Genomic DNA, 57,671 nt, shown 5'->3' with positions numbered 1-57,671 from the left:
CCGATATTAGGTCTCACCTTCAGCTGGCGGGCAATACGGATAATCATTTTCAGTTCATGCAGCTTTTCAACCACAAGAAAAATTCTTCGCCCCATTTTCTGAGCCAGCAGAGCGAGTTCGATGTAAGCTTCATCCTTGTACCCATTACAGACAATCAGTGAGTCGCTGTCGGTATTGGTAGCAATAACAGCATGCAGTTCGGGTTTTGAGCCGGCCTCCAGGCCAATATTCACCTTCTTTCCATGCCCAACAATCTCTTCCACCACCGGGCGCATCTGATTTACCTTGATGGGGTAAATAATAAAATTCTGTCCCTTAAACTCATACTCATCACGAGCCTTTGTGAAACAGCTCTGCATTGTTTCGATACGACTGTCCAGAATATCCGGAAAACGAACCAGCATGGGAGCTTCCACATCTCTCAGTGTCAATTCATCCACCAGCTCTTTTAAATCAACTTCAACTCCCTCACCACGAGGTGTTGCCACAACATTTCCTTTCTCATTTACAGAAAAATAGTTGATTCCCCAGCCACTGATGTTATACAGTTCGACAGAATCTTCGGTACGCCATTTTCTCATTTCGACAGCGATATAGATTTTTATTGTTAATAATGTTTTCTGAGGTTAGAAGTTAGAAATTAGCGATTAGAAAATCTAAACTTTACCCCATTAAGAATGAACCTAAATTAAAATGAATAGCCCGCTCCCACTCTAAAGTTGATCCCCTGCATCGGGTAGCCGGACCACTGATAATACTTGGCTGCAAATATATTCTGAATTCTGGCAAAAAAATGCATTCTTTTATTTAATTGATAATTTCCGCCCAAATTAAAGTCGGCCACCGATTTAAGCATCTTCACTCCATTGACTTCATTGGGATCATATGCCTTTCGATCTCCGTATAAATTAAAGGCAGCATCCAATCTCAATTCTTCGTTAAACTGGTATCCGGCCCGCAAGCCTATTTCCATCTCCGGTTTGTGCCAGGCCTGAGCCAAAACATCCATCTCCCAGCCATAGTAAGCACCTTTAAGGACAATGTCAAGTTCTCGGACGGGTCGTACAAGCAACTCCCCACTTAGTGTAAGCAACGTAACATCGTCGTAAATCACATCAAACAGATTGCTCATCCCATAATTGGAGGCAGCATTCTGACTAAAAAATCTATTTACATAAAAATGCTCATTTTCAATAAATTCATAATCCAGACGAGCCGTAAAAGAGGTGGCACTGCTGAAGTTTCCTTTTACACCCGCAAATCCCCGAATATTGGAATGCGCAGTCTCCACCAGAACATCCGGGGACAAAAACGGATTTTCCTCCATCATATCGCGATAATACCCCGGCCGAACCTCGCCGGTCATCCCCAGAAAAGTAGATACAATTCCCTCAGCAATCACAAGGTCTCCCTTCACATGCGGTGAAAGAAAAAACTCTTCGGTTCCGGAGAATTCCCCTGTGGCATTTACGCCGACCTCCACACTCAATTTATCCCCGGGAATCACCATTTTAGGATTCAGGGTGAGAAAAATCTGTTCACGCTCCTCAAAAGTCCAAAGTGAAGGCATCTCATTCTCGCCCTTGGGTGCATTTACCTGATTGTAGGTAACATCGCCATCCAAATGCAGGGCAAGTCCGCCAAAAGGCAGTTTAACATCCCCCCACAGAGAGAAACGATTCTCCCCAACCCCGGTATAATTATCAAAGGCTCCGTAATCAAACCCAAGATGGTAGCGGGTATCGTCAACATCCGATTGTTGCCCCAGCAACCCCAAATGCAAATCAAAAGCAGTCTGCCGTTGTTTTCTGTCAGGAATCAAAGCATTTCCTCTTACCAGACTTCCATCCGGGGTTTCATAAAAAACCGTGGATCCCTCTGCAGCATCAATCGTGTGAAGCCCATAATATTCATAGGCTCTGCGATTAAAATCCATATCAAACTCAACCGTTTTATCATCAAAAAAATGGCGCAGATAAACCCCTCCATTGGTTTTGTGCAGTGGAGCATCCGAAGAGGTGCCATCTTCCAGTTCTATATCCCCCCAGGAAGACTCCTGCCCAAGTGCCAGAGCAAAAGCAAACTTCTCGTTGCGTGTGATGTTGTAAAGAACATCCCCAAACAGGGTTTCATAATTACCCAGACCGGCCCGGACATACGAGGGATAAAGCTCCCCTTTGCGCTGACGGGCCAGCCGGGCAGCACTCAAAGGTTCCACTTCCGGTGTCCCGGACAATGGTTGTCCCACCACCCGATAGTTAAACTGAGGGTTTATCTCCAGGGTGTCTTCCCTGTCAGGCATCCGATTGATTTTCATGGCATCCGACACAGTGGGGTCAAACTCACGCACTACTCTTACATCCTGACTCAATGGCTCCTGAGCCTTAACTCCGACAGCTATTAAAAGAATTGCAAACAGGGTAAAAATATTGATGGTCTTCATAAGTTCTTTGCTAAAATTCCTGAACAATTAATCATTTTTGCGTTACCTGAATTATTCTGACTGTGCTTTTTCAAGCTCATTCAACCGCTTATTGGCACGTTGGCGGATATCATCATCTGTCTCTTTGTAATTCTCCAGCAAACTTTCGATGTACTGACGAGCCTGGAAAAGCTCTCCACGATTTTCATAAATATCGGCCAATAACAGGAAGCAACGGGCAATCCAGTACTGATGAGGCGTTCCCACATTCACAAAATCGAAAATTTCTTCCTCCGCCTTATCAATATTGTTGCGTTGATATAAAATATCAGCCACCCGGTAACGGGCTTCAGCTCCTTCGGGTGAACTGGGATTGACCTTTAAACTCTGGAACTCCTCCAGCGCCAGATCCGTCTCACCCAACTCCAGGTGAGCATTGGCCTTAAGGTATCGAGCCTCCCTGGCAACTTCCGGTGATGTTTTGGCATCAGCAAGCACTCGCTCCGCCAATCGGGTAACATATCCCGGACGATCGTCCATTTTACCAAGGCAACGCATCTGACCTATCAAAGCTTCACGACGACTCTCCTCCTTCTCCGCTTCCATCTCAAGTCGTTCATAATATCCCAAAGCATCCTCGTAACGTTCCTGATGATAGCTTATCCGTGCCACGCCAATTAAGGCATCTTCCATGAAAATATTACCCGGGCGTGAAGCCACAAATTCAAATGACTGACGGGCATTTTCATAATCTTCATTACGGAACTGACAATCGGCTTTGTAGAAATGAGCATTCACAGCAAACCGTCCGTTGGGATATTTCCGCAAATAAGATTCAAACTGATTGATTGCCTGTAAGCACTTATTTTGCATATAGAGTTTCTCGGCGGTCACATACGAGAGGGAATCTTCCTGACGCTCATCGATACTGGCAAATCCGCCAACCTGACGGGAGTATGCAATAAAGCCATCCGCATCATTGCGGTCGAGATAAATATTTCTGATTCCCAGCAAGGCATCTTCTGCCTCAGGAGTTCCCGGAAACTCATTCACCACCCGCTTATAGAAAGCCAAAGATTGATCCAGATCATCACTGTTGTAATAAACCAGCCCCAGTTGCAACATTGCTTTCTTTGAAAAATTACTTCGCGGATATTGCTCCTTAATGGTTTTGTACATACGTATGGCGGAGGTAAGATCATTCAGTGCCACATAAGACCGCCCCATTTCATAGTAGGCATCATCCACATAAGACGATTCGGGATAGCGATCCACCAGTTCTTCCAATTGCTCGATTTTCCCACGGTGATTCTGATCGATGCCCATGGCAAAAGCTTTCTGATACATCGCATAATCAGCATTTGTTCCGGGCACATTCGTGGCCCGCTCATAATAACTGATGGCCCTGGAAAAGTCACGTTTCATAAAAAATGAATCTCCAATGCGGTTCAGCGCATCACCCAACATAGGATTCTGTCGGCTTCCCATCAGGTTTTCATATTTCCTGAACCAGGAAGCTGCCTGATCGTAATTCTTTTGTTTAAACCATGCATATCCGATGTTGTAATGGGCAGTATTGAACTCTTCCAGTCCGTAAGAACCAGGAGTTCGAATAAATATGTCAAAATTCTCAATCGCTTTATTATACCTGGCCTGTCGATAATAAGCCTCGCCCAGCCAGTAACGTGCCTTTACCTTCAGGTCACGATCGTACTCTCCGTATTGCAGACTGTATTGCAGCATATCAATCGCCTGATCGAACCTCAAATTGTTAAACAACTCCAGACCTCTGTGATAGGCGATTCTCTGCAATGCCCGATAATTATCCGCAGTTTTATTTTTTACCTGCTCCAATGCCTCCAGTGCCTGCTTATAATTTCGGCTGGTCAGCAATGCCTGCCCCAGATATTGCCAGGCTTCGTCGATATACCTGCTTTCAGGAAAACGATCAATAAAACCAGTAAAGCTGTCGATAATTTCATTAAACGGAGAAAAAGAGAGTTCATAATTCAACTTAATGTAATTAAACATGGCCTCTTCGGTAATGGCCAGGTCATACTCCATCTCAGAGGCAGCCTCAAAAGCAACCCTTGCCCGTTTTTTATCATTCAGCTTCAGGTGACAATCTCCCAAATGAAAGAAAGCATTTTGAGCCATCACATCTTTTTTGCCGGTAACCTGAGAAAAAGCTCCGGCTGCATTTTCATATTCTTTCAGATGATAAAAACTCATCCCCAGGTGATAGTAGTCCTGTCGGGGAGGTTCTTCCACCAGATCCACAGCCAGACTCAGATATTCAGCTGCCTTGTCATAGTCATTTACAGCATAATAAGCGTTGCCGACGGCCTGAGCCATATCGCCCTTTCGTGTTCCGCGGGCTTCCTTAACCAAAGGCACACCATATTCGATCGCTTTACGGTATTCCTCCTGCAGGTAATAAATCTGCGTAATATAAAATGGCACTTCTGCCCCAAAGCCCGGTTCATCCTTCAGCTTTTCAAAAATGGATAAGGCGGCATTGTAATTGCCTTGTTCGTACTGAATGTGTGCATAATAATAATTGGCAGCCCCCCACCATTCGGAATCCACATTTCTGATCTCTGAGAATGCAGACAGTGCCTGCTCATTTTCGCCCTCCACAAAGTGGCAGTAACCCGATTTGAATCGGAAATCGATGCGCGTTTCGCGATCCAGTTTCCGGGCATCTACATAACGATACTGACGTCCTGCCTGACGATATTTACCCTCTTCATACTCCATATCGCCCAGCCGTTTGTAAACATACGGACGCATACCGCTTTCGGGATAATCGATCAAAAAGGCTTCGAGCATATCCTCAGCATCCTCGTTTTCGAGCATGGAAGCCGACAAGGCCGCATAGTATGCTGACTCAGCTTTCAGATTGCTCTGCCCCGGGGCAAATTTTTGTTCCAGATTTTCAAACAATGATCGGGCCAGTCCGTAGCGCTCATTCCGATAATGCTCCAGGGCCTCATCAAAAAGCCGCTCAGGCTGCCGGACATCATATGATTCCTGTGCTGCAGAGAAGAAAACAGCAGCAAAAAACAAAATAAAAACCGAAAAGATGTATCGTTTTATCATGGTATCATTAAGATTATTCAAACCAATCCCTAACAGGAGTTTCCAGTATTGTTTTAAACAACGAAAATAGAGAAAATTTGGTGTATATCCTGATTGTTTTTTGATTTGTTTTGATTTTCCGGATTTCAGACCCGTAAATCCTTTTCTATTCTCAAAAACCTGTTTATATTTGCAACCACAAATCGGGGGTGCCCAATGAATGGCTGAGAACAGACCCTTTGAACCTGAGACGGATAATGCCGGCGCAGGGAGATGTTCCCTCCTTTTATAATCATTCCCGGTTGTTTTAGTTTTTGGTGAATAGGCAGTAGAGAATAGATGATTAAACTCATCTGTCTGAAGATTCTATTAACTACTGACTAAAAACTAATCACTAATAAAATGCTGTGTATCGAGTTAGCAGCAATTGTACAATTCTATGTGTTTGGTCAGAAAGTGCCAGTTGCAAAGCCTGCCCCGATTTTTTTTTTGGGGGCTTGCGATGACGCCAAAAACGGAGTCCCGAAGTAGCTTTTGTAAGGTTTTTTAAATAAAAAACCAACAAAAAGCACAATCGGGATGAGTATTTTGGCGGCAAGCGTAACGAAGCAAATGGTGCTTTATGGACTGACACTATTTTAACTACAATGGGGTGCCTGATATAAGGCTGAGATCATACCCTCTGAACCTGGCCGGGTAATGCCGGCAAGGGAATGTATGATATTTTCCTCATTGCAGTTCAGTTTTATTTTAAACTTTAACTGCTTTGTCATGCAAAAATTATTTTTGATTGTGGGTCTGATTTTCTTTTCGACCCAAATGTTTTCACAAAACCATTTAAGCGGTGTGGTATCCACTCCCGAAGGAGAATTACTGACGGGTGCTTCGGTGCTAGTAAATCCGGGAAATCATGGAGCCGTCACCAATCAAGAGGGGGAGTTTAAGCTCTCCAAGATCCAACAACAGCAAGTAACTCTAACTGTTTCTTTTCTAGGATTCGAGAGCCTTCGGCAAAGTATCAATCTTTCGGAAACCAGCTTCGTCAAAGTGACTTTGACACCCCGTTCACATCTGACCGAGGAGGTTGTGGTCACAGCCTACCGTGCCGGCAACAAAACACCGGTGGCTCATACCGACCTTGGACGAGAGGAGCTGCAAAAGGCAGGAGCCGGAAATGACATTCCCTCCCTGCTGAAGCTCACCCCCTCACTAATCACCACTTCGGAAAGTGGCACCGGCCTGGGATACACCGCTTTTCGCATTCGGGGAACCGATCCTACCCGAATCAATGTGACTATGAATGGTGTACCGGTAAATGACGCCGAAAGCCAAGGTGTTTTCTGGGCCAACATGCCCGATTTTGCCAACTCCGTTGAAAATGTTCAGATACAACGGGGGGTAGGTACATCCACCCAGGGTTCAGCAGCTTTTGGGGCAAGCGTCAACTTTCAGACCACCACCAGCGAGCCCCGTGCCTATGCCGAACTGTCCTCCACTGCAGGATCTTTCAACACGCTCAAAAACAGCCTGCGAATGGGAACCGGTATGATCAACGACAAATTCTCTTTCGAAGGCCGCTATTCCCGCCTGAAAAGCGACGGATACATCCACAATGCTTTTTCCGACCACCAGTCCCTTTACCTGAGTGGAACCATGCACTTCGATCACAGCTTCCTGAAGATGATCGTTCTTCATGGTGATCAGGAAACCGGAATCAGTTGGTGGGGTGTACCGCAGGAACTGCTCGAAACCAACCGCAAATACAATCCCGCGGGCGTTTACACCGACGAGTTTGGCAACGAGCAGTATTACGAAGACCAGACCGACAATTACAAACAAACACACTCACAGCTTTTTTACAGCGTGGCCCCCAGCGACCGGCTCCACTTTACTGCCGCCCTTCACTACACACGTGGCGATGGATATTACGAACAGTACAAAGAAGACGAGGCTTTTGCTGATTATGCCCTCCCCAATATCAACATCGGAGATGCCACCATTGAGAACACCGATCTGATACGCCGCAAATGGATGGGCAATGATTTCTATGGCGCCACCCTTTCGGGAAATGCGTCCCTCCTGCCCGGGCTGGATTTTACCTTCGGCGGAGGATGGAACCAATATGACGGAAATCACTTTGGTCGCCTGATCTGGATGCGCTATGCCGGGAACACCGAAAAAGAGCATACCTGGTACTACAACAACGGGCTAAAAACCGAATACAACCTGTTCTCCAAGCTCAACTGGCAGGTTTCTCCGGCTTTAAGAACATTTGTGGATGTACAGTATCGCGGTATCAACTACGAAATGTCGGGCGAGGATGATGACCTGATGTCCCTGACTCAGGAGCATGATTTCAGCTTCATAAATCCCAAAGCAGGATTTTACTTCACTCCCGATCAGCAAAACAGTCTCTACATCTTTGCTGGTATTTCGAACCGTGAACCCACCCGCACCAATTTTAAGGAGGCCAAGAACTTACCCAATGAAACTCCACAAGCTGAACGCTTGTATGACATAGAACTTGGACACTATTTTCAGTCTGCCACTTTTAGCAGCGGTATCAACTTTTACTACATGTTATATAACGACCAGCTGATCCCTACTGGCAAAAAAAACAATGTGGGCAATGATATCATGACCAATGTGGAGAACAGTTATCGTGCCGGATTGGAACTGATGACAGCCATACAACCAGCCTCCTGGCTGAACTGGGATCTCAACATCACCCTCAGCCGGAATATCATCAGTGACTATGTGGAAACGGCTGTAAATTATGATGAAAACTGGTCAGAAGAAATTATCACCAAAGACCATGGAGATACCCAGATTGCCTATTCTCCATCCATAACAGGAAGCAGCAACCTTACCATAGAGCCACTAAAAGATTTCAGCATCTCAGTATTAAGCAAATATGTAGGTGAACAATACTTTGACAACACCGAAAGCGAGGCAAGGAAACTGGATGCCTATTTTGTGAATGACCTGATGCTTGGCTGGTCGCTGTTCCCAAAATCCTTCAAACAACTGGATTTGCAATTCACCATCCACAACGCTCTGGATCATAAATACGAAAGCAATGCCTATGGCGGCAACTGGTACGAGCAGGGACAAGAACAGACCTGGGCCTATTACTATCCCATGGCCGGGAGGTATTTTATGGGACAGGTGGTGATGAAATTTTAAAGCTGGTAGCTCTTAGCTGTTGGCTCAAAAGTTCAAATTTGATGTCATTCTGAGCTTGTCGAAGAATCTTTCCCATTGAAAGACAAATGTTTCGACTGCGCTCAACATGACACACCTTTGGAATATTATACTTTTGAGACAGCCTCCTTGAAGCGAATACTGAAGTGATATTTCGGGATATCCACTTTCAGGCCTTGCTGGCGCAAGCATTGTTTACACAGGGGCTGCTGAAAATGTCAGCAGCCCAATTTTTAATCTATTTTCTACTGTTCATTTTAATTCTTTACGCTTTTCAATAGGTTGCGGCCATTATAGCTTGGTTGATCAGGAGACATAACACACTACGTCTTCACATTATGTATTCAATGAATCATCATGCCATTTTGTGGGATTGCGGATAATGTAATTTTTTATTCGCTGATATTCTGCATCATTTCGGATAATATGGTCGTGGAAACGTGATTGCCAGGCAAAATGAACATTGTTGTTCCGTTCATCCGTAATTTTCCATTCATAGAAACGCCTTTACCACCAAACTGGTCCCCCGTAGGTGCTGGTTCCCCTGAAAAGCATTGTGACAATACCATATCCCAAGCTATTTGCCCTAACAACAAAAAGCCATTAACTAAGAATTAAGCTATTGGCTTGTAGCTCATGGCTCAACGCGTCTCTCTCTGCACCAAGCCCCAAGCTCCATGCCTCTACTCCTCCACTTCCGGATTTATCAACAGCCGCGAAAACCAATACCACTGACCGTCACTGTCACGGGTGGTAATAGTAACCGGAGTACGTCGTCTGCCTGCCGGCACGCTGAAGGAAAAAGTTAGCTGATCTCCATCACGTCTGACGGCTTGGGGAGATGATTTCCCGCCTATAAAGCAATTAAACGGACCGCCCAAATTGTCACCGGTAAGCTCTATTGAATAATCTATTTGCTCTCCTGAAGCTACAATTAGAGGCAACTGTTCGGCTTTACCAACTCTAACCGGATGCATATTCACTTTGCTGATGAACTGCTCCATGGAAACATGACTGCCGGCCACCGGAAAGCGGGGTACGGCATAAGGATGAGATGCATTGTTCATTACTCCCGAATTTTGAGCGAAAGCAATAAGGTAATCATGGTCTTTTACCACCTCCACCATCTCGGCAGAAAATTCTCCATAAGGATAAACGTAAGTTTTGGGAATCATTCCCAAATGCTCCTCGAAAAGAGATTCCGCTTTCAGCAAATCTGCTTCAAAAATGTCGGCTCTTGAAGAATCGGGTTCATCCACAAAATAATTATGCCGATGCGAGTGACTACCTATCTCCACCCCTTTCTCCATGAGTTCCTTCAACTGGTCCCAACTAATGTAATCGCCCCACCCCACACTTTCGGTATTAACATATAACGTGGCTTTCATTTTGTATTTTCCCAACAGAGGAATGCCATTTTCATAAAAAGAAGCAAAACCATCATCAATCGTTATGAGCACCTTTTTTCTATCGTCAGCCAGCCCGGATGTATCATTCAGCAGCTCACTAACCGTGTAGGATTTGAATCCATTGTCGGATAGATACTTCAAATGTTTTTCAAAAACCGACACAGAAGTATTGGTGGAGGGATACCGGGCATCACCAAACCGATGATAAACCAGACTTACCACTTCAAAATCTTTGTTCACCAGTTGCCAAAGAGGTTCCCCGGGGTTATCGGCAGAACTGTTTCCTGATGTATTGCCAGCGCAAGCAGCAGTTAATGGCAAGAAAATGAAAATTATAAATCTATGAATCCAGCAATTTCTTCCAGTTTTCATCATTTCTATCAATTTTCTCCAACCGGTAATGGTCATATTGAATAAAATCATTGAATTCGATTATTGTTCTCAGAGATGAAACATACCCCAGACGTTTCTCGGAATAATTGCTTAAAAACCAGATCAACCGATACGGATTTTGAGATTTCCTTCGGATATTTCGAAAATCCCTATAGGCATGCCCCCTTGCTACCACCAGAAGATAATCATAAACCGATTCGAAAAGTGTGTCATAGCTTCTCAGAAAAATCGCGTCCTCCCCTCGCGACTCCCCCGCCACAATGCGCGGCTCATTACTGTTGTAGGACCAAATTCCAAAAGCGTTGTTGGCCTCTTTAAAAAACCTGGAACTACCCCATCCGCTCTCAATGGCAGCCTGTGCAAGGATAATACTTAAGGGGTGCGGATGCAGACGGTTGAGCAAATCCCGCTCGTTTTGGGCATTAAACTTCTCCAAAAAACGATTCAGCTTTACGCTGTCTTCGGAAGAAAAACCTTGCTCCTTCGCATTTTCAAGAAGTTGCTCAACCTGAATCCGTTCGACGGCTATTTTCTCTTGTGCCAGAAGAATTGCCGGCAGCATCAGATGAATAAATCGCTTCTTGCGGTCTTTGACAGACAGTTCTGATAAGTCAGGCACGTGTGAATAAAGGACCGGTTTCACCACACTGTCAGAATGGATCACAATAGAATCGGCAGTATTAATATCAGCAATTATGACAGGGCTGCCTGCATGGGGCACGAGAATTTTGAACAAGATATATGCAAAAAAGGCAACAATCAGCAAGCCACCCACAACCAACAGCCCATTACGCCACGATAGTTTTTCCTTAATTCTTTTCAACATTTAGTTGTTTTTATTTACTTTTCCAATGTCTCCAATATACTAAAACTTAGCCAAAGCATTGGTGCCTGTCCGTGGAGATCACCCGAAACAAACAAAGTGAGTTCGATAACGCCTTAAAAAAACATTTTGCTTTTATCAATCCTTGCAATAAAACGGATAAACTGGGCTAAATAACTGTTTTCCTGAAAAAAAGCGGCAGAGCCGAGCAACAGTTTTATTTAAAAACGGCGATGCCGTTTAATGAGGCAGTCTAAAAAGTCCATTTTTTCTCTGTGCGTCTCTGTGATAAACTCTGCGTGCTCTGTGTTAATTTTTGAAATACACACTTGCGTTAGCAAGGATGGTTTTCGGTTTTCTGAAACTTTAACTTTTTTGACATCCTCCAAAATTCGTAAAATTCGTGGACAAAAAAATAATTGCGTAACAATTATGTTACTTCTAAAACGCCAGCAAAAAGTTCTTAACACACTCGCCAACAGTTGCTGTATTGTATCCCCCTTCCTGACAAATTAATGTTGGTATATTGAGCAAACTAAACGCTTTTCCGATCTCAAAATAATCGTGGGTATGCAAATTAAATCCCCCGATGGGATCGTCTTCGTGTGTATCGAAACCGGCAGCAATAATCAAAAAAGCCGGTTGATAGGCTCTGATTTTCTCTACAATTCGCCCCACAGCCTTAAGATATTCGTGCAGTTCCGTCTTTTTGGGAAGCGGCTCGTTGTGATTGGTTCCCACAGCCTGTCCCTTCCCCTTTTCATCAGCATAACCCCAAAAATAAGGATATTCAATGGAAGGATCGCAATGAATAGAAGCAGTAAAAACAGATTTCACTTCCTGAAAGAATTCCTGAGTGCCGTTTCCATGATGAAAATCCAGATCGACAATGGCCACCGTCCCCGAGGGCAACAAATACTCAGCAGCTGTTGCTGCATTATTGAAGTAACAATAACCCCCAAACACCCGTGGTCCGGCATGATGGCCCGATGGCCGGCATAATGCATAAACCCGGTTTTGTTTGTGGTCGCGCAGCATCTCTGCCCCTGTCAGGGCTGTCTCTGCCGAAGCTCTGGCAACATCATAGGTTTTTTGAGTAATGGGCGTCACCGCATCGGTACACCAGATACCTCCCCACAGCGGGGAATCCACTACCTTGGGCAGATGTGCTCCTTCTCCCGGGAATAAATCGGGATAAAACTCCTCACCCTCCTTCATCGACGCTGCCGTTTTTTTGATGTAATCGTGATAGGGGTGAATTTTGGCAATGTACCGCTCGGGAAACTCCCTGGCAGTGACAAACTTAAAGCGTTTATCTTCCCGAAGTACTTTTTTTATTGCTTCCACCCGCATGGGGGTGTCCTTAATTTCGTAAGCCTCAGGTCCCAGCTGAAATTTCCAGTAGGGATTGTGAAGACTGTCGTTGTATTTTTCTATGACGATCATGAATTAGATGTTAGAGATTAGAAGTTAGAGATTTAAAATAAGATAATGAGTTTTAAGGCAGAAGTTTATTAAAAAAATCACGATTGTCTGCAATGACCCCACCACCCCTCAATATCCTGCAAAGGCTCGTCATTACGAACGTAGTGAAGCAATCTCAATTCACAAACCGGACACCAATGAAACAGGCAAGGCAACGATTGCCTCAAAAGAGAATGTAAACAATCAACCATGCGAGTTCCATCAGACCAATAACTTAGCATAGTTTATTCATAAATTATCTGTTACGATGTTCAACTGCCTGCTAAATTCAGGCGTCCTCGATAAAAGTGACTTGAAAATAGTTTACTATTTCCTTCATCAATTTTATCTGCGGTTGCCCTAATTTATTGGCATTTCAACATCTCACAACAAAAACTTACGAATAAACCAGGTTAGATAAATTATTTACTGATAAAAAAAATACTGAACATTAACCACCCAGAGATTCTTGACTACTTTACCTATTGCATTATCAGGTTTGGCGGATTCCGATCCGCCATTCTGTGTCCATTATCTGATCGGCGCTCAACTTAGCTGCTTTGCTTGCCAAAGAATCCGCCAAACCTGTTCAGAGAACAACCGATCCTAAAAATTCTATTTTTGAACACCTCTACTTGATTTAGCCCGATTTACCCATTTCCTTTATGCAGAATCTCGAGTACCCGATCGTGGGGAATGGCAGGACACCAGCGCTGCAGGCGACCGCTCATTCCGCCAGAACAAAATATGGCATTGAGCACTGCCTCTTCTGTGGCTTCCACCACCGCTTCATATACCAGATTGATGTGATAATCCGAAATACATTTCAGCGTAATAAAATTACTGCCTGAAGGCGATGGTCGCGGCTTTCGGTTTCCGGTACTGAAGGCCACGATAATCTCCCCACTGGTTGAAGCTGCATAACTACCTGTTCTCCCCAATCCCAGGGCAGCCCGTTTGGAAAGGCGGTTCAGCTGACTGCTGATTAACGGCACATCGGTGGCCACCACAACAATCACTGAACCCTCAGACATTTCGCGGCGGCCTGCATAATCAAATTCACTGTCCAGCTGTTTTCCCACTACAGCCCCGTCAATGGTCAGATTCCGCATCTTCCCAAAATTGGACAATACCAATACACCCACGGTAAATCCACCACCTTCGGGCATATCAATGATGCGAGAGGACGTTCCGATACCCCCAGCAAAATCAAAGCTGGTCATCCCCACGCCGGCCCCCACCGACCCCTGCAGACAACCTTTCTCGGTAGCTGCTTCCATGGCCCTTGTGGCGTCCTGAGCACTGCAACTCCCTACCCGTACATCGTTCAAAAATGAGTCATCGGCTTCTCCTACAACCGGCAGAACCACATCCGTTTCGGTTCCCAGGCTGGGATATTTCTTTATCATCTGATTGATTACTCCGGCATGTACACGTCCCACCGAATGTGAATTGGTAAGCATTACAGGCGTTTCGAGCCATCCGGTTTCGATAACCTGTGTCAATCCGGCCATTTCGCCCACCCCATTAAGAATAAAGCCGCCTGCCACCAAACGATTTGTATAAGCATGACCGGCAGGCAGGATCGCAGTGACACCGGTTCGCACACTGGTAGCTTCCATCTGCCCGGGAAGCTGAACATTATCCTCAATACGTGTAAAATGCCCCACGCGTACCCCCTTCACATCTGTAATGGCATTTTGGATGCCGGGTTGTAACCGCCCCACCTGAATGCCCAATTCTCTGGCAGTCGGTCTTTGTTCTCCTGACCGGTAATCACTTGTCACACTTTTCCGGGGCTGACGCAAAGGAATTCTGTACCGTCGGGCAGCAGACCGGATTATTAACCGGATAACTTCCCGGAACTCCAATCCCCGGGTGCCGGCTGCCATCATCAGTGATGCATCGGGATGCAGGCTGGGCAATGGGTTGAGTTCTATAAAATAGGGCTGACCATTGGAATGCAGACGGATATCCACACGCCCCAGGTCGGGACAGGTCATGATATCAAATACCTGCCGGGCCATTTCCAGAACTGCCTTTTCTTCCTGAGCATTGATACGGGCAGGACAAACAACATGCACGGAATCAGCGGCAGAAGTTCCCTGCTTTAATCCATAATCGTAAATGTTGTATTTCCCTCCTGTTTTGCTCAGGTCGAAGGTATGCTCAACAATATCGAGAATCTTCCCGGGATAATTTTCAAGAAACGGGACACTGAGTTCACGTCCGGTAATAAACTCCTCCACCACTAACCCTGCAGGATAATGGCTCAGCATCTCCCGGATGCGTTTTTTAGCTGCCTCGGGGGTCTCCACCACCGAATCCTGCGAAATACCGATGCTTGACCCTTCGGAATTTGGCTTAATGATAAGCGGATAATTAAGTCCATCGGGAAGAATATTATCCTTTGGAGTAAGCAAAACACCCTGTGGAACCCGAATTCCTCGTGAAGCGAGGACCGTTTTTGCCAAATGCTTATCCAGATTTAAGTGCAGCAACGAGGCATTTCCTCCGGTAAACGGCACCCCCATTTGTTCGTAAAGTCCGGGATAAAAAGCTTCCCGGGAACTTCCGATGGTTCCTTCGGCCAGATTAAAGATCAATTCCGGTTCACTATCCAGAAGCCGTTCAATGACCTCATTCGGTTTACCCGATACTTCCACAACAGTAACGGTGTGTTGCAGACTGCTGATGGTTTTGTAAATCCGGTCGATATCTTCGGCAGATATCAGCTCCGCAGTAGCTTCTGAATCGTCACTGCGCAGATTGTAGGCGATCGTGATACGCATAAGAAAGGCCATTTTGAGTTTAAATAGTTTCTGTCCATAAAGTCCCGTTTACTGCGTTACGCCATTAGCGGAAATTGCTCATTTACTCAAGTAAACTCCGCATTTCCGCTAATGGCAAGCCTTGTAAACGGAACTTTCTGAACAGAAACAGCGAACTTGAGAAACTTTGCTTAGTTTATAGACAGACTCTATTTAGTGCTTGTCCATAAACTAAGCAACTTCTGTTTTTAGAGCTGTTTCTGGTCAGAAAGTGCCAATTGCCAGGCTAGCGAAGCCGCCAAAAACGGAGTTTACTAATCGTAAATGAGTATTTTGGCGGCAAGCGTAACGACGCAAGTGGTACTTTATGGACAGAAACTTCTAATTAAAGCTAAGCCCTTTTTGAAGAAAAAGTCAATAAAATAAACTCAGAAACATCATCAGGAAACAAATTTCTGCCCCTTTCTCAAAACTCAAATTTCAGAAACAACAGGGGAGTGAAGGTTACCGCTTCAGCATCAATGTATGCCGTATATAGCTGGTCAAGAGGAATCTGCTCAAAACTAATGTACTTTACATTGTAGTGATTAAGTGCATTAAGCAACGAAATACCTGCCTGTGCTTTAACATTCCCTCGCATTAACCGGTAAAACAAAGCCACATCCAGACGGGAATAATCGGGTTCCGTATATTCTTCACTCAAATAGTTGGCATACAAGGGGAACCCGCTTCCATAAACATAAGCAGCAGAAAAATGGAAGCGCTTAAAAAACCTCATCAACCCTGCAATTTTCAGCTCGTGCCGCTGGTCGTGAGGGGCACGGCGATAGTCATCCTGCACAAAATAAGAAAACCGTTCTTTTGCCTGTGCAAGGGAGTAGGAAATCCAAATGGTATTCGCATTAAAATCTCTCTTCAAAAACACATCCACTCCAAGACTGTAGCCTTCTCCTTTGTACACACTCTCTTCCGACTGATTGAAGCGCACATAACGAGTCAGACCGTTCACCGTTTTGTAAAAGGCATCAACATTTGCTGTGAAATCATTCCTTTTCCAGGAAGCCCCCATCACCCAATGTTGCGCCTCCAGAACCGGAATATCCTCTCCATCAGCCAAAGTCCATACATATCTGAAGTTTCCCGTTTCATCATACAGCGAACTTTTAACAATAAACTGATGATATGCACCCCAGGCAGCACTGGCAGAAAAAGCTCCCTGGGACTCATAAATCAGCTCCAGGCGGGGATCCGGATATCCTGAAGAGGTATAAAAAGAATAATTGTATCTGAGTCCCGGTTGAAAAACAATCCTTGGCAGCAACGGTATTTTATCCTTTACAAATCCGGCAATCCGCATTGCCGAGTACTCTGAATCCAGAACTGTGAGATTGGAAGAATCTTCTTGAATAGACAAGGTGTTGCTTATGCCTTCAAGTCCAAATGAGATTCTTTGATTATCCAGCAATTGAAAACCATAATCAAATTTTAAGTTCCCCTCTCCCACATTGGTTTCAGTATTCTTGTCAATTCCGGAAAACTGACGATTGAAACGGTTATTGGAGATGTTACGCTCCACACCATAGGTGGAAAAAAGGCCGGACCAGGCGCCTTTGATCTGAAAATGGTCGCCATTTTTTCGGTTTTTGCCCCAATACACACTTCCTCCTATTTGATGATTCTCCTCCGAAGTGCTTTGATATATGGTATTTCGCTGTCGCTCCTGCTCTGCCGTGTAAGAAAAATCGTCATCTCCACCCAAAAGACTGATGTAGAACAAGCTTCCGTCATCCTGATGAGAAGCATATTTGGCATTAAAATCACGAAAACGATAATCAGGTTTTACCGCTATTCGATATTCCAGGTCACTGTTATCAACATCCTCTGCATCAAACAAATCATAATACGTTTGCCGATATGCCAACGTTAAAGATGATTTTTCAGACAAAGGTGTTTCCACCATTCCATTCAAAGTCTCGTTGTTGATAAAAAAATGAAAACCAGCCCGTTGCCTCTTGCCGGTTTTTCCTGCAATATTTACCAATCCACCTGCTACATCATCAAAAGAAGCATCAAAACCTCCCTTTAAAACCTCCACACTCTTTGTCATAAAAGGGTTGATGGCACTGATGTTGTCGTTAAAATTTTTCAGCCCCCAAATGGTCATTCCATCAAACTTAACCCGGCTGGTGCCCTCGTAACTACCCCAGATTATCAGATCACCGGCCTGCTCTCCGGCAGCTACAACTCCGGGCTGAAGACGCAACAGGTTAAAAACGGAATTGTCGCCATTCCCGGGCAAGTAATCAGCAATATAGGTATTCAGGCTGATGAGTCCGGGACGCTCACCCACCTGAACCGACCGGGCAACAATATTGTCCCTGACAATTACCTCAGGCAAATCGTAAGAAAAGGGTGTCAAAAAAATTTTGTGATTGCTCCCCGGTGCCAGAAGTATATCAACGACAAAACATCCCAGGTGGGATGCTTTCATACTAAAAACCGAATCCTCATCGGAAACAAAACTAAAAGATCCTTTAACATCGGTGACAAGACTATGATCGCCAATCTGAATATGTGAAAAAGCCAGGGGCTCACCTGTTCCTTTTTCAAGCACCTGGCCTGCAATTAAAAACCGGGAAGGCTGAATACCCTTAGCCCCCTGAAAGATAACATACACATTCCCCATTAACTCCCACTGAAGCGGTAACCCGGCCAACAGAGCATTCAGCAATTTATCCACCGAAGAAAAAGTTCCGGATACAGAAATAAAATACGCAGACAAATTACGGTCATCAAAGGAAAAACGAAGCGAATATTGCTGACGAAGTTCAATAAGAGCCCTGTTCAGCGGTTTTTCCGTGAACTCAACCCTGTATTCCTGCCCCTGAAGTTGAGACAAGCCAAGGTAAAACATTAATAAAAGAATCAACAACCCTCTTTTAACCGGCATTTTAGAGTCCGTCTATAAATTTTTAGTCATTCAGTTATTCGATATCCATTATCTGTTTTCTGATATATCAATCCATAAGGGCGACAAACCATTTTCAACACCCGGTCGATAGACTCCTTACGTGAGAAATTTCCTGAATAAAGATAATCCGGAAGGTCATCGAGCTTAATCTCAACTGCATACTGACGCTCTATTTCACCAAATACTTTTTCTATAGGCGTGGCAGTAAACATAAACATCTCATTTCTCCACGAAACCACTTCTTCCCTGTTCTTTAAAACCGATAGGCGCAAACCGCCCTCATTTGTGAGGGTTGCCTGCTCCAGCTGCGTTATTTCCAATAAATGTCCGCTTTTGGAGGCCTCCACCCGCACTTTACCCGAATAACAGGTCACCTGATAATCGTCATTCCGGGCATAAATATTAAAAGTTGTTCCCAGCACAGAAGTTGTTCCGTAAGAAGATTTCACACTAAATTTTCTCCCTTCTCTTACGTCAAAGAAAACCTCTCCTGTCATCTCCACCTCACGGTTCATAAACCACCAATAGGGCTGATAACTAACCCGGGAACCGGCATTTAATTCCACAGAGGAACCATCCGGCAGCTTTGCGGTAATATGTTCTCCATACGTAGCAACAACATCAGTAGTGTACAATTTCATAAACATTCCGGATCCAAGCAGTACCAAAATAACAGCAGCAACCCACCAGATTTGCTGTAAAAAAGGGGAAGATACCGGCTCCGGAGTGATTGTTCTATCCGATTGGATAACTTGGGACAATTCGCTCCAAACCTTATCCGCAGATCTTTCGTAGGATAGATCCAGTCCGGGAAGATCGTTGAATCTGTCGGATTTTTCAGAGCTTTTATGTAAGTTATGCTTTTGCATCTCTTTATTTTAAAAATCCATCAGTAGAAAAATCATAAAAGAGTCTCCTTTAGAAACTTAAGCGCCTTGGTCATCCTTTTCTCCACTGCTTTGACACTAACCCCAAGTCGCTCTGCTATTTCACGGTTCTTAAGTTCCTCTTCGCGACTCATAAGGAAAACCACCCTCAACTTATCTGACATTGATTGCAAGGCCCGCTGATATTTTGCTTCCAGTTCCTGGTATTGTAATTCGTCCTGTGGGGAATCTGACTCCTCCCGATGGTCATTGTTTTGAAAAGCAAAATTGGCAACAGTCTGAGCGTGTCGGTACTCACTAATAAAAATATCGTGTCCTATTTTAAAGAGGAGACCCTTTAATTTGGCAGGGTCTCCTTTTGGCTGTTTTTCCCAGATGCGGAGAAAACACTCCTGAGCAATATCGGTGGCGAGCTCTTTGTCTCCCGACCGGTAATAAAGATAATTGCGCAGTCCATTGAAATTCGCATCAAACAAGGATTTAAAATCTTCTCGTGTCACACCCGGAATTAAATTTACATTATTGTACTAACTAATTCTGACCACCTTTCCCGGCTTGTTCCCTGACACGTTTACCGACGGCAAATCGCTTTTGCTCTCTGGAAGCTGTCATTTCACAGGTATTGTCACAGGTACCATCACCATAATTCAGAGAACCAAAAGCCAGGCCATTTGCAGAATACATCACTTCACCCTCTGCAATATAGCGACAATCGCCCCTGAGCTGCAATGCCTGACGGATTTCACGACGGTATTCATTGCCATCAGAATCCTGGCAGTTGGCAAATCCGGTGATACTCATTTGATCATCACCAAAATTAAAGGGAGTACCCATCCCCTGATTCCAGGTACGCTCAAGATCTGCATAACATTCAACCTCAGTTCCGTCGGGCAAAGTCACCACAAGATCACGTACAATATGTACTACACGGCCGTCATCAAGACTAACAAGCTCTTTGGTAATGGTTCCGTTAATCACCAATGAATCAACGCTGAAACTGGTAAATGTCACGGTACGAGTTGCACCTTCAGTGTTCATTGGAGCAGAGATAACAATCTCCACCAACCCGCTGATAATTCTTCCGTTTTCCAGTTCTGTTTCCTCGCCATAATCCAGTGTTATGGTTTTCGGAAAATCACCATCATTCTGATCAACATTCACATCAGGAGCTTCGCCCAATCTGTAGCGATTCCGGTATTGATCTCCGGTTCCTGATTTCAAATCAGCACTTGTTCCGGCATCCGCACTCAGTCCTTCCAGAGTAGCAGCAGTTCCGGAAAAAAGATCCACTTCATAATCTACTGATTCGATAGCGTCCTGAATGGCAACATCAGTAGTAATCACTGACTCAACTGTCATTGAAAAATCAGGTGTTACAAAATCACTGGCCGGGATGATCTCATCATCCTCATTACAACCCGTAAAAATCATCGCGGATCCCAGCATCAAGCTAAATAATAACTTTTTCATGGCTTTAATTTTAAAATCGGTTTTTAACAATAGCTTTTATAGAGATACCGCATGAAAAAGATTTTACCCTACCTTTTTTTTCATTTTTTCTGTCACCGGGCAGGAATCGTAAAGAAAAAAGTACTGCCTTTACTCAATTCTGATTCAATTCTTATTTTGCCTCCGAGCATATCGATATAGGCCTTTGAAATAGACAAACCCAATCCGGCCCCTTCATAACCGCTTGAATACCCGGAATCAACCTGTATAAAGCGCTCCAGTACAGCCTGCTGATTCTCCTTGCTGATTCCGATACCTGTATCACACACAAAAAACTCAAAAAATTGACCTTTCTTTTGATAGCCAAATTTAATGCCTCCCTGATGGGTAAACTTAATAGAGTTCTTGATCATATTGGTCAGAATGGCATACAATTTTTCCTTATCGGTGGTTACAAAAACTTCAGAATCATCCATGGGACAATATTTTTCGAATTGCAGATTCTTTCCTTTAGCCTCTACCAAAAAGAATTTATACAAATAAGTCATCTGCTGATTGATGTTCACAGGCTCAGGTTTCAATTCCATCTGGCCCGATTCAATTTTAGAAATATTGATCAGGTCATTGATAATTCCCATTAACCGGTGTCCGCTTTTTCGAATAATTCCGACATATTCTTCTTTCTCCTCACCCGTCAGATGCGGATCTTTCAACAAATCGGCAAATCCCAGGATACCGTTCATAGGTGTTCTGATTTCATGACTCATGTTGGCCAGAAAAGCTGACTTCAGACGATCAGATTCTTCAGCCTTTTCTTTGGCCAGCAACAACTCCTGATCTGCTTTTTTCCGGTTGGTAATATCTACCCAGTAACCAATCATCTCAACAGGCTGACCTTCCTTATCATAAATGAGCCGGGTCTCGTCCAGCATCCAGATATAGTTTCCATTCTTGCAACGAAACCTATATTCCGTCACACAATGTCCCTTTTCAATACACTTCTCCAATAATGGAATCGCCTTTTCCTGATCATCCGGATGCAAATGATCTGTCCAAAAACTGTCATTTTGCAAAAAATCGGAAGGCTGAAATCCTGTAAGTGAAGTGACATTTTCGCTAATAAAAGTCCATTGAAACGGAGAATTAGCTTCGGAAGTATAAATAACAGCCGGATTGGAAGAGAGCATATGCCGCATCCGCTCACTGTTTTTCATCAGGCTTTCCTCTGCATTTATCCGGTGGGTAATATCTTCATGCATCAACACAATATATTCAAGATTACCGTCGGAAAGGAAAACCGGAAACATTACTGAACCAATACATCTGGGATTATCAGGATATCTATTATCCACCAGGTGTGCATTGTACCAAATAGGAGGAGTCTGAATCACCTTACCATTAAAAACCTTTGAGAGTTGTTCCTGCAATCCACCACCTCTAATCTGGGCATCCTTCAGAATCGACCATCCTTTGTCCGGTTCTGTCTTAAAAAGATCCATAAAGGCTTTATTGGATCGAATATGATACCCTTCATTATCCAGGATCTGAATACTATAAGGGTTATGCTCAATAATTCGGTTCAAAACATCAGACACCTTCTGAACCTCTTCCTCTGATTTGTGTATCTCGGTAATATCCTGTGTAATCCCCACCACCTCAATCACCTCTCCAGCATCATTTTCTTTCGAAGGCACCAACTTTACAGAATAATAACGATTATCATGTAAAAACCCCCTGTATTCCGTTGGGTCACCGTTAAATGCTTCATCATAATGTGGCTTTAACTGAAAATAAGCAACATCTCCCAGCAATGATCTCAGGGATTTTCCTCCAAGCTGGTGAGTCTGAAAATTGTATTTTCGGGCAATCCCTCCCTCACTGAACCGGGGATAATACTCACCGCTTTCCTTGATAATTCGATAAATATGACTGTCTAGTTTACTGATGATATTCAGAAGATCATATTCCCTGGCTTGTACCCCGGCAAGTTGCTTTTCAAGCCGGGCAATCTTATGTTGAGCCTGGTTTAATTCATCCCGGATGCTCATAAGTTAAGAATTTAAAAATCTAACTTGAATAAGTTACACAAAAAAACGGAGTTGTAAACACCCAAAATCCTAAAATCGCTGTAATCCTGTTTCCCACAAAGGTTTTTAAAGAGAAATATAAAGCCTTTCATTGGTGTCCGGTTAAAAATTTGAGATTGCTTCACTACGTTCGCAATGAACGGGACTTTAAAGGATATTTAGGGTTGGTAGGGATTGATTTTCGGTAAAGCCGAAAATCAATCCCTACCAACCCAGCTTAAAACATGAAAGACAGTGTCATTGCAAGCAAAGCGAAGCAATCTCCTTTCAAAAAACATGTTTCTCCGGCCACTAGTAAAAGCTTTTACAGAAATTAGAAAATACAAAAATTCAATCTTTAGAAAGGAAGTCCGGCCAACTTTAATATTTTTGTATAACGAGGAACTGAAAACAACGAAACATCATCGATCCGGCTTTAAATCTAAACCTTTAAAGTCATAACAATCAGTGAAATGAAAACAGCAATCATCTATACCTCAAAGCATGGAACAACCCGCAAAGTAGCAGAAGAGATAGCCGGTCTGCTTTCGCCAAATGAAGTAACACTTATAATGGCCGGACAGAAAGAAGAAACAGACCTCGAGTTATACGACAAAATAATCGTAGGTGGTTCCATCCATGCCGGAACCATCAGTAAATCATTGAGGAAATTTCTAAAATCACACCGAAACCTGCTGCTACGGAAACATCTGGGGTTGTTTCTTTGCTGCATGTTTGAAGAGGAAGCAGAGGAGCAAATGCACAGAGCCTTCCCCGAAGATTTACGCAACCACGCCAAAAGTTGTCATTTGGTTGGCGGGGAATATCTCTTCGAAGAGATGAATTTTATTGAAAAAGCGATGACACGAAAAATAGCCGGAGTAAGCGACTCCGTTTCAAGGCTAAAACATGACAAGATCAATCAACTGGTTCGGGAGTTGAGTTAACATCCACCTCACCCCTTCATCACATTCTCAAACTCCTGCCAAAGATTGTCATCCTTCGGCACAGGGGCTTCAATGGTAACAGGTTCCTGCTTTACAGGATGGATAAAATTAATCCGCCTTGCATGCAGGGAAATCCCGCCCCCTTTGTTGGAACGTGAAAACCCATATTTCAGGTCACCTTTGATGGGACAACCGATTTTGGCCAGCTGACTGCGAATTTGATGATGACGCCCCGTTTGAAGATCAACTTCCAGCAGGTGATAGTTCGAAGTACTGGAGATTAAGCGATACTTAAGGACTGCCTCTTTGGCCCCCAGCCTTTTTTTAGGAAATGCATAAGACTTATTATTATTACTGTCCTTAAGCATAAAGTGATGCAAAACATCCTCATCCTGAGGGGGCAGATTTTTTACCACCGCCCAATAAGTTTTTTTGACCTCTTTCTCCTGAAACATTTTATTCATGCGGCTCAGCGCTTTGCTGGTTCTGGCAAACAAAACCACGCCACTCACCGGCCGGTCGAGCCGGTGCACAACACCAAGAAACACATCCCCCGGCTTATTGTATTTCTTTTTCAGATAAGTTTTTACCTTATCACTAAGTGGTTCATCACCGGTTTCATCGCCCTGCACCAGGTCTGAACCGGTTTTATTTATAGCAATCAGGTGATTATCTTCGTAAAGTACTTCTAAGTCCATGGTGAAATTTTCTTTGTTATTCAATATCGCACAAAGCTATGCACGAAAAACAGGCTGATATCGGGCTAACAACCAACCTTTAATACTGCTCCCGCTCGTTGGGGAAATCACCCGACTTCACATCTTCTATATAATTCCGGACAGCCCCGGTAATTTCAGCAAACAGATTATGGTAACGGCGCAAGAACCTGGGTGAAAATGATTGATTTATGCCAAGCATATCATGTACCACCAGCACTTGTCCGTCCACCCCGTTTCCGGCACCGATGCCAATCACGGGAATTTTTAGCTCGGAAGCCACCTGGGCTGCCAGTTTTGCCGGAATCTTTTCCAAAACCAAAGCAAAACAACCGGCCTCCTCAAGCAAGTGAGCATCTTCAATAAGCTTTTTAGCCTCTTCCTCCTGACGTGCACGAACGGTATAGGTACCGAATTTATGGATAGACTGTGGGGTAAGTCCCAAATGTCCCATCACGGGAATCCCCGCAGAAAGAATACGTTTTACAGATTCCACGATTTCCACACCCCCCTCAAGCTTGATGGCATCTGCTGCTGTCTCTTTCATTATGCGAATAGCAGAGTGAAGTGCCTCACGACTATTACCCTGATAAGAACCAAAGGGAAGATCCACCACCACAAGTGCCGTCTTTACAGCTCTCACCACCGATGCTCCGTGATAAATCATCTGATCAAGAGTTATGGGAAGGGTAGTTTCCCATCCGGCCATCACATTGGAGGCCGAATCGCCTACCAATACCACATCAAGCCCTGCCTGATCAACGATGCTGGCCATAGAATAATCATAAGCGGTGAGCATGGAAATCTTCTCACCTTTCATCTTCATTTCACTCAAAACGTGTGTCGTCACCTTTCTGGGACGTTCATTTGCAACTGACATAATGAAATATTTTTTATCCAATCGGCAAAGTTACCACTTTAATTGAGAGAAATCCCAATTTTCTATTTATTAACACCTCCAAGACCCCATATACAAATCCTGAAAAGCATCTATCTCCTAAATTCTGAATAAATCGGATGTTTTACTACTTTTGTATAAGAATATCCTGAAAAACAGAATAATGGCAAAATCTTCAATTACAATCAATGATATCGCACGCGAATTAAATGTAGCACCTTCAACCGTTTCCCGCGCTCTGAACAACAGTCCCAAAATAAGTGATTTTACAAAACAAAAAATAATTGAGAAGGCCGAAAAGCTTGGATACAACCTGAACATGGTTGCCTCAAGTCTGTCACGAAGCCGTACCAATACCATTGGTGTAGTCATTCCTTTTCTCAACAATTTCTTTTACAGTGAAGTCATCAATGGCATTGAAGAAATCGCCTATAATAAAGGTTACCGGATTCTGGTTGCTCAGACAAAGGACTCTTTTGATAAAGAGAAAGAAATTCTACGCACCATGAGCGCTACCAGAGTGGACGGAGTAATCGCCTGCCTTTCAAGCGAAACCACCACCACGGATCACCTCCGAAGTTTCTCGGCGGGTGGCATACCGATGGTTTTGTTCGACCGGGTTCGCTTCGATTTTTCTTGCAGAAAGGTAGTCATAGACAACTACAGTGCTATGCAACAATCTGTTTCACATCTTGCACGTTCAGGGTATAAAAACATCGCTCACCTGGGAGGACCTTCCTCCTGCAATATTTACTCGGAACATGCCAAAGCTTTTAAAGATACCTTAAAAAAAGCAGGCCTCCCACTGCTTCCTCAGTTTCATTTATCTACAAATCTGACAGAGGAGGACATTGCTGAAGCGGTAGGAATATGGCTCAACGCTGAAATCAAACCGGACGCAATAATTACAGCAAACAGCCATGCCGCGTTGGTGGTCTCCAAATTGATCAGAGAACAAAAGCTTTCGATTCCTGAAGAAATAGCACTGACCTCCTTAACTTGTGAACCGGCTCTGCATTTTGTGGAACCTCAGATTACTTCAATTGAACTTCCGGGCGGGGACACAGGTAGAACTTCCATGACATACCTACTCAATGAAATTGAGCATGGAGAGCAAAAAAACGACACCACCATCAAACCCTTTCAGCTCATCATTCGAAACAGCTCGTTCAGAAATAAATAATGAACGGTCAATAGCCGCAAAACATACTAAGAAGTGTCTGTCCATAAAGGCCCGTTTACTGCGTTACGCCATTAGCAAAAATTGCTCATTTACTCAAGAATTGAGAGGTGAGCTCATGAGGGATGAGGGCAGAGAGATGAGGGCAGAGAGCATGGAGTAGATCTGTCAACAAACTGAAAATCTGAGCAACAAATTCCTTTTCTGCAAAAACACAATAAAACGTTAAATTTTTAGAAGTTAGAAAAATCATTTGACATTGACATTCTGAATTTACCACAGGACATCCATTTAAACTCAACCTGGATTATACATAAGACAGGTACGATGTAAACAGGCTGAAAGCCTGAGAGCAACAGCTCAGGGCAACGCCCTGGGGTTTGAGGCATTCCATTTCCCCCCCTCTCATTATTGGTCGCGATGCGACCAATAATGAGAGGGGGGAGGGTATTTCAATTTTCCTGGGCGTTGCCCCAGGCTATTGCTTATAGACCTTCGGCCTTAAAAGAACACCGCCTAAATAAATTGGAAAAATATAATGCAAACGCTTGCACATATAGTTTATTTTAATGATGTTTGTATAATATTAAACACTGTAATTCAACATATAAACAAAGGCAATTAAGGCAAAGCCCGTATCAACTGTGATACATAAAATGAATAAAAAGAAATCACTATTGTCCGGAAAAACTAAAATTCTTTACTGATGAAGAAAACAATTGGTATCATTCTTACCCTCACAGCAATGTCATCCATCTTTTTTTCCTCCTGCAATAAGAAAAAAGATATCGCCAAAGATGTTTACATCAACGAAAAGTGGGAACTCTTCCCTGCCTCTGATGATAACGACAGCGTCATTTCAACCGGTAGCTTTACCCCCAAGCAAGCGGAAATAATTAAGTTACCGGCTACAGTGCTCTCCGGCCTTCGCCAAAATGGCCATTACGAGGATCTCTACTTCAATATGGGCCTTAAAAAAACAGACAAAACCCCATTTAAGCAGCCCTGGTGGTACCGAAAAGAGCTGACCATTTCCAAATCCGAAATAAAACTAAACCATCAGCTGATTCTGGAAGGCATCAATTACAAGGCAGACCTGTGGATTAACGGAGAAAAAATCAGTAAATCCAACCAGATAGAGGGCGCTTTTGGCATTTATCAGTTCAATATTTCCCCCTTCCTCACCCCGGGAAAAAACATCATTGCCCTCAAAGTATCTCCTCCACAAAAAGGGGATCTCACGCTTGGATTTGTGGACTGGAATCCAGAAGCGCCCGACGCCAACATGGGGCTTTGGCGAGGGGTAAGACTTAAAACCTCAGGAAACATCTCCCTAAGCCACCCAAATGTTCGCTCATCAGTGAATACCGAAACGCTGGACAAAGCGGCAATCACTATATCAGTTTTCACGCAAAATCTGACGCCCGACACCCTGAATGGGCTTCTTAAAGCGGAACTTTTTAATCAAACCTTGTCAAAAGAAATAAAACTGGCTCCGGGAGAAGAAAAAGAAGTATTCTTTACCCCGGATGATTTCCCTTCTTTACAGATTACAAATCCGGAACTCTGGTGGCCCAACAACCTGGGAGATCAACCATTACATTCGCTGAAAGTCAACGTCACCGAAAACAATCAAATTTCTGACGCAGTCCAAATTCGTTTCGGAATACGCCAGATAGAGGACTATTTCACAGAAGAAGGCCACAGAGGCTTTAAAGTGAATGGCCAAAAATTTCTGGTAAAAGGAGGCGGATGGGTTGATGACATGCTGTTGGCCGATAGCGATGAAAAAGTAAAAGCTCAGATTGACTATGTAAAACACATGAATCTGAATACCATCAGACTTGAAGGATTCTGGGGCAACAACAACACCCTATACAACTATTGCGACGAACAGGGAATCATGCTTATGATCGGTTGGAGCTGCCAATGGGAATGGGAAAGCTACTGTGGCAGACCTGAAGGACCATATATGTCCATCTATCCCGAAGAGTACGAACGAGAATCCAACGCCTACCGCCAGAAGGTCTTAAGAACCCGTCATCATCCGGCCATGCTTTTATGGACTTATGGAAGTGACAGATTGCCACATCCCGATCTTGAGAAGATTCTCGATAAACACATGACAGAAGTTGCTCCCGATGCACCAGTTGTGACCACCTGCCGGGGAGTAGAGGTTGGTGGCCACCAAAACACCAGTGAAGTAAGTGGCCCGTCAGGGGTGAAAATGCTGGGACCTTACGACTGGGTACCACCGGTTTACTGGTACACCGATACGCTGTATGGCGGAGCCTATGGTTTTAATACAGAAACAGGACCTGGTCCTCAGATTCCACCCGTGGAAAGCATCCAAAAAATGTTGCCCGAAGAGCATCACTGGCCCATTGATTCCATGTGGCAATACCATTTTGGAAGAAATGAATTTCAGACTATAGACAGATACCTCAAAGCTTTTAACGCTCGTTACGGAGAAAGCCATTCTTTAAAAGAATTTACCTTCAAAAATCAGATCTCCAGCTACGAAGCAATACGTGGAATGTTTGAAGCTTTTGCAGTCAACAAGTACGAGGCAACAGGTGTTATCCAATGGATGCTGAACTCAGCCTGGCCGGAGATGTACTGGCAACTTTATGATTACTATCTGCGTCCCAACGGAGCTTTCTATGGCACAAAGAAGGCCGCAGCCCCACTGACACCTATCTACAACTACAAAGACAAAAATATTTATGTAAACAATGATTACCTGAATAGTTTTGGAGACTTGTCCCTGGAGATTAAAATTTTCTCATCAGATTCCGAAAATTTATTTTCAGCAGAACACGCTTTCTCCATCGGGGCCAACCAAACAGATATGGTTTTTGAACTACCTGAATTAAGCAACCTGTCCACTACCTGGTTTTTGGACCTGAGGATCAAGGATTACAGCGGCAAAGTGCTGGCCAATAACTTCTATTGGCTCTCCACCAAAGAAGATGTACCGGATTTCGAAGCCACCACCTGGGTGCACACCCCCACCTCTGAATTTGCAGATTTTTCTGCCATCAATGAGCTTGCTGCTCCGGAACTGACTCTTGACATAAGGAAAGAAGCAGAAGAGGGAAAAATATTATTTCATTGCACGCTGGAAAATTCTGAAAACAAACTGGCCTTCTTCAATGAATTGAAGGCCGTTGACAAACACTCGGGAGAAGTGATTCTCCCTGTGATTTGGGAAGACAATTACATTACACTTCTTCCGGGCGAAAAACGAACCATTTCGGGCAGTGTAGATCAAAACAACCTTGCACTGGAAGACGTCAAGATAGAATTAAGAAACCTGAACACAATCAAAAATACATCCGGGATTAGCAGAAAAGTCGGGAAATTTTCATCAATAAAATTTCCCGACTTCAATACAACAAAGAACGCAAAACAATAATGCAAAAAACAATCATAGGCGTAGATCTGGGCGGCACCAACATGAGAGCCGGCAGGGTAAATCAGGACAACATTGAGCAAATATCAAAGAATTTCGTTCCTAAAACGGAAGATCCCCAAATCGTGTACGAAGAATTACGGAGAACCATCAGGGATGTATGGAACCCTCAGGTTTCCGGGATCGGAATCGGAGTACCGGGCATTGTGGACTACAAGACAGGTGTAATTTTTGACATTCAGAATATCCCGTCCTGGCAGGAAATACCCTTAGGCCGGATGCTGAAGGAAGAATTCAACGTACCCGTTTACATCAACAATGACGCAAATTGCTTTGCGGCAGGTGAACGATTTTTTGGTGCCGGAAAAGATTTTGACGATTTCACGGGACTCATCATCGGAACAGGGCTGGGAGCCGGAATTATCAAAAACGGACATCTACTTCCGGACCAGAACTGTGGCTCCGGTGAATTTGGGATGATTCCTTATCTGGATAATAATTATGAACATTACTGCAGCGGCCAATATTTTGAGCACCAGGGCGGTTTGAAGGGAAAGGAAGCAGCCCTACTGGCAGAACAAAATGACCCGGAAGCTCTGAAGCTGTTCAGCAAATTCGGCCAACATCTGGGGAATGCCATCAAAACCATTATCTTTGCAGTGGATCCGGCAGCAATAATCCTGGGAGGTTCGGTTTCAGGCTCTTACCGTTTTTTTGAAGCTTCGCTTAAAGAAGAACTGGCAACGTTTCCATATGCCAAAAGTATCAGAAACCTGAAAATTATCCCCTCGGAAATACCCGATGTTGCAATTTTGGGAGCAGCAGGTCTCTATTACGAACAGGAACAATTCAGAAACCATAATCAATAAGGTCATGATAAAAGACTTAACCCGTCCGGATGAACCGGTTATAGGTGTTTTTTTAGAAGGGAAAGACCTCAAGGCCGGAAGGATTGTTAATGACAAAGTAGATGAATATCTGGAAGTTGAAATTGACAACACGGCCGAAGAAGAGGTTGTTTTAAGTCAGGTTATTGATGCAATTTCCAGACTCTACACACCCGATATTGCCGGAATCGGAATCGGAGTACCCAGCCTGGTTGATGTCCACAAAGGCATTGTCTATAATGTAGAGCACATTCCATCGTGGCGAACAGTGCATCTGGGAGAACTCCTGAAAGTGCATTTTAAAACCGGGATATACGTAAACAATGATGCCAACTGCCTGGCCATCGGGGAAAAATATTATGGAAAAGGTACCCGGTGCCGAAATATGGCAGCCATTGTTGGAGGAGTTGGTTTAGGTGCAGGAATTATAATGAACAATCGCCTGTACAGTGGTTCTAATTGTGGCGCAGGTGAATTTGGGTATATTCCCTACAAAGATCGGAACTTCGAATATTACTGCACCACAGGCTACTTCGACGTAAAATACGGTATAAAACCCAAAAATCTGTTGGAAAGAGCCCGGAAACAAGACAAAATTGCACTGGCCATTCTGGAGCAATTTGGTTTTGATTTTGCCAATTTCATCATGACTGTTATGTTTTCCGTTGATCCTGAACTCATTGTCATCAGCGGTCCCGTTGCAGATTTCTTCCCCTATTTTGAAGAATCACTTAGAAAAAACCTCAACAGTTTTCCTTTCGAAAAATCGGTGGAACATCTGAAAATCGAAGTCAGCTCAAACCCCAACATTGAGGTACTTGGGGCGGCAGCCCTCTATTTTGATGCTCAAAGAAACAATTAAACAGATAAAAACAAATCTTACTATATGGTTCAGATTGGTCAGTACAACAAGCTCAAAGTTGCAGAAATGTCTCAGTTCGGGGCTTTTCTTGACGGAGGAAATCTTGGCAACATACTTTTGCCTAACCGTTATGTCACGTCCGATCTGAAACCCGGACAGGAAATACAGGTCTTCATTTATCTGGATTCTGAAGACCGTCTGGTTGCCAGCACCGAACAACCGCTCATCACTGTCGGACAATTTGGTTATCTGAAAGTAAATGATGTATCCAATGTTGGTGCGTTCTTAGACTGGGGGCTCCCCAAAGACCTGCTGGTCCCGTTCAGGGAACAAAAAGTGAGGATGGTGGAAGGAAACAGCTATCTGGTATTTGTCTATCTTGATGATGAGACCAAGCGGATTGTAGCCTCTGCCAAAATTGAGAAATTTCTTGACAATGTCTCACACAATTATCAACCGGGAGACAAAGTGGACCTCATTATCGCGGGCGCCACGGAGTTAGGCTACAAAGCCATTATCAACCAAACACATCTGGGATTGATTTACAAAGATCAAACCCATGAACCTCCCGAAACAGGTCAAAAAGTACCAGGCTATATTGTCCGTATCCGTGAAGACGAAAAAATAGATCTCTCATTGTCCCCCATAGGTGCCGGAGGCATCGATGACAATGTGGAACAGTTGCGGGAAAAACTAACCCAAAACAATGGGTTCCTCCCTCTTACTGACAGCTCCTCACCCGAAGAGATAAGATTGTTACTGAAGATGAGTAAAAAAGCTTTCAAAAAAGCAGTAGGTTCTCTTTACAAGCAAAAGAAAATTGTTTTGGAAAAAGATGGCATCAGGGCACAGGAGGCCTGACAAGCTCCACATATACGGGCAGATGATCACTGAACCCGCCCTGGTATTCAAATCCGCGATAAGTCCGGTTAAGCATTTTGCCCGGATAAACAGGATCATCCTCCAGCAAAAAAGGAGCACTGATAATTTTCATCTTTTCCTCTTTAAGAGCCAATTTACCGGCACCGGGCAACAAATTTTCAGAAACCAAAATTTGATCAAAACAATCCCATTCGTGCCGGTATTTTATGGTTCCCGGCACATCTCCATCCGAATTCAGGGCAATATTCTCCAAACAGCACTTCAGGTTCCTGAGACTCTCATCTTCAGGCCCGTCATTAAAATCGCCCATGGCAATAATTGCAGCTGTCGGATTTTGGTTTAAAATAGTATCACACAAATTTTTAAGCACTGAAGAGGCCACCATCCGCTTATTACTTGTGGCCATTTCACCTCCCCACCGCGATGGCCAGTGATTCACCATTACATGCAGGGTGTCTCTGCCATCCAGAACGCCCTTCACATACAATATATCTCTGGTGGGACGATTATCCTCTTCAAAAATCACCTGGTGAGGTTCTGCTTCCAAAACTGAAAAACGATTGCTTCGGTACAAGAGCGCCGCATCAATCCCTCTTTTATCCGGAGAGTCAAAATGAACAATTGAATAATCAAGATGCTGCAAACCGGTATTAAACACCAGACTTTCCAAAACTTTTCGGTCTTCAACTTCACACAGACCAATCAATACCGGGGGAATCCATCTACCGGCATATAGAATGACCCGGCAAATATTATTCTCTTTCTTAATCTGCCGAAAACGATTCCAGCGACGATCACCATCCGGAGTAAATTCAAGATCATTTTTCCCCTCATTATGCTTAGGATTGAATAGGTTCTCCACATTGTAGAACATGACACCGGCCGGGTCAGGACTCTTTGCCTGACCAAACATTGAGACAACCCTCAAAAAAACCAAGAGGAATAAAATACCACGAAGTGCACCAAGAAAGGTCATGAAAAAGGTCAGGTTAAAAGTAACTAAAATCAACTGCTTTAAGGCTGGCACGTAAGGTAATCTTCAAAAATCCTGCATCCACTCTTTCTGCTTAGCAATATTTTGAAGCAAATCCGTAACTAAAATAAAAAACAATACAACAAGTGAAACGGGAAGACGAACAATCTTTCCACCTTTTAAAACTCATCAATGCGTTCAAAAGCCCCCATGTCGGGTGCTTCATCATCTATTCTGCTCGCTCCCATTGCATCTTCCGGAAACTCTTTGGCAATATTCACACTCCCGGCATCCCGTGCCACTGAGAGTGAGTCAAGCTGATAGTCATACTTTATCACATCCACAAACCCGGGATGCTCATTAAACAGCACCCCTTCATCAAAGAATGCGGAATAATTCTCTTGCTGATCCTCATCAATCTGAACCAGTGAGTGATCAAAACTCACGTTAATCAGCTCATCCAGCTTCATATCTTCATCAGACTGGAAGTCAAATTTAACTTCATTGCTATTTCTTCCGGAAATGATGCAGTTATAGAAATTGGCAGCGTCCAGTGAAAAAAACTGTTCCATATCATTTGCATCCACAAAATAATTTGAGATAAGCAAAGCAGGAGTACTGCGATAGTTAAAGGTAAAATAGTTGGCAATCGTACAATGATAAAAGTTGTAACTCCCTCCAAGAGTTAAAGCTACAGATGCACTGCCACAATTACCAAACACCGAATTAGAGGCTTCAATAGCAGAGTGCTGAGCAATAAGGCCCTGAGAAGCCACATGCTCTATAACCACATTGCGAAGATACAATGGTTTAGCATCAGGTTTATACCCTACAGAATCCACTACCAGTCCCATAGTACTGTTCCGGATGGTCGCATTCTCAATAATATGATCTTTACTATCGGGCATCAACTGAATATACCCCCACTGTCCGGTTTTATCTTCATACCACTCATCCAGCCGGTCGCTGGTAAATGTAACCGGCTCCTCCAGGGTCCCCTTCACCTGCAATGATCCAAAAACCAACAATGAGGCATCTTTATGAAAATGCAGTTTAGCGCCTGGCTCAATAGTGAGCGTTTCAGCACTGTCCACCACAACCCAATCATAAATCAGGTAGGGTTTATCTTTGGTAAAAGTAGTGGTCTTCAGGGTTTCTTTACGCAGAGGTATCACATTCTGACCATAGGCCATCAACTGTATGGTATATATGCGGGTTCGCGTATATACAAGCAAGGAGTCGGTAACGACAAAGGGAGCATTTTCGGACGTGGGATTGATGTTTACCTCCACAAAAACGAACAAACTGTCATTTCCCCGCAATGGAACATCATAAACCATACTGCCGGCGGTTCCATTCACATTCATCAGAAAGTCAGAATTATCCCCTCCGGCCAGTTCAATGGCTTCAATCATCATATCTTCCTGAACGGGATTGTAAACTCTCAAATTCTGAGTGGTAGAACCAACAGATGTAAAAATGGTGTCGAAAGCAACGGTATCTGTACTAAAGGAAAGAGTTTCATTACCTTCACGGAAGACATATTCCCGCTCACATCCGGCAAATAGAATTACCGAAAGCAGAGTAAACAAGAATGTAACCCGTGTGACAATATTTATTTTTTTATTCTTCAAATCAACAAATCAATCCATCAACAATACAAACACCTTCCTTTACTAACTGCAAAACCTCTGTAACAAAGCCTTTCATCATGCAACACATCAAAAAAAGGTACTAAAAATCCTCCCGTTTCATAATATCCTGCAAATTAAGGAAGGATTACTCAAATTACAAAGATTTTTTTATTAAAGTCAAACTTTTTTTTACATATATTAACAATGAAATTCTACGATTGTTTTACTTTTAAGTTTCAAATAACATCATAAAAAGCATCCTGAATTTTCATATTTTCTCTTCAGCCCAAAGAGCCTGACATCAAAAGAGAAAACATCATTAATAATATACCATGAAAACAGAACAAAATAATGACCGGCAGCACATCGATAATTTCTTTTCCGGAAAACCTTACACCTTCGACAAAGTCATACGAATGGTTATTGCAGCCCTGGTTATTACCGGAATGGTTCTGTTGGTTCGTTACCTTAGTAACGTATTGGTGCCGTTTTTTATTGCTGTTCTGTTGGCCTACCTCATCGACCCGTTGGTCTGCTTTATTCAGAAAAAGATGCGCATCAGGCACCGGGGACTCTCGGTAATATTTGCACTCCTTTTTCTGACGCTTATCATTTCCCTGATACTTTGGTGGCTCATCCCCCAATTTATGGAGGAGATGCACAAAATGGCCCAATTGATAAAAACCTATCTTAAAAACACCTCCTATCACGACATCTTACCAGCCGCCATAGATGAATGGTTAAGAGACAGGCTGGCCAGCAGGGACCTACAGAAAATCCTGAATACTTCAGACATTACAGAAGCCCTCAAAGATATTTCTAAACCTGTTTTACAGTTTTTTTCGGGATCATTAAACATTCTTTTTGGCACCCTGGGTTTTCTGATTGTGCTCTTATACCTGATTTTCATCCTCATTGACTATCCCAAGATGGAATCTTCATGGCCAAAGTTGATTCCGCAAAAATACAGACCCCTGGCACAAGAGGTTGCCGAAGATTTAAAATTGTCTATGCGGATATATTTTCGCAACCAGTTTCTAATCGCCATGACGGTGGGTGTTTTAATGGCGACCGGCTTTAAAATCATTGATCTGCCAATGGGAATAACTCTTGGTCTTCTGATTGGTCTTCTGAACATCATTCCCTATCTGCAGATGGTTGGTTTCTTACCCGCAATCCTGCTGGCATTACTAAAATCAATGGAAACAGGAGATAGTTTCTGGTCTGTTTTATTGTCTGTTTTCATCGTAATAGCAATTGTTCAGATCATCCAGGACACCATTTTGGTACCCAAAATAATGGGCAAAGCTTACAATATGAATCCTGCAATAATACTGTTGTCATTGTCGGTATGGGGATCTATCATGGGACTTCTGGGAATGTTACTCGCCTTACCCCTTACCACCCTCCTCATTTCCTATTATCGCAGATTAATCATCAAAGAGCCTGTCAATTCAGGCCCATTGGCCACCAAAGAAAATCCTCCTGGTGAGGAGGATTCAGAAACCTGACAGAACCAAAAGGTTTCTATGCTTTAACGGGCTTCATGTACACGCCCTATTCCTGTAACATTGGTATAAACCTGTTCGGGGTTACCTTTATAGACAATGGAGCATGCGCCGGATGCATCCACATGAATGCGTTTGCTGGCATAAACCTCTGCCTTGGCAGCTCCTGACATGGACAAATCCATCTCTTCTGTCTTCAGATCAAAGGCATTAACTTTTCCGGCACCTGGCATATTCAGCTTTACGCTAGCCACGGTTCCCCGAAAATCCAGGTTGGTAGCGCCAGCAAATGTGCCGGTTAAGCGTTCTCCCTGCAGTTCCATATCCATCTTTAAAGCTCCGGCACTTTCAATATGTAAGGAATCAAACCTGAAAGGATTTTCAGAAACAATGGTTGCTTCTTCCTCTATTTTTATGGAATGAATTCCGGGAGCCCTGATTATCAACTTAACTTCTTTTCTGTTATTAAACTTTCTTTTCTCAACATTCCTTACTGTCAAAACCCCTTCATGAATCTCCAGGAAAATCTTCTGCCTCGTTTCCTCATCTGTTATGATCTCTACAGAAGAAACATCAGCATTTTCAAGACGAACAAAATAATTTCCGGATAGTCGGACGGAAGAAAACTCACCGGTCTCCTGACGGGTGTTCAACCGGTTCCCGGATTGGTCATCGGAATCGGAGTAATCGTATAAACATCCGGTCATTCCCACCGGGATTAAAAAAGCTGCAAGCACTATCAGATAACGTGTCATAGTTAAACCCTCCATGTTTTTCTTTTTCTAAGCACAATCCGGGCCAAAACACACAACAAACTGATGCAACGATCAATACTAAAACAACAAAGTAGCAGTAATGTCAATCTTTTTGTGCGAAATCGAAACTTTTGTGTCCGAAAACGTACAAAAAAAACCGGAACTCCTGAGGAATTCCGGTCCAGATAAAAATATTGTTGCTTAGCTCAAACGCTCCAAAACAGCCATCACTTCTTTCACATGCAGACGACTATCTTCCAGCAATGCTTTTTCATCGCTGTTCAGATCAAGTTCGATAACTTTTTCCACTCCGTTTTTACCAAGAATAACCGGAACCCCCAGGTAACAGTCATCGATGCCGTATTCTCCGTCAAGTTTGATACAGACGGGGAAAACACGTTTCTGATCACGAACGATGGCCTCAACCATTTGGGCTGCAGCCGAACCGGGAGCATACCATGCAGAAGTACCCATCAGTTTCACCAATTCGCCTCCACCAAATTTGGTACGTTCAATAATTGCATCCAGCTTGTCCTTTTCGATAAGTTCGGTAACCGGAATACCACCCACAGTGGTATAACGAGGCAGTGGAACCATTGTGTCTCCATGTCCGCCCATCAAAACTGCCTGGATATCTTTGGGCGATACATTCAATTCTTCAGCCAGAAATGCACGGTAACGGGCTGTATCCAAAATACCGGCCATCCCTATGACTTTGGTACGGGGAAGTTTAGAAGAAATATGAGCCTGATAAGTCATCACATCCAAAGGATTGGAAACAATGACAATAATTGCTTCAGGAGAATACTTAATCACTTGTTCAGTAACAGATTTAACGATACCGGCATTGGTTTCGATAAGGTCGTCACGAGTCATTCCCGGTTTGCGGGGCAAACCTGAAGTGATTACCACGACATCCGAACCGGCAGTTTTTTCATAATCATTGGTTACACCAGTAGTTCGGGTGTCATACAAATTAATAGGTGCTTTTTGCCACACATCCAAAGCTTTGCCTTCGGCAACACCTTCTTTTATATCCACCAGAATAACTTCATTGGCAATCTCGCGATAGGCCAGCACATCGGCACAAGTTGCGCCTACATTTCCGGCGCCAACAACTGTTACTTTCATAAAAACTAACTTTTGAGAGTTTATATATATCTAAAATCTATAATGCATACTCAATTCAGTGGCAAATATAAACAAGACCTTCTGATTGCAGAAAAATTTCTTCATTTTTTTTCAATCTTCAGATCAAAGTAGAAAGAAACCAAACAAGCCCTCAAAAACATCCACAAAAAAACCGCCATTACATAGAAAAACACAAGCAATGACGGTTTGTTCATAAGCTGATAATCAACATCGTCACTGAGGAGGATGCTTCAAGATTTTATCTCCCTCAGAAAGTCCTTCGGTAACTCTTACCATTTTTTCATTTTCACCTTCAATCTTTACTTCCTGGCGGACAATACCCAGAGGGGTTTTCTTATAAACCACCTGTTCGTTTTCTTCGACAAATACAACATCCCTTGGTATCATCAACTGATTATCAATGGCCTGAATAATAAACCTATTGGTAGAAGTCATTCCCGGAAGCAAATCAAAACCATTGGGATTCACTTCAATTTCCACTTTAAAACCATTCAAAAATTGTCCCTCTATCTCCTGCCCAATATTAGCAACCGTTCGTACCACTCCGTTGAATTCCTCCTCGGGAAATGCATCAATGGTTATCTTCACAGCCATTCCTTCATGAATTTCATTGACATCAATTTCTTTCACATAGGTAACCGACAGAATGGTAGATAAATCGGGAAGAAGCGCTATTCGGGGATCCCAACGGCTCACCATATCACCAACTTTCTTTTTCTCTCCGTCCCACTCCCGAACATACACCACAACCCCTCCGGAGGGAGCTTTAATGACCAGGTCACGCTTGAGTTGCTGAAGTGTTTCCATCTGTTGTTCTTCCTGCCTGATATTATCTTCAATGCGCCGCACACTTAGCTCATTCTTTCTCTTCTGCTGCTGATAATTTCTTTTTTTCTGTTCCATTTGCCTCCGAGCCATCTCCAGCTCAATTGCAGCTTGCCGTTGCACAGCTTTACTCTCATAAACCGATTGTTCCACCTTTACTTCTGCATCCAGCACATTATCATGGCTCCGACGAATAGCATCCCTTGCGTCAGTAAGGTTCAACGAACTATCCATTTTTGCATTTTCCAGGTTAGCATAAAGCATATCCAGTGTCTCCTGCGTAGATTTCAGATGTTCTTCCACTTCGGATGGATCCAAAGTAGCAACATAATCACCTTTCTTTACCTCTGTACCTTCACGCACAAGATCATTAATAGCAATCTGCCGGATGCGTACCGTTCGGTTAAGCAATACATCAGGAATCATAATATCTTTGGATTCATGAGCCTCCAACTCGCCCATCGAGACCACGTAATACTCAAACCGGCCCTTCTCAACCACCACCATCTCATCTTTATCTACAGTATCGGCCATAAAAAACCGATACCCAAGAAAAATAAGGATAATAACAAAAAGTGGTAGTAGCAATAATAATTTCCTTTTCATCCGTATATAATTAAACTAAGTTATTGGCCTGATGGGACTCGCATTTAAGAACTTATACATATTCTTTTGAGGCAATCATTGCCATGCTCGTTTCATCAGTAAATAATTTGTTTAAGCTCTTGGTCTTATGGAACTCGTCCCGAACATTCGGGACGAGTTCCACCCGTGTAAAATTTATCGGAGCTGATGACTATTGTTGCAATAAATAGTCGAGTTCCTGCATCAAAGGCTGATTATCAACAAAGTCGTAAAGTGTATATTGGCGCATCTGATAATAACTTCTCCAATATTGGCGCAGAGAAGAAATATAATTTCGGCGGGCTGCATCCAGGGAGTTACGTGCAGAGTTGAGTTTTATCACATCCACTTTATCAATCAGGAAACGCTGCTTGGTAACATCATAACCCCGCTGAGCAATGGTATCAGCCTTAGCGGATATCTCCACCTGTTTTTCCTGCATGTTAAACTCCATTATCTGAATAAACAATTCCTGCTCAAAATCAATGCGTTCCTGTTTCACAGTAGCTTCTGTTACATCACGATTCGACCGGGCCATCTGAATCTGTCCTTTACGCAATCCCCAGTCGAGCAGCGGAATACTCAGGGATACCCTGAGCTGCTGCTGGTCAGCAAACGGAGAGCCATAGGCAACCCCCACCTCATCCGCATTTTTATTAATTCCAAAATTTGCCCGAACATTGGCATTAAGACCGCTCTCCGATCTGGCCCTGGCAATGGATTGTTCTGCTTCAAGCATCCGTTGTTGAAAATCCAGGATGTCAGGATTGTTCTCGATGGCCAATGTCATCGCCTTTTCAGGATCAATTTTCAACTCCGGAATTTCATCAGGAATTTCACATTCAATTACCACATTATCTTCCAATCCCAAAAAAGAACTTAGTTCAGCACGTGACTGTCTCAGATTAACCTTAGCCCGGGTCACCTCCATACTCGCATTCAGAAGGCTCAGTTCCAGATCAAGGAGTTCATCCTGGGTGACAGTTCCAATTTCAAAACGTCCCTTTCCGATATTGTAAAGAGTATCTGCATTGGAATAATTGGTTTCTGCTATTTTCAGATTAATTTCGGCTGTTACCTGACCAAAGAAATAATCCGTTGCCTGAATAGCCAGGCCTTCCAGCGATTGCAAATAATCCCTTTTGGCTTTTTCAAATTTCAGTGGCTCAATCCGCGATTCCCAGCGAAAACGATTGTAACCATTTAAAGGTTGAGAAAACCCGACACTCACCGGAACCGAGGCATATTGAATATCATCTTCGTCATCAAGATTCTGAGACCGTGACAAAGAAGAAGTAACATCAAAAACACCACCTGTAAACGGCACATTCTGACGCAACGAAAGAGAAGCATCAGAAGTAAAATAGGAACGTTGGCTGAAATACTCTGTTCCTGTTTCTGAATCAAATCTGTTTACCACCGAACGATCATAATCAACCGGAGTAGCCTCCAAACTGAGTATCGGAAGACGATCGGCTTTATAACTCCTGAATTCCCAATAGCGCGCCAGATACATATTCTTAGATCGGAAACTGTAAAGCGACTGTTCGTGTGCCAGATCAATCACATCATCAAGAGCCATGGGAAGTACCACTGCATCTTCCGGCACCGCTTCAACAAAATATTCTTGTTCCTGTGCTGAAACCAGAGTTCCCAGTCCAAATAAAAAGATGGTAGAAATGGAAAAGATAAAACGCATAATTTTTCAATAGTTCGTAAGATTATTAAATCATAACCGACAGGCATTCTTATTGTCTCAATGATTCCACCGGATCCTGTTCAGCAGCTCTTTTGGCAGGCAAATATCCAAAGACAATTCCCACAGTTGCAGAAACCCCGAAAGCTACCACCACCGAAAACAATGTCACAATGGTCTCAATATCGGCCATCACATGAATGGCATGCGCAAGCACCACCCCCAGCACCACTCCAATCATTCCTCCGGTGACACTGATGAGGGTAGATTCGGAAAGAAACTGTACGACAATGTCCTTTCGGGAGGCACCAATAGCCTGGCGGGTGCCGATTTCTCTGATTCGCTCCCACACCGATGCCAGCATAATGTTCATAATTCCGATACCTCCCACAATCAGAGAGATGCTGGCAATAGCCCCCAGAACAATATTGAAAATATCGTTGGTTTTCTGCTGTTGTTTAAGCAACAACTCAGGTACAGTGACCTCAAAATCATAGATATCAGAATGTCTGCGAAGCAACATACGTTTTATCACATCGGCCGAAGCGCTAAGCATCTCTGTCTCCTCCACCTGAACAATAATTTTATCCAACTGGTTGTCCAACTCAAAATCTTCTGATGCGGACTCCTCATTTCCTCCACCTCTTGAAGCTTGTTCCAATACCTGCGGATCGATACGGGCCCGGTCTTTAAAGCGACGCAACATCGTCTTAACCGGAATAATTATTTTATTATCTGTACTACTGATACCAAGTTCATCGGAAGCAGAAGCCGTGAAATCACGACGTTCTATGACGCCAATGACCTGCACCCAGGTTTCTCCACATTTGATATACTCCCCAATAGGATCTTTGGTGTTAAAAAACCTGTTGCGGATATTATCGCCAATGATGGCTACAGGTTTTCCACCTGCGGCCTGTTGCTCGCTAAAAACAGTTCCACGGGCAATATTGATATTCAACAGCTCAAAATATGCAGGAGAAACCCCTTCCAGAACCACCGGATAACTTTTACCCCCCAAAATGGCATGATAATTTATGGAAACCACAGGACTGATGGCCGAAACCGTAGGAATGGTTCTTTTTATAGACTCTGCATCCTGCAGGGTAAGTCCGGGAGAAAACCGGGTGGTGTTATCCCCTCCTCCCTCAGCATTGGCATCTATGGAAACTTCGGAGGGTGTGACAATAATATTATTTACACCAACAAGCTTAATCTGTTCCAGCACTTCCTGCTGAGCTCCCCGGCCAATGGCCAGCATACTGATAACTGCTGCCACACCGAACATTATACCCAATGCCGTCAAAAAAGACTTCAGTTTGTTGGCCAGAATAGCCTCAACAGCTATCAATACATCGTGAAAATATCTGGAAAACAAATACTTTAACCTTCTCATCAACGTCCCCTCCCTTCTGTTGGTCGTTCATTTCCGGGGCCAAATCCGGGGGGAGGTCCACGTCTTTCGGGCTTTTCTTCCTTTTGCTGATCAGCTCTTTCCTTTTCACGCTCAAGGGCCTCCTGCTTCAAACGTTCATAAATTTCCAACCCTTCAAAAGGCAATTCCTCCGCATCTGCAGGTAATGTCAGGGCAACTTCCATACCCTCGTCAAGCCCATGTTCTATCACCAGATAGTTGGCATTCTCACTTCCCGGATCAATTATTTGTTTTACCCAGTTGCTCCCATCCTGCCGAAAAACATATTGTAAGGAATCATTTCTGAAAACTCCTTCCAAAGGAATATACAATACTTCCGACAAAGAGTCGGTAGTGATGACATTACTGGTGGTCATGGCAGGGCGCAACTCAGGGTCAGTTTCATTCAGTTTTATAATTACCTCAAAAACCTTGGAATCACCATCAGGCAATACCTGACCAATATTGGCAACTGACATTACTTGTCCGTCGAAAGACTTAGCCGGAAATGCATCGATTCCGATAACTGCTTTCTGACCGGTTTTCACCCTGGAAATGTCTATCTCGTTGATATAGGTTTTGGATATCATGGAAGATAAATCGGGCAATTCAGCGATGGTAGGCATCCACCGGCTCACTGTAGAGCCTGCCTGAATTTTATTACCAAATCTGTCGTAGCTGTAAATAACCATTCCCGGTTTAGGGGCTTTAACTTCCAATGCATCAAAAAGCGCGTCTATCTCATCAATCCGCTCACGACTTTTCCGAACCTCTTCCCAGGCCCGGCCCACATCGTAACTGGCTTGTTGCTGCTTCAGATCATAATTCCGTATGGACTGTTGCATATCGCGCTCAGCACGCTCCAGATCGAGTCGTGCCTGACGCTGAACGGCCGGAGATTCATACACCGACTGTTCTACCACCAGCTTTTTCTCTTCCACAGAAACCTCTGCATCCAATAATCCGTCCCTAAGATTGCTCATATTGATATTTGTATCAATTTTGGCATCCTCGTAGCTCTCCATCGCCTTTTCCAACTCCTCTTTTGCTTCTGTCATCAGCTCCTCCACAGCACTGTGGTCAAGTGATGCCACAAATTCTCCGGAGTCAACAACCGTTCCCTCTTCAACAATATCGGTTACCTGGATCTCATAAATACCCAACCGTCTGCCCGACAATGCCGACGGCACCTCAATGGAGGTGGCATTTTCAGCTTGCAACTGGCCGGTTGAAATCACTTCAGCCACGAAGGCTCCTTTTTGCACAGGAACAGTGATCATTACATTGTCGGATACCACCGATCGCCCCATAGACCATATTAGAAGAACAGCAACAATAATTATGGCGGGAACATAATAAACAGGTCGTAAAAAACGCTTCATATGATTGTAAAAAAAAATTTCAGAAGTAATTTGTTTCAAGTCAAACCGGATAATATGACAGACCTCAGCTTTGATGGTTTAACTCACTCAATGTTTTATCTAACATAAAAACAAACCAAAACTACAAAAAAGCCGCCGAAAACAGGTATCTCCGGCGGCTAAATAATTTCAAAAACAGTAAAATCTAATTCCCAAAAATCAGATAAAAGATTTCATTACATCCATCATAGATTCTGCAAGCGACCTGGCTTGTTCCACTGAACCGGCTTCGGAATAAATCCGAACGATAGGCTCGGTATTGGATTTTCTCAGATGAACCCAGGAATCAGCAAAATCAATCTTAACTCCGTCCACAGTACTTACCTGTTCATCTTTATAATGTTCCTGCACCTTCAACAACAGTGCATCCACATCCACTTCCGGCGTCAGTTCCAGCTTATTTTTCGACATAAAATAGGCGGGATACTCTTTTCGTAACTCAGAGGTTTTTTTCCCTTTTTTGGCCAGGTGGGTCAGAAACAAAGCGATACCTACTAAGGCATCACGGCCGAAATGACTGGCAGGATAAATCACACCTCCGTTGCCTTCGCCGCCAATCACCGCACCAGTTTCCTTCATTTTGGCCACTACATTCACTTCTCCCACAGCAGAGGCATTATACTCCCCTCCATGCTGTTTGGTAACATCACTCAAAGCACGCGTGGAACTGAGGTTTGACACAGTATTTCCAGGGGTTTTACTCAAAATATAATCAGAAACGGCCACCAGCGTATATTCCTCACCAAACATACTGCCATCCTCATTAATTATGGCCAGACGATCCACATCAGGATCCACCACAAACCCTACATCAGCTCCTTCTTTACGAATCAATTCTGAAATCTCGGTCAGATGTTCGGGTAAAGGCTCAGGGTTATGGGGAAATTGTCCATTAGGTTCACAGTATAATTCCAGAACTTCTTTTACGCCTAAGGCTTTCAACAATGGTGGCAATGCAACACCCCCCACCGAATTCACACAATCTATCGCCACTTTGAAACCAGCCTTTTTGATGGCCTCCACATCCACCAGGTCCAGCGCCAGCACTTCATCAATATGACGAGAGGTGTAATCATCTTTTTCCGTAATTGTTCCCAGCTCATCCACATCGGCATAGTTAAAGCTTTCAGCTTCCGCAACAGTCAGCACTTCAGCACCGTCATCAGCAGTAAGAAACTCTCCTTTATGATTCAGCAATTTCAGGGCATTCCATTGTTTGGGATTATGGCTGGCGGTAAGAATAATCCCTCCGTCGGCCTCCTCCTTCACCACTGCAATCTCGGTAGTAGGTGTGGTGGCCAGTCCAATATGAATAACGTCAATTCCCATTCCCTGAAGTGTCCCGGCAACCAGATTTTTCACCATGGGCCCCGAAATCCGGGCATCACGGCCAAGCACTACCCTGTATTTATCTTTTTTTGATTGTTTTTTCACCCAAACGCCGTAAGCTGATGTAAAACGAACCACATCCACAGGACTCAACCCTTCCCCGGGCTTTCCTCCAATAGTTCCTCTGATTCCTGATATTGATTTAATTAATGTCATAATGATTGGTTTTGTTAATACAAATGCAAAATTGCAGAATATAAACCTGTTTTGCAATGTAAACCGATTTTTAGAAGTTAGTAATTTAACTACATAAAGAGACTTAAGGTAAAAAGAAAAGGCTAACCCATTTATGTCATATAAGCATTTTAGTTTTACCTGCGAATAATTGAATAGCCAAATAATCAAGCACAAACAGCAAATTGCCTACATTACAAAGACCAATTAGCAGGGAAAAACTATACCTAATAAATTCACTAAAAAACCTGAATTATTTTTTGGTTATTAAAACATTAATTTACATTTGCACTTAAAAACTAAACTCTATACCCCATGAGAACATTTTCAATAAAAACTCGCCACTTCCTACATTCTATTTTCCTTCCGATTTTGAAAGAGATAATTAAAACTACTTCGGTAATTCAGATTTAACCGAAAGCCTTTTATTTTTTTCCCTAAAAGTCACCCCTTAAACCAATGCCTATGTAAAATCAAAATTCCCTTTAATTTTCTCAGAAAAATAGTACGAGAAAGTTATCCTTTCAAAAAATCTTTCTTTTAAAGTTATTTAAACTTAATCACAACCAAAAGACTTAACAAAATGACTTACAAGAACTTACCCTCCCCTGTTGATTTTATTATTCTTCTTCTCCTGTGAAAACCCTCAAATTGAAGAACCCTTAAAAGATTCTCAAGATACAGGTATTGCAACTTTTAACAACATGCTTTCTTTTGAAGATCAAAGCCAATTTGACAACACCATAAACGGTCAAAATATTAATTTAACCTCAGTTTCTGGTTTTGCCCCTCTTTCCGGTAATCTAAAAAGCAGCTCTGATTCAGAATTTGAGGATACGCTTGTTGTAAGTGAACGACTTAGCAAACTTCTCAATATAAACAGGGAGGTTAAAGTTGGCAATACGGTTTACAGGGTAACTCCTAACGGAACATTTTTTGCTGATGCAGAAAACTATGATTTACTGGTTGAAGTAGCCACTGAAGAATTTAATCCTGATGATTACATTGGTCAAAATAACATATCAGGCTTAAAAATAGCAGCACCTCAGCACTATCTCCGAAGAGATGATGACAGGATTGGGGTATATGATACTTATGGTGCTATTGGAGGCGGAGGTAGCAGCTCTTCAAGCTCAACTCCTGTATTAGAAGAAGAAGACTTTAAAGTATCAGGTTGCCTGGGGACTAGAGTTGGAAAGCTTTGGGATTCAATCTGGGGCTTCTCCAAAAGCATTCGAAATTATTATGATTCTAAGTATCGGATGGATGCGAAGTTTTATTCCCTGGATTTTGGTATGTATTCAGAAGCAGGAATAAAAACCAAAACCCAAAAAAAAGGATGGACAGGGATTTGGCATAAAAAAGAGGTCGATGAAATAAGATGTGGATTTGAAGTGCTGATATTGAAAGAAGAGTGGCCTACAGACCTCATACCACCAATTGAAGATCCAACCCAAAGACAAAATTTACCCAACAGCATGGGCAGTATTTCTCCTTTGAAAGAAACATTAACAGAATTTAAGAATGGTGATCCCCTGTGGACTTTTAATTTTTGGGGACACAACATTTCTGACAAAGAGCTTGCTCCGACAGCTATAGCGGCATTAAAACTCGGAATAGAAAAAGCCAACGAAAAATGGAATTTGGAACCAGATGCTAAAAAAGATTCTTATGCAGTTAGATTGTTCCAATTCAATAAGGATAGAAGAACAACTTACCTAATTGCACGGAATATGGAAATTTCCTCCAAGAATGATGATAAAGTAACCTATATCTTCAAAAAAGATTTTGGTGGAGTAATTGGATACTCAACCTCCGTTAGCAACCCCGTTTTTAAAATTAGCAACTTTAGCCTAAATGGAGCTGCTCCTAAATACACATATGAAAAAGGCACAAAGCTTTATGGTGCGGCTAGAAAAGGGAAAGAATGGAGAGCCGTCCGTTTTGAATTCTAAATTTTAAAAATATGAGAACACTATTTTTTATCGCAGCATTACTTTTTTCACTTAATCTTTTCAGCCAGGACAACACCCCCCACCGAAAAGGATTAACTTTTAAAATAGGCCCCCGATATTTGGGATGGACGGATGTTTCAATTCCTAACCCGGAGGAATATGGTGAAGAGATTACATTTTCAGAGGATGGACAATATGGAAAAAGTCTGAGGCTATATGCCGGATACTTTTTATCCCCACAGTTAAGCTTAAATCTCGGATTTGGTCTTGACAGATATGAAGGATATAGTGCCAACACTGCTCCTCTGGTAGTGCAGGGGAATTATTATTTGTCACCCGGCAAAAACAGCTTCTTTGCTTCAGCTGAAGTAGGGACACAGATTGCTTTCTCCGAAAACCTTGATAAAGGTTATGTATTTGCATTATCTCTTGGAAGAGAAATTGCATTCTCGGACAAAACCGGATTAAACGTTTATTTGGGGTATAATTTTCAGCAATCACGCTATGAGCATGAAAATAAACACCCTGACGTTATTTATCTGAATAAGCTCAACCGAAAAAGCTTTATTATTGGGGTTGACTTTGTAGTCTTTTAAATAGCATCTTATTTTAATACAAGAGCCAGGGATTTACTTTCACACAAAGTAAGTCCCTGTTTCTTTTATACACAGGTGAATGTCATCTGCATTAATTCCATTTTGGAAGCATCCTTATTATATAAATTACCATCTCTGCATTCATTTACGGAGAATATCATTACTAAACCATATCCTTCACATTACATCCTGAAAAGCATTCTGGAAAAATGTTAATTTTATTTTGATATTATTTCCCAATCATCCATCCTTGTTTTCTTTTTCAATTATTTTCAACAACCTTGTTTTAGATTGTAAAAAAGAAGGCTTATAATGTCCTTGATTTTTAAAATAAGTTAGACTGTACTTATCAATATTATAAAAAACAATTCCGCATGCATCACTGATCTCATTATCAAGCGAATTGTCTATTTCATGAAATATTTTATTTATATTCAGTTCCCGGCTAAACGAATAAATAAACTCATTCAATAACGCTGGGGTTAGTTTTAATCTTGATACTTTCCGTTTTAATCTCTGAACTAAATACAATTGATATACTTTATCAGAGATTATTACGAAGAATAACAATGATAATAAAAACCAAATCCTGTTCGGAAAAAAGTCAAAATTCATTTTATTATATTATATTTTTTCTTAGTACATGACAAAACAGTTAAATAATTGAAAATCAATGAAATAACAGTCTAAAATTTGGTTAAAGCCTTGATGTTCAGTATGTTACAAAAGATTTCTCACGTCTAATGTACTATACATGAATACCAAGGTAGATAACAAATATAGCGATTTAATTGACTCATTTAAAACTATTACTGGATGGCACAAGGCTCGCGTAAAGTGCATAGTATCAATAATATGTGCAATGTGTAAATTGCAAACAGTTTCTTTCGTAAAACTGGCACAAGGCTTTGAAGGTCTAACCCAATATGAATCAAATCATCGGCGGATTCAACGGTTTTTTGCCGAGTTTGTTATTGACCGTTATTTACTGGCCAGGTTGATATTTTCGTTATTGCCCCATAAACCACCCTATAAGTTGAGCTTGGACAGGACTAATTGGAAATTTGGCAAAACAGATATCAACATATTGATGCTAAATGTATGTTACAAAGGTGTAGCATTGCCACTTCTATGGAAAATGCTTCCTAAAAGAGGCAATTCCAATGCAGAAGAGCGAAAAGAGCTTCTCAATGAGTATATTGAACTGTTTGGTGTCAGCTCTATATCGAGCTTTTTAGCTGATAGAGAATTCATTGGAGAGTCGTGGCTTGATGAGCTCATTAGACATAAGGTGCCATTTTTTATTCGTATTAAAGAGAATATGATAGTGAAGGTGCCTGGTAAAGGAATCAAAAAGACTTTTTGGCTCTTTAATCATTTAAGAACAGGTCAATACCATCATATTGAAGGTCTTGTTTACTTGGGAAAGAATCTTGTTTATTTATCTGGAATAAAAACGTTTAATCCACCAGCAACCGGAAGAGTTGATTTTGTTATTATTGCGGCATTTAACAAACAAGACCAGGCACTTATTGACTATAAGGAAAGATGGCAAATTGAGACCATGTTTAAAGCAATGAAATCAAGCGGGTTCAATTTAGAAGACACACATTTAAACAATTTAGACAGACTTACAACATTGATAGCTGTTGTAGCAATTGCATTTGTCTGGGCTTATTTAGCAGGCATTGATAAACACGAAAATATAAGCCCTATCAAAGTCAAAAAGCATGGAAGAAGAGCCTATAGTTTCTTTAAATATGGTCTTATTAGAATTGCCCATGCCATGATGAATACTCTAAATATCGAGGAGTTTAAAGATTGTATTAAAGTTTTGTCATGTACTTAGATGTACTTAGTAAAATTTCATGAATGATTTTATCATAATATTTTCTATCACAGACTAAGGTGTCTTAATTATTTCATATTTAGCATACCATTTTAATCTTCTTTCAATACCTCTTGATTTATTTCTATTAACCGCACTTTCAATTGCACTAAACACTCCATTAATATTTTTATCAGGACGCAATATAGATAAATAGGGAGCATGGTCTGTCAATTCTCAAATTATCAGGCTTATGATAATACGGTTTCCCCAAATCGTCAGGATTAAAGGAGCGCGACGGAAGCTGAAGTGGACAAAACATTTCTTTTAAAATTGTCTTTCGCCCCCAAAACAAACCTTAAATATCAATAGATCTGGTAATAAAGCCATGGTAAGCCTGCCAGTAACATCAATGAAATGAATGCATATAAAGCGACATAAAGCCTCATTTGCTTTACTTTATTTTTCGGTAAATCCATGAATTCACATAATACTTTATCACGACGCCCTTTAGATATTAACAAGAAAAAATTCATTAAACATAAAAGAATCATCAGTGGAATCGTTATCAAAAGTAATTCCTGTTTATTTATTCCAGTGCTTAGCATTGGGCCACCAATCCAAAGTGCTAAATTTAAATGAATACCGACAATATTAGCCCCAAAATAAATTGATAATTCTATTAAACTACTAAAAGTAGCTAACGAGGCATCTTTATCCTTTTTATACCAACGGGAATATATAATAAAAAATAAATATCTATAAATTCGCATTTTAAATCTATTTTAGAAGAACCTCAAATCCGCAGCTATTAATGTTAAAAAATCGGGAAGCCCAGTAAAAATAGTATCTACAAGGCTTGCCCGATTAAATATTTTTCACTTATTTAGGTGAAAAACATCGTCGCGGATGAAAATTACATATTCTACTTCGAAAATCAATTCATTTGGCGGAATAAATTTCGCAAATTCAATAATAGTTAATAAAGGTATCTGCTCAACAATCGACCAACTGCTTGGTAGCCGGGGCATTAGGGCTGAATATAGCTACAGCGACCTTATCAGGTCATATTTACTGATGGCCCTTTGTGGTGGCGAATGTGCCGAGGACATTACCGAACACCTTCGGGGGGAGCTTGGGCAAGTGAAAGATTTTAATGTTTGCTCTGCCGACACATTGCTCAGGATGCAAAAGGAACTGTCCACTTAAAAAGAAACATTTATATCCGATACCGGCATATCACATGAATTCAATATCAACACATCAATGAACAACTTGATGGTGAAGCTTTTAGTGGACACAGGGCAGTTGGACCCCGGCAATAACGGGTATGTGTTCGATTACGACAACCAGTTTATACCTACAGAAAAATAAGATTCGAAACGTAGTTACAAAAAGGCCGATGGCTATTTTCCCGGTATTGCTTCAATAAGCAACTACCCTGTGTACATCGAAAACCGTAACGGCAACAGTAATGTTAAGTACAGGCAGGACGAAACATTATCACGGGCGTATAATTTATTGGCCGGGCACGGCATAAAGGTGAAACACAGCCGTATGGACTGTGGATCGTTCGACCAAACGGCCATCCCCGTAGTGGAAGCCAACAGCGAATTTTTTTACATAAGGGCACAACGGTGCGCAAACCTTTTAGCCCAAATAAAGGACATAAGCAACTGGAAAACAGTGACCATTTGGTTTAAAGAATACCAGGTTGCCTCTATTCAACATGCCCCGTTTGGCTGGGATAAAACATACCGGTACGTGGTGTCAAAAGAGGAAAACACCGACGGGCAGGGGGATTTGTTTACTGGTGACAGCTTTACGTACCGGGCCATAATGACCAATAATACAGAAATGTCCGACCTTGAAGTAATCGAATTCTATAACGACAGGGGTGACAGCGAACGCCTGTTCGATGAGATGAACAATGATTTTTTGTGGAAGAAAATGCCCTTTTCGTTTTTGCACGAAAACACCGTGTTCATGGTAATGATGGCCATCTGCCGAAACCTGTTCCATTATCTGACTGAATTTATTAGCCGGAAGTTAGATTTTATAAAACCGGCATTCAGGTTGAAGAAATTTATTTTTCGTTTTATGGTAGTCCCATCAAAATGGATAAAGCAAGGCAGGCAACACATACTAAAACTATTTACTGCCAAAAAATACCATCTGTTATAAGAATAAGAAGACATAAACAGGTGGCAACCATGGGATTGGCGTGCTTACAATCAAATCCTAACACGCTGTATATCTGCATGTTGAATATATAGGCAGCACACAACATGAACAAGGGTAAAAAAAAAGTGGTCGAGCCAGGAAAAAATTAAAAAATGTACAGGTATTTTGGCTAAATAATTGAAGAAAACCTCAATTAATAGGTGAGAAATCCCCTATTCAAAGCTAAAAATGATTATTTTTCAAACAAAATTATTTAGTGCGGATTTGAGGTAATTTTTAATTTCTTGTTCATGTTATATCTATTTTGCCAACACATTTGTATTGCTACTGCAATCATGGCGACACTGAGACGTCATGAGTATATCAGATAAACACTTTAATGCTTCTGACATACGATTTAACCTTGTATTGAAAGCGACATACGAAGGAAGCTTTGGGAACCATGAATGCAAATAGTCTTTTGCAAATTGATGAATATGTTTATTTTAAACCGCTGTTCTGAATGCATAACAAATAAATAAATCGTAATTATTTCCTGATCAGTGAATTCTGGTCTGTTGTTATTCAAGAAACGCTGGCATACAAACTTTAATATGGATTCATATAACTCACACATATACAAACATATAGCCGTTAGTTGTAAGGTTTTTTCCCTGGGAATCATATCTAAAAGATTGAGTGGTATTAATCTATTAAGATACTGTTTTCAGGGATTTAACCTAATTTTTAAACATATATTTCATTGATTTTTAAATATTTACAAACAACAAATTGGGATCTTCTCAACCCTTAATTCGCATTATTAACTAAAATAAATGTTACTCTATTTACAACCTAACCAGTATTTAACATACTCAAGTTTCGCACATTCTTTTAAGTTTTTTAGCGTCAGCGATGTACGTTAGCTGATGATTTTATAAATCTCTTTAATACAATGCTTTATGTTTTCCATTTTCGTCATGCGGCATTTTCCATCTCACTTGACTTACTTCCTAACATATGGTTGACCATTTGGTTTACCTTTTCATTTTGGAAGATTTTTTCCAGCAGTTCCTGTTCATCAATATCTTCAAACAGAACTACAACTATTTGCATCAATTCAATGAACAGCCCCCATAAACGTTGGTCGAGACGCTGTTTGACGGCAGCTTCTTTTACATTGGAAAACAGACCAACCATTGATTCATAGTGTTCGACCCTATACCTCGTGGTCAACAATATGTGCTGGATCATAGTAATGGTTGTATCGGCAATCTGAGCATCAAAGCTGTTGGACTGGCACCGACCCACTCCCAATAATTGCTTTCCCTCCTTAAAGGCCACCTCTATAGTCCAGCGTATCTGGTAGATTTCGATCATCTTGATAAACGATAACTTTATGTCGGTACATAGGAATACTTTCCATTTTCCGTTTTTGCCCTGCTTGCTAAAGAACAACTTAATTGGCTTTCCCTTGAAGGAGACCAGTGCTTCAGTATAGTAGAAGCCAAGTTTACGGCATCGCTTTGGCTTCCCTTTTAGGTTCCGTATTTGTTTATGCGTGTACAATTCGTCTTTATATAGAAACTTGTTTTTTGCAATCTTGTACATACCTATTAAATGTACTGTATGCTTTTTAACTGATAGCACTGAATCTACAAAGGCATCACAGGTAAACCAACTATCCATTAAAACATAATCGACCCTAAAACCTTGGGATACTGCCCTTCGAAACATTTTTATGGCACTGTCTATTTTTGACATATCAGCCTCCCTTGCTCGCTCGTCAGAAAAAGAACCTCTTTGCCTTTTTGCTTTGTGCTGCTTCTATAACTCCTTCGTTTTAAAGCCAAAGGGCTTCTCTTTGTTTTGTCCACGTTTACGGTGTATTGAGAAATCCATAGGGATAAATGAAACCCCGTCCCAATAACCCATTAAAAGCAGCTTAAAACCAATAACGGACCGCTGTGTGACGTGGTCGAATACCCTCGAGACTTTTTCAATGTTCTTGCCCGTTTTTGTAAGAATGATATCATCAAAAATCATACTCTTCGGCCTATCGGAGCTTTATAAATAATTGTCTATCAAGGCTTTGTGCTTGGTGGCGAATAACCACAACAACATTCGCCAACATATTGATTGATTATTCTTTATGCGATAAAATGTATCTTTCCCTGCTGCAATCTGGTGTTGTATGCAACCATTCAACATACAATTGACCGTTTTAGCATCAAGAAATGGCATCGAGAGAAGGATAGTCATGATCCACTCAAAACCATAACCTTTTATCTTAACTTCTGAAACAACTTTACAGAGGTTCGAAAATGTGAAACATTTCAAAGAACTGGAAATAAAATCGGGTTCGAGCCACCTATGGGTAAAACCGTTTTTTAATTCTGAAATCTTATTAATATCTTTACAGCGCAGCATGGTATTCTTGCTTGGAAACTTCGCTAATTATACTAATAATTAAGTATTTAGTCAAATGTCCATGCTGCTTTTTTTATTCTTTTCTCTTAATTTTCAACTATTTATCAAACTGCGAAACTTAAGTAACATATTATTAGAATAATCCCCGCTCCTATCAATATATCTCCAAACTCTCCAGAAAACTGGCCAAAAGAATCATTTTTACCTGGAACATCATTATTCCATAAGGCTTTAAAAGACACACTTTCCCTTTTCCCTAAAAAATTATAAATATTGAAAATCACCCACTTGATTGAAACACCAAATAATTTAAAAAGTATAGCTCCATAAAACATATGAAAATTATTTATTCGTAACTATAAAAAAACATTGAACCTGCACTGATCTTTCCCCAATCTCTGTTGAAAGAATTATTGAATCTTATTGTGTTGTTAAAATTACGGATTTGTCGACCGCCATATTTTGCAGAATTTACACCTGTTCCTTTAAAAACACTATTAAATTTAGAAACATTTAATACTTTCTTTGAAATTCCAAGGCTTTTCCCAATTGTTGAAAACGGCACAAAATTCGAAATAGTATTAATTCCTGAATTAACAATTTCATTACCAATTATAAGTTCACCATTTAAATGTAATGCATTTGGGTGTCCAACAGTCAAACACTGGGCTGTAATATATAAATCATCAATAACACCATAAATTATTTGACCAACGACAGAGCAACCTAACCCTGATTCTAAAAATTTATCAATCACTCCAGGTTCATAAGGCCGAATTTCGCCAGGAGAATATGAAGGTAATTCTTCATCCGAAATTAAATACCTATTTTGATTTTCTAATATAACTTGCCTTACCTCATCCATCCTCGGCAACTCCAACTCCTCCCCGGCAAAAATCCGGTCACCTCGTCTCTCCCCCTCCCAATCAATCCCAGCATTTGCATCCTTAATAGACTGAATTGAAATACCAAATTTAGCAGAAATCGAAGTAAGCGTATCCCCTGCTTTTACTTTATAGATGTGCTTTACACTCATCAAACGCATCTTCGGCGATGTATCAAGATACTGAACAAAACCGTTTTGAAAAAAGCTTTGGTCATCGTGAACTCTTCCGGGAGGATTGTATTTCTGAAAGTGTACCGGGGGGATGGTAAAATTACTTGTGTACGCGTATCCCAATCCTTCCACAAATCCATCGTAGCGCATTCCATGGTGCAGACATATTTCAAAGTCTTTTCCACTTATATAAACATCGTTGTAATGTGGCATAGTATTAAAAGTTTACCCAATGGTTATCAAAACTTCTTCCGTTAATCATCACTTCCTCGGGTGATATGGTCAATGTTGTTGAAACGCCACCGCCAATCGAGTTGATTGAACGATTAAAATTAAGACAGTAAGCGTTGAAAAACTCAATTTTCATAGGTGAACTGCCGCTTTCTATCCGAAAATCAACTTTCCCATCTTTGGTGCTTGACCGCATGGCCCAATTGTAAAGACTTTCCGGCAATGTTTGATTTAATGTCATCGTCATCTGGCCGCCCCGTACATGGTCTTGAGGTTCTCCTTTGCCATCAACTCCCTGAAAAAACGAAATATCGAATTGAGAAACTTCATACTCTTCTCCGTCCAAAGTAAACCATACGGTAACTTTGCTATCAACTTGTGGTAAATTATACATGATTCAATTATTTAGTGCTTGCCCGAAAAAATCCAATTTCTGCGTTACGCCCTTTCTAAAAACAGTTATTTACGAAGTAAACTCCTTCATTTTCAAAAAGGACAAGCCTTGAACTTGAACTTTTCGAATCAAGCATTCAGAAAAAACTTAGTTTTTTGGCTGGCACTATTTAATATTAACCCATCTTTTTTCAATTGAAATATTTCCAACAGAAATTTTTCTAACATCAACCTGAATAGTAGTGGATACATACCCGTTTCCACTTTGTTGATATTCCACTTTCATACTGGTGCACACCCCTTTCTCAAAATAGACCTTTTCCAGCGGGACGTCATTCGAATCGCAAATTACAATGGCGCCATCTTCAACTTTGCCGGATTTCAGCATCCATGCAACAATTTCTTGTGGGGGGACATTGGGATATACCATATTTATAGTACCTCCCCGAACTTCCGACTGGGCTTTGCCGTTGGGGTCGGCTCCCTGTGCAAACCCATACTCGCATGAGAGCAGTTCGTAGCTGTCGCGATAGAGGCCGTTGATGCTACTGTCTTCGAGTGGCCCTATACGTAAAAAACATTTGTGTCCAAACATATCTTTTAAATTATTTTTTTTAGAATTTTATTAATAATGCGAATTAAGGGTTAAATTATCAATCCAATAAAAGCTGCTGCCAGTTTTCCAAACACATGAACCAGCAGTCCATTAGTAGACCTGACATTTGA

41 protein-coding genes, 1 pseudogene and 2 riboswitches (1 of these 44 running past the window's edge) are annotated in these 57,671 nt (G+C 42.1%); of the genes and pseudogenes, 13 read left to right on the top strand and 29 right to left on the bottom strand.

What is annotated here, in order from left to right:
• From speA to BY457_RS15690, 3 genes are all read right to left on the bottom strand, one after another.
• Positions 1 to 581, bottom strand: partial view of a biosynthetic arginine decarboxylase gene (gene speA, locus BY457_RS15700; protein ID WP_106154278.1) — the 5' portion only. Its footprint begins 1,312 nt before the window's first position; the window shows 581 of its 1,893 coding nt (coding positions 1-581); it begins with the start codon at positions 579 to 581; the stop codon falls past the left edge of the window.
• A 107-nt stretch (positions 582 to 688) separates the two neighbouring features.
• Positions 689 to 2,443 carry a TonB-dependent receptor gene (locus tag BY457_RS15695; protein ID WP_106154277.1) on the bottom strand — a complete coding sequence of 585 codons (1,755 nt, stop codon included), beginning with the start codon at positions 2,441 to 2,443 and terminating at the stop codon, positions 689 to 691.
• Between the two features lie 51 nt (positions 2,444 to 2,494).
• Positions 2,495 to 5,524 carry a tetratricopeptide repeat protein gene (locus tag BY457_RS15690; protein ID WP_106154319.1) on the bottom strand — a complete coding sequence of 1,010 codons (3,030 nt, stop codon included), beginning with the start codon at positions 5,522 to 5,524 and terminating at the stop codon, positions 2,495 to 2,497.
• 174 nt (positions 5,525 to 5,698) lie between these two features.
• A riboswitch (TPP riboswitch) is annotated at positions 5,699 to 5,792 on the top strand.
• Between the two features lie 349 nt (positions 5,793 to 6,141).
• Positions 6,142 to 6,233, top strand: a riboswitch (TPP riboswitch).
• A gap of 41 nt (positions 6,234 to 6,274) precedes the next feature.
• On the opposite strand from BY457_RS15690, the gene BY457_RS15680 reads away from it, so the two are divergent.
• The gene (locus BY457_RS15680; protein ID WP_181256507.1) at positions 6,275 to 8,689 is read left to right on the top strand and encodes a TonB-dependent receptor; all 2,415 of its coding nucleotides are present in this window, start codon (positions 6,275 to 6,277) and stop codon (positions 8,687 to 8,689) included.
• Between the two features lie 701 nt (positions 8,690 to 9,390).
• Here the strand turns inward: BY457_RS15680 and BY457_RS15675 are convergent.
• From BY457_RS15675 to BY457_RS15635, 9 genes are all read right to left on the bottom strand, one after another.
• Complete coding sequence (locus BY457_RS15675) at positions 9,391 to 10,437, bottom strand: polysaccharide deacetylase family protein (RefSeq protein WP_258176767.1); 1,047 nt, start codon at positions 10,435 to 10,437, stop codon at positions 9,391 to 9,393.
• A gap of 19 nt (positions 10,438 to 10,456) precedes the next feature.
• Positions 10,457 to 11,335 carry a glucosaminidase domain-containing protein gene (locus BY457_RS15670; protein WP_106154275.1) on the bottom strand — a complete coding sequence of 293 codons (879 nt, stop codon included), beginning with the start codon at positions 11,333 to 11,335 and terminating at the stop codon, positions 10,457 to 10,459.
• A gap of 438 nt (positions 11,336 to 11,773) precedes the next feature.
• On the bottom strand, positions 11,774 to 12,778 hold the full coding sequence (locus BY457_RS15665; protein WP_106154274.1) for a histone deacetylase family protein: 1,005 nt from the start codon (positions 12,776 to 12,778) through the stop codon (positions 11,774 to 11,776).
• Positions 12,779 to 13,446: 668 nt separating this feature from the next.
• Complete coding sequence (locus BY457_RS15660) at positions 13,447 to 15,588, bottom strand: P1 family peptidase (RefSeq protein WP_181256506.1); 2,142 nt, start codon at positions 15,586 to 15,588, stop codon at positions 13,447 to 13,449.
• 445 nt (positions 15,589 to 16,033) lie between these two features.
• Positions 16,034 to 18,496 carry a TonB-dependent receptor gene (locus BY457_RS15655; RefSeq protein WP_258176766.1) on the bottom strand — a complete coding sequence of 821 codons (2,463 nt, stop codon included), beginning with the start codon at positions 18,494 to 18,496 and terminating at the stop codon, positions 16,034 to 16,036.
• A 47-nt stretch (positions 18,497 to 18,543) separates the two neighbouring features.
• Entirely contained in the window at positions 18,544 to 19,407 is an 864-nt protein-coding gene (locus BY457_RS15650; protein WP_106154271.1) for a FecR family protein, read from the bottom strand.
• 32 nt (positions 19,408 to 19,439) lie between these two features.
• Positions 19,440 to 19,925 carry a sigma-70 family RNA polymerase sigma factor gene (locus BY457_RS15645; protein ID WP_106154270.1) on the bottom strand — a complete coding sequence of 162 codons (486 nt, stop codon included), beginning with the start codon at positions 19,923 to 19,925 and terminating at the stop codon, positions 19,440 to 19,442.
• Between the two features lie 31 nt (positions 19,926 to 19,956).
• Positions 19,957 to 20,895 carry a hypothetical protein gene (locus BY457_RS15640; protein ID WP_106154317.1) on the bottom strand — a complete coding sequence of 313 codons (939 nt, stop codon included), beginning with the start codon at positions 20,893 to 20,895 and terminating at the stop codon, positions 19,957 to 19,959.
• Positions 20,896 to 20,987: 92 nt separating this feature from the next.
• Positions 20,988 to 22,922: a PAS domain-containing protein gene (locus tag BY457_RS15635; protein ID WP_106154269.1), complete on the bottom strand. Its 1,935-nt coding sequence runs from the start codon at positions 22,920 to 22,922 to the stop codon at positions 20,988 to 20,990.
• 491 nt (positions 22,923 to 23,413) lie between these two features.
• On the opposite strand from BY457_RS15635, the gene BY457_RS15630 reads away from it, so the two are divergent.
• Positions 23,414 to 23,887: a flavodoxin domain-containing protein gene (locus tag BY457_RS15630; protein WP_106154268.1), complete on the top strand. Its 474-nt coding sequence runs from the start codon at positions 23,414 to 23,416 to the stop codon at positions 23,885 to 23,887.
• An 8-nt stretch (positions 23,888 to 23,895) separates the two neighbouring features.
• Here BY457_RS15630 and BY457_RS15625 read toward each other — a convergent pair whose 3' ends face one another.
• Positions 23,896 to 24,585 carry an RluA family pseudouridine synthase gene (locus BY457_RS15625; RefSeq protein WP_106154267.1) on the bottom strand — a complete coding sequence of 230 codons (690 nt, stop codon included), beginning with the start codon at positions 24,583 to 24,585 and terminating at the stop codon, positions 23,896 to 23,898.
• 79 nt (positions 24,586 to 24,664) lie between these two features.
• Entirely contained in the window at positions 24,665 to 25,483 is an 819-nt protein-coding gene (gene panB, locus BY457_RS15620; RefSeq protein ID WP_106154266.1) for a 3-methyl-2-oxobutanoate hydroxymethyltransferase, read from the bottom strand.
• Positions 25,484 to 25,664: 181 nt separating this feature from the next.
• On the opposite strand from panB, the gene BY457_RS15615 reads away from it, so the two are divergent.
• The 5 genes from BY457_RS15615 to BY457_RS15595 all read left to right on the top strand — a co-directional run bounded on the left by BY457_RS15615 (position 25,665) and on the right by BY457_RS15595 (position 32,706).
• Positions 25,665 to 26,684, top strand: a complete 1,020-nt coding sequence (locus BY457_RS15615) for a LacI family DNA-binding transcriptional regulator (RefSeq protein WP_106154265.1) — start codon at positions 25,665 to 25,667, stop codon at positions 26,682 to 26,684.
• A 703-nt stretch (positions 26,685 to 27,387) separates the two neighbouring features.
• Positions 27,388 to 30,099 carry a glycoside hydrolase family 2 protein gene (locus BY457_RS15610; RefSeq protein ID WP_106154264.1) on the top strand — a complete coding sequence of 904 codons (2,712 nt, stop codon included), beginning with the start codon at positions 27,388 to 27,390 and terminating at the stop codon, positions 30,097 to 30,099.
• Entirely contained in the window at positions 30,099 to 30,965 is an 867-nt protein-coding gene (locus BY457_RS15605; protein WP_106154263.1) for an ROK family protein, read from the top strand. The genes BY457_RS15610 and BY457_RS15605 overlap by 1 nt, the downstream gene beginning before the upstream one ends.
• 4 nt (positions 30,966 to 30,969) lie before the next feature.
• Entirely contained in the window at positions 30,970 to 31,845 is an 876-nt protein-coding gene (locus BY457_RS15600) for an ROK family protein (protein WP_181256505.1), read from the top strand.
• A gap of 24 nt (positions 31,846 to 31,869) precedes the next feature.
• Entirely contained in the window at positions 31,870 to 32,706 is an 837-nt protein-coding gene (locus BY457_RS15595) for a CvfB family protein (RefSeq protein ID WP_106154261.1), read from the top strand.
• On the opposite strand, the gene BY457_RS15590 is transcribed toward BY457_RS15595, so the two are convergent.
• Both BY457_RS15590 and BY457_RS15585 read right to left on the bottom strand, forming a co-directional pair.
• Positions 32,687 to 33,703 (bottom strand): endonuclease/exonuclease/phosphatase family protein, encoded by a 1,017-nt coding sequence (locus BY457_RS15590; RefSeq protein ID WP_106154260.1) that lies wholly within the window; start codon positions 33,701 to 33,703, stop codon positions 32,687 to 32,689. The two genes, BY457_RS15595 and BY457_RS15590, sit on opposite strands and share 20 nt — an antisense overlap.
• 176 nt (positions 33,704 to 33,879) lie before the next feature.
• Positions 33,880 to 35,334, bottom strand: coding sequence for a hypothetical protein (locus BY457_RS15585; protein WP_258176764.1), 1,455 nt, complete (start codon positions 35,332 to 35,334; stop codon positions 33,880 to 33,882).
• A 332-nt stretch (positions 35,335 to 35,666) separates the two neighbouring features.
• Between BY457_RS15585 and BY457_RS15580 the strand changes: the two genes are divergently transcribed.
• Positions 35,667 to 36,845, top strand: coding sequence for an AI-2E family transporter (locus BY457_RS15580; protein ID WP_106154258.1), 1,179 nt, complete (start codon positions 35,667 to 35,669; stop codon positions 36,843 to 36,845).
• Between the two features lie 23 nt (positions 36,846 to 36,868).
• On the opposite strand, the gene BY457_RS15575 is transcribed toward BY457_RS15580, so the two are convergent.
• From BY457_RS15575 to glmM, 7 genes are all read right to left on the bottom strand, one after another.
• Entirely contained in the window at positions 36,869 to 37,612 is a 744-nt protein-coding gene (locus tag BY457_RS15575; protein ID WP_106154257.1) for a head GIN domain-containing protein, read from the bottom strand.
• Positions 37,613 to 37,798: 186 nt separating this feature from the next.
• On the bottom strand, positions 37,799 to 38,728 hold the full coding sequence (gene mdh, locus BY457_RS15570) for a malate dehydrogenase (RefSeq protein WP_106154256.1): 930 nt from the start codon (positions 38,726 to 38,728) through the stop codon (positions 37,799 to 37,801).
• Between the two features lie 234 nt (positions 38,729 to 38,962).
• On the bottom strand, positions 38,963 to 40,180 hold the full coding sequence (locus BY457_RS15565; RefSeq protein ID WP_106154255.1) for an efflux RND transporter periplasmic adaptor subunit: 1,218 nt from the start codon (positions 40,178 to 40,180) through the stop codon (positions 38,963 to 38,965).
• A 190-nt stretch (positions 40,181 to 40,370) separates the two neighbouring features.
• Positions 40,371 to 41,897: a TolC family protein gene (locus BY457_RS15560; protein WP_106154254.1), complete on the bottom strand. Its 1,527-nt coding sequence runs from the start codon at positions 41,895 to 41,897 to the stop codon at positions 40,371 to 40,373.
• Positions 41,898 to 41,946: 49 nt separating this feature from the next.
• Complete coding sequence (locus BY457_RS15555) at positions 41,947 to 43,290, bottom strand: ABC transporter permease (protein WP_106154253.1); 1,344 nt, start codon at positions 43,288 to 43,290, stop codon at positions 41,947 to 41,949.
• Positions 43,290 to 44,690, bottom strand: a complete 1,401-nt coding sequence (locus tag BY457_RS15550) for an efflux RND transporter periplasmic adaptor subunit (protein WP_106154252.1) — start codon at positions 44,688 to 44,690, stop codon at positions 43,290 to 43,292. Before BY457_RS15550 ends, BY457_RS15555 begins: the two co-directional genes overlap by 1 nt.
• Before the next feature lie 198 nt (positions 44,691 to 44,888).
• Entirely contained in the window at positions 44,889 to 46,274 is a 1,386-nt protein-coding gene (glmM, locus tag BY457_RS15545; protein WP_106154251.1) for a phosphoglucosamine mutase, read from the bottom strand.
• Positions 46,275 to 46,903: 629 nt separating this feature from the next.
• On the opposite strand from glmM, the gene BY457_RS15540 reads away from it, so the two are divergent.
• From BY457_RS15540 to BY457_RS15525, 3 genes are all read left to right on the top strand, one after another.
• A complete protein-coding gene (locus BY457_RS15540; RefSeq protein ID WP_258176763.1) occupies positions 46,904 to 48,247 on the top strand; it encodes a hypothetical protein in 1,344 nt (447 codons plus the stop codon).
• Between the two features lie 11 nt (positions 48,248 to 48,258).
• On the top strand, positions 48,259 to 48,843 hold the full coding sequence (locus BY457_RS15535) for a hypothetical protein (RefSeq protein ID WP_106154250.1): 585 nt from the start codon (positions 48,259 to 48,261) through the stop codon (positions 48,841 to 48,843).
• Between the two features lie 754 nt (positions 48,844 to 49,597).
• On the top strand, positions 49,598 to 50,692 hold the full coding sequence (locus BY457_RS15525; RefSeq protein WP_106154248.1) for an IS4 family transposase: 1,095 nt from the start codon (positions 49,598 to 49,600) through the stop codon (positions 50,690 to 50,692).
• A 344-nt stretch (positions 50,693 to 51,036) separates the two neighbouring features.
• Here BY457_RS15525 and BY457_RS15520 read toward each other — a convergent pair whose 3' ends face one another.
• Complete coding sequence (locus BY457_RS15520; RefSeq protein WP_106154247.1) at positions 51,037 to 51,444, bottom strand: hypothetical protein; 408 nt, start codon at positions 51,442 to 51,444, stop codon at positions 51,037 to 51,039.
• 136 nt (positions 51,445 to 51,580) lie between these two features.
• On the opposite strand from BY457_RS15520, the gene BY457_RS19160 reads away from it, so the two are divergent.
• Positions 51,581 to 51,880 carry a hypothetical protein gene (locus BY457_RS19160; protein WP_106154246.1) on the top strand — a complete coding sequence of 100 codons (300 nt, stop codon included), beginning with the start codon at positions 51,581 to 51,583 and terminating at the stop codon, positions 51,878 to 51,880.
• Positions 51,881 to 52,069: 189 nt separating this feature from the next.
• A pseudogene (locus BY457_RS19155) lies at positions 52,070 to 52,855 on the top strand (transposase); the annotation flags it as partial.
• Between the two features lie 957 nt (positions 52,856 to 53,812).
• Here BY457_RS19155 and BY457_RS15505 read toward each other — a convergent pair.
• The 5 genes from BY457_RS15505 to tssD (BY457_RS15475) form a co-directional block, all read right to left on the bottom strand.
• Entirely contained in the window at positions 53,813 to 54,598 is a 786-nt protein-coding gene (locus tag BY457_RS15505) for a transposase (RefSeq protein WP_106154244.1), read from the bottom strand.
• Positions 54,599 to 55,368: 770 nt separating this feature from the next.
• Positions 55,369 to 55,599: a hypothetical protein gene (locus tag BY457_RS15490; protein WP_106154241.1), complete on the bottom strand. Its 231-nt coding sequence runs from the start codon at positions 55,597 to 55,599 to the stop codon at positions 55,369 to 55,371.
• An 11-nt stretch (positions 55,600 to 55,610) separates the two neighbouring features.
• Complete coding sequence (locus tag BY457_RS15485) at positions 55,611 to 56,534, bottom strand: LysM peptidoglycan-binding domain-containing protein (RefSeq protein WP_106154240.1); 924 nt, start codon at positions 56,532 to 56,534, stop codon at positions 55,611 to 55,613.
• A gap of 4 nt (positions 56,535 to 56,538) precedes the next feature.
• Positions 56,539 to 56,946: a type VI secretion system tube protein TssD gene (gene tssD / locus BY457_RS15480; protein WP_106154239.1), complete on the bottom strand. Its 408-nt coding sequence runs from the start codon at positions 56,944 to 56,946 to the stop codon at positions 56,539 to 56,541.
• A gap of 165 nt (positions 56,947 to 57,111) precedes the next feature.
• A complete protein-coding gene (gene tssD / locus BY457_RS15475) occupies positions 57,112 to 57,540 on the bottom strand; it encodes a type VI secretion system tube protein TssD (RefSeq protein ID WP_106154238.1) in 429 nt (142 codons plus the stop codon).
• Positions 57,541 to 57,671 lie beyond the last annotated feature (131 nt).

Origin of the sequence: Marinilabilia salmonicolor, assembly GCF_003003035.1 — a bacterium.
Classification (GTDB): Bacteria; Bacteroidota; Bacteroidia; order Bacteroidales; family Marinilabiliaceae; genus Marinilabilia; species Marinilabilia salmonicolor_A.
The sequence above is the reverse complement of the archived record's forward strand: the minus strand, read 5'-3'. Positions and strand labels throughout refer to the sequence as shown.

Excerpts from the sequence above, each read along its gene's own strand:
- BY457_RS15695 (WP_106154277.1), bottom strand. The coding sequence starts at position 2,443 with ATGAAGACCATCAATATTTTTACCCTGTTTGCAATTCTTTTAATAGCT.
- BY457_RS15690 (WP_106154319.1), bottom strand. The coding sequence starts at position 5,524 with ATGATAAAACGATACATCTTTTCGGTTTTTATTTTGTTTTTTGCTGCT.
- BY457_RS15680 (WP_181256507.1), top strand. The coding sequence starts at position 6,275 with ATGCAAAAATTATTTTTGATTGTGGGTCTGATTTTCTTTTCGACCCAA.
- BY457_RS15670 (WP_106154275.1), bottom strand. The coding sequence starts at position 11,335 with ATGTTGAAAAGAATTAAGGAAAAACTATCGTGGCGTAATGGGCTGTTG.
- BY457_RS15665 (WP_106154274.1), bottom strand. The coding sequence starts at position 12,778 with ATGATCGTCATAGAAAAATACAACGACAGTCTTCACAATCCCTACTGG.
- BY457_RS15660 (WP_181256506.1), bottom strand. The coding sequence starts at position 15,588 with ATGCGTATCACGATCGCCTACAATCTGCGCAGTGACGATTCAGAAGCT.
- BY457_RS15650 (WP_106154271.1), bottom strand. The coding sequence starts at position 19,407 with ATGCAAAAGCATAACTTACATAAAAGCTCTGAAAAATCCGACAGATTC.
- BY457_RS15640 (WP_106154317.1), bottom strand. The coding sequence starts at position 20,895 with ATGAAAAAGTTATTATTTAGCTTGATGCTGGGATCCGCGATGATTTTT.
- BY457_RS15635 (WP_106154269.1), bottom strand. The coding sequence starts at position 22,922 with ATGAGCATCCGGGATGAATTAAACCAGGCTCAACATAAGATTGCCCGG.
- BY457_RS15630 (WP_106154268.1), top strand. The coding sequence starts at position 23,414 with ATGAAAACAGCAATCATCTATACCTCAAAGCATGGAACAACCCGCAAA.
- BY457_RS15625 (WP_106154267.1), bottom strand. The coding sequence starts at position 24,585 with ATGGACTTAGAAGTACTTTACGAAGATAATCACCTGATTGCTATAAAT.
- panB (WP_106154266.1), bottom strand. The coding sequence starts at position 25,483 with ATGTCAGTTGCAAATGAACGTCCCAGAAAGGTGACGACACACGTTTTG.
- BY457_RS15615 (WP_106154265.1), top strand. The coding sequence starts at position 25,665 with ATGGCAAAATCTTCAATTACAATCAATGATATCGCACGCGAATTAAAT.
- BY457_RS15610 (WP_106154264.1), top strand. The coding sequence starts at position 27,388 with ATGAAGAAAACAATTGGTATCATTCTTACCCTCACAGCAATGTCATCC.
- BY457_RS15605 (WP_106154263.1), top strand. The coding sequence starts at position 30,099 with ATGCAAAAAACAATCATAGGCGTAGATCTGGGCGGCACCAACATGAGA.
- BY457_RS15600 (WP_181256505.1), top strand. The coding sequence starts at position 30,970 with ATGATAAAAGACTTAACCCGTCCGGATGAACCGGTTATAGGTGTTTTT.
- BY457_RS15595 (WP_106154261.1), top strand. The coding sequence starts at position 31,870 with ATGGTTCAGATTGGTCAGTACAACAAGCTCAAAGTTGCAGAAATGTCT.
- BY457_RS15590 (WP_106154260.1), bottom strand. The coding sequence starts at position 33,703 with ATGACCTTTCTTGGTGCACTTCGTGGTATTTTATTCCTCTTGGTTTTT.
- BY457_RS15580 (WP_106154258.1), top strand. The coding sequence starts at position 35,667 with ATGAAAACAGAACAAAATAATGACCGGCAGCACATCGATAATTTCTTT.
- BY457_RS15575 (WP_106154257.1), bottom strand. The coding sequence starts at position 37,612 with ATGGAGGGTTTAACTATGACACGTTATCTGATAGTGCTTGCAGCTTTT.
- mdh (WP_106154256.1), bottom strand. The coding sequence starts at position 38,728 with ATGAAAGTAACAGTTGTTGGCGCCGGAAATGTAGGCGCAACTTGTGCC.
- BY457_RS15565 (WP_106154255.1), bottom strand. The coding sequence starts at position 40,180 with ATGAAAAGGAAATTATTATTGCTACTACCACTTTTTGTTATTATCCTT.
- BY457_RS15560 (WP_106154254.1), bottom strand. The coding sequence starts at position 41,897 with ATGCGTTTTATCTTTTCCATTTCTACCATCTTTTTATTTGGACTGGGA.
- BY457_RS15555 (WP_106154253.1), bottom strand. The coding sequence starts at position 43,290 with ATGAGAAGGTTAAAGTATTTGTTTTCCAGATATTTTCACGATGTATTG.
- BY457_RS15550 (WP_106154252.1), bottom strand. The coding sequence starts at position 44,690 with ATGAAGCGTTTTTTACGACCTGTTTATTATGTTCCCGCCATAATTATT.
- glmM (WP_106154251.1), bottom strand. The coding sequence starts at position 46,274 with ATGACATTAATTAAATCAATATCAGGAATCAGAGGAACTATTGGAGGA.
- BY457_RS15535 (WP_106154250.1), top strand. The coding sequence starts at position 48,259 with ATGAGAACACTATTTTTTATCGCAGCATTACTTTTTTCACTTAATCTT.
- BY457_RS15525 (WP_106154248.1), top strand. The coding sequence starts at position 49,598 with ATGAATACCAAGGTAGATAACAAATATAGCGATTTAATTGACTCATTT.
- BY457_RS15520 (WP_106154247.1), bottom strand. The coding sequence starts at position 51,444 with ATGCGAATTTATAGATATTTATTTTTTATTATATATTCCCGTTGGTAT.
- BY457_RS19160 (WP_106154246.1), top strand. The coding sequence starts at position 51,581 with ATGAAAATTACATATTCTACTTCGAAAATCAATTCATTTGGCGGAATA.
- BY457_RS15505 (WP_106154244.1), bottom strand. The coding sequence starts at position 54,598 with ATGTCAAAAATAGACAGTGCCATAAAAATGTTTCGAAGGGCAGTATCC.
- BY457_RS15490 (WP_106154241.1), bottom strand. The coding sequence starts at position 55,599 with ATGTTTTATGGAGCTATACTTTTTAAATTATTTGGTGTTTCAATCAAG.
- BY457_RS15485 (WP_106154240.1), bottom strand. The coding sequence starts at position 56,534 with ATGCCACATTACAACGATGTTTATATAAGTGGAAAAGACTTTGAAATA.
- tssD (WP_106154239.1), bottom strand. The coding sequence starts at position 56,946 with ATGTATAATTTACCACAAGTTGATAGCAAAGTTACCGTATGGTTTACT.
- tssD (WP_106154238.1), bottom strand. The coding sequence starts at position 57,540 with ATGTTTGGACACAAATGTTTTTTACGTATAGGGCCACTCGAAGACAGT.